At 69.0% G+C, this 55,366-nt stretch carries 52 protein-coding genes, 1 tRNA gene and 1 pseudogene (2 of these 54 running past the window's edge); 36 read left to right on the forward strand and 18 right to left on the reverse strand.

Annotated features, from left to right (window positions below; translation table 11 throughout):
• Both RGE_RS09090 and RGE_RS09095 read left to right on the forward strand, forming a co-directional pair.
• Positions 1 to 165, forward strand: the 3' end of a protein-coding gene (locus RGE_RS09090) for a RidA family protein (protein ID WP_014428063.1). It extends 180 nt beyond the left edge of the window; only the last 165 of its 345 coding nucleotides appear in the window; the start codon falls outside the window, past its left edge; its stop codon occupies positions 163 to 165.
• An 84-nt stretch (positions 166 to 249) separates the two neighbouring features.
• A complete protein-coding gene (locus tag RGE_RS09095) occupies positions 250 to 1,467 on the forward strand; it encodes a hypothetical protein (RefSeq protein ID WP_014428064.1) in 1,218 nt (405 codons plus the stop codon).
• A gap of 1 nt (position 1,468) precedes the next feature.
• Here the strand turns inward: RGE_RS09095 and RGE_RS09100 are convergent, their stop codons facing one another.
• The 3 genes from RGE_RS09100 to RGE_RS09110 are packed head-to-tail and all read right to left on the reverse strand — an operon-like array spanning position 1,469 to position 4,252.
• Complete coding sequence (locus RGE_RS09100; protein ID WP_014428065.1) at positions 1,469 to 2,092, reverse strand: L-threonylcarbamoyladenylate synthase; 624 nt, start codon at positions 2,090 to 2,092, stop codon at positions 1,469 to 1,471.
• A 13-nt stretch (positions 2,093 to 2,105) separates the two neighbouring features.
• The gene (locus RGE_RS09105; protein ID WP_014428066.1) at positions 2,106 to 3,632 is read right to left on the reverse strand and encodes a fumarate hydratase; all 1,527 of its coding nucleotides are present in this window, start codon (positions 3,630 to 3,632) and stop codon (positions 2,106 to 2,108) included.
• A 17-nt stretch (positions 3,633 to 3,649) separates the two neighbouring features.
• The gene (locus RGE_RS09110) at positions 3,650 to 4,252 is read right to left on the reverse strand and encodes a TIGR00645 family protein (RefSeq protein ID WP_014428067.1); all 603 of its coding nucleotides are present in this window, start codon (positions 4,250 to 4,252) and stop codon (positions 3,650 to 3,652) included.
• 176 nt (positions 4,253 to 4,428) lie between these two features.
• Between RGE_RS09110 and acs the strand changes: the two genes are divergently transcribed.
• The 5 genes from acs (at position 4,429) to RGE_RS09135 (ending at position 8,680) form a co-directional block, all read left to right on the forward strand.
• A complete protein-coding gene (gene acs, locus RGE_RS09115) occupies positions 4,429 to 6,411 on the forward strand; it encodes an acetate--CoA ligase (RefSeq protein WP_014428068.1) in 1,983 nt (660 codons plus the stop codon).
• 155 nt (positions 6,412 to 6,566) lie between these two features.
• On the forward strand, positions 6,567 to 6,881 hold the full coding sequence (locus RGE_RS09120) for a TIGR04438 family Trp-rich protein (RefSeq protein ID WP_014428069.1): 315 nt from the start codon (positions 6,567 to 6,569) through the stop codon (positions 6,879 to 6,881).
• 167 nt (positions 6,882 to 7,048) lie between these two features.
• Positions 7,049 to 7,855 (forward strand): prolipoprotein diacylglyceryl transferase, encoded by an 807-nt coding sequence (lgt, locus tag RGE_RS09125; protein ID WP_014428070.1) that lies wholly within the window; start codon positions 7,049 to 7,051, stop codon positions 7,853 to 7,855.
• Positions 7,852 to 8,556, forward strand: a complete 705-nt coding sequence (gene dnaQ, locus RGE_RS09130; protein ID WP_014428071.1) for a DNA polymerase III subunit epsilon — start codon at positions 7,852 to 7,854, stop codon at positions 8,554 to 8,556. The genes lgt and dnaQ overlap by 4 nt, the downstream gene beginning before the upstream one ends.
• A gap of 49 nt (positions 8,557 to 8,605) precedes the next feature.
• Positions 8,606 to 8,680: transfer RNA gene (locus RGE_RS09135), tRNA-Val, on the forward strand.
• 137 nt (positions 8,681 to 8,817) lie between these two features.
• Here RGE_RS09135 and RGE_RS09140 read toward each other — a convergent pair.
• A complete protein-coding gene (locus tag RGE_RS09140) occupies positions 8,818 to 9,693 on the reverse strand; it encodes a hypothetical protein (protein ID WP_148280148.1) in 876 nt (291 codons plus the stop codon).
• A 58-nt stretch (positions 9,694 to 9,751) separates the two neighbouring features.
• Positions 9,752 to 10,636, reverse strand: a complete 885-nt coding sequence (locus RGE_RS23140) for an OmpA family protein (RefSeq protein WP_081528220.1) — start codon at positions 10,634 to 10,636, stop codon at positions 9,752 to 9,754.
• A 505-nt stretch (positions 10,637 to 11,141) separates the two neighbouring features.
• On the opposite strand from RGE_RS23140, the gene cobA reads away from it, so the two are divergent.
• The 5 genes from cobA (at position 11,142) to cobJ (ending at position 15,366) form a co-directional block, all read left to right on the forward strand.
• On the forward strand, positions 11,142 to 11,924 hold the full coding sequence (gene cobA, locus RGE_RS09150) for a uroporphyrinogen-III C-methyltransferase (RefSeq protein ID WP_014428075.1): 783 nt from the start codon (positions 11,142 to 11,144) through the stop codon (positions 11,922 to 11,924).
• Between the two features lie 114 nt (positions 11,925 to 12,038).
• On the forward strand, positions 12,039 to 13,265 hold the full coding sequence (locus RGE_RS09155) for an NnrS family protein (protein WP_014428076.1): 1,227 nt from the start codon (positions 12,039 to 12,041) through the stop codon (positions 13,263 to 13,265).
• 13 nt (positions 13,266 to 13,278) lie between these two features.
• A complete protein-coding gene (locus RGE_RS09160) occupies positions 13,279 to 13,908 on the forward strand; it encodes a precorrin-8X methylmutase (protein ID WP_014428077.1) in 630 nt (209 codons plus the stop codon).
• Between the two features lie 4 nt (positions 13,909 to 13,912).
• On the forward strand, positions 13,913 to 14,638 hold the full coding sequence (cobI, locus tag RGE_RS09165) for a precorrin-2 C(20)-methyltransferase (RefSeq protein ID WP_014428078.1): 726 nt from the start codon (positions 13,913 to 13,915) through the stop codon (positions 14,636 to 14,638).
• Positions 14,635 to 15,366: a precorrin-3B C(17)-methyltransferase gene (gene cobJ, locus RGE_RS09170; RefSeq protein WP_014428079.1), complete on the forward strand. Its 732-nt coding sequence runs from the start codon at positions 14,635 to 14,637 to the stop codon at positions 15,364 to 15,366. The genes cobI and cobJ overlap by 4 nt, the downstream gene beginning before the upstream one ends.
• Here cobJ and RGE_RS09175 read toward each other — a convergent pair.
• The gene (locus RGE_RS09175) at positions 15,345 to 16,088 is read right to left on the reverse strand and encodes a cobalt-precorrin-6A reductase (protein WP_014428080.1); all 744 of its coding nucleotides are present in this window, start codon (positions 16,086 to 16,088) and stop codon (positions 15,345 to 15,347) included. The genes cobJ and RGE_RS09175 overlap by 22 nt on opposite strands.
• Between RGE_RS09175 and RGE_RS09180 the strand changes: the two genes are divergently transcribed.
• The 5 genes from RGE_RS09180 (at position 16,087) to RGE_RS09200 (ending at position 22,257) form a co-directional block, all read left to right on the forward strand.
• Positions 16,087 to 17,268 (forward strand): bifunctional cobalt-precorrin-7 (C(5))-methyltransferase/cobalt-precorrin-6B (C(15))-methyltransferase, encoded by a 1,182-nt coding sequence (locus RGE_RS09180; RefSeq protein WP_014428081.1) that lies wholly within the window; start codon positions 16,087 to 16,089, stop codon positions 17,266 to 17,268. The genes RGE_RS09175 and RGE_RS09180 overlap by 2 nt on opposite strands.
• Positions 17,250 to 17,636 carry a cobalamin biosynthesis protein gene (locus RGE_RS09185; protein ID WP_198408841.1) on the forward strand — a complete coding sequence of 129 codons (387 nt, stop codon included), beginning with the start codon at positions 17,250 to 17,252 and terminating at the stop codon, positions 17,634 to 17,636. The genes RGE_RS09180 and RGE_RS09185 overlap by 19 nt, the downstream gene beginning before the upstream one ends.
• The gene (cobM, locus tag RGE_RS09190; protein ID WP_014428083.1) at positions 17,633 to 18,415 is read left to right on the forward strand and encodes a precorrin-4 C(11)-methyltransferase; all 783 of its coding nucleotides are present in this window, start codon (positions 17,633 to 17,635) and stop codon (positions 18,413 to 18,415) included. Before RGE_RS09185 ends, cobM begins: the two co-directional genes overlap by 4 nt.
• On the forward strand, positions 18,412 to 19,737 hold the full coding sequence (locus tag RGE_RS09195; RefSeq protein ID WP_014428084.1) for a cobyrinate a,c-diamide synthase: 1,326 nt from the start codon (positions 18,412 to 18,414) through the stop codon (positions 19,735 to 19,737). The genes cobM and RGE_RS09195 overlap by 4 nt, the downstream gene beginning before the upstream one ends.
• Before the next feature lie 240 nt (positions 19,738 to 19,977).
• The gene (locus RGE_RS09200) at positions 19,978 to 22,257 is read left to right on the forward strand and encodes a CHASE3 domain-containing protein (RefSeq protein ID WP_014428085.1); all 2,280 of its coding nucleotides are present in this window, start codon (positions 19,978 to 19,980) and stop codon (positions 22,255 to 22,257) included.
• 41 nt (positions 22,258 to 22,298) lie between these two features.
• On the opposite strand, the gene RGE_RS09205 is transcribed toward RGE_RS09200, so the two are convergent.
• Entirely contained in the window at positions 22,299 to 23,201 is a 903-nt protein-coding gene (locus tag RGE_RS09205; protein ID WP_014428086.1) for a LysR family transcriptional regulator, read from the reverse strand.
• An 81-nt stretch (positions 23,202 to 23,282) separates the two neighbouring features.
• Between RGE_RS09205 and RGE_RS09210 the strand changes: the two genes are divergently transcribed.
• From RGE_RS09210 to RGE_RS09240, 7 genes are all read left to right on the forward strand, one after another.
• Positions 23,283 to 23,984, forward strand: coding sequence for an NADPH-dependent F420 reductase (locus tag RGE_RS09210; RefSeq protein ID WP_259376278.1), 702 nt, complete (start codon positions 23,283 to 23,285; stop codon positions 23,982 to 23,984).
• A gap of 32 nt (positions 23,985 to 24,016) precedes the next feature.
• On the forward strand, positions 24,017 to 24,502 hold the full coding sequence (locus RGE_RS09215) for a hypothetical protein (RefSeq protein WP_014428088.1): 486 nt from the start codon (positions 24,017 to 24,019) through the stop codon (positions 24,500 to 24,502).
• 98 nt (positions 24,503 to 24,600) lie between these two features.
• Positions 24,601 to 25,533: a LysR family transcriptional regulator gene (locus tag RGE_RS09220; protein ID WP_014428089.1), complete on the forward strand. Its 933-nt coding sequence runs from the start codon at positions 24,601 to 24,603 to the stop codon at positions 25,531 to 25,533.
• Between the two features lie 91 nt (positions 25,534 to 25,624).
• Entirely contained in the window at positions 25,625 to 27,778 is a 2,154-nt protein-coding gene (locus RGE_RS09225; RefSeq protein WP_148280149.1) for an FUSC family protein, read from the forward strand.
• Complete coding sequence (locus tag RGE_RS09230; RefSeq protein WP_014428091.1) at positions 27,768 to 27,962, forward strand: DUF1656 domain-containing protein; 195 nt, start codon at positions 27,768 to 27,770, stop codon at positions 27,960 to 27,962. The genes RGE_RS09225 and RGE_RS09230 overlap by 11 nt, the downstream gene beginning before the upstream one ends.
• Positions 27,955 to 28,887 (forward strand): biotin/lipoyl-binding protein, encoded by a 933-nt coding sequence (locus tag RGE_RS09235; protein WP_014428092.1) that lies wholly within the window; start codon positions 27,955 to 27,957, stop codon positions 28,885 to 28,887. Before RGE_RS09230 ends, RGE_RS09235 begins: the two co-directional genes overlap by 8 nt.
• A gap of 8 nt (positions 28,888 to 28,895) precedes the next feature.
• Entirely contained in the window at positions 28,896 to 30,350 is a 1,455-nt protein-coding gene (locus RGE_RS09240; RefSeq protein WP_014428093.1) for an efflux transporter outer membrane subunit, read from the forward strand.
• Positions 30,351 to 30,371: 21 nt separating this feature from the next.
• Here RGE_RS09240 and RGE_RS09245 read toward each other — a convergent pair whose 3' ends face one another.
• Both RGE_RS09245 and RGE_RS09250 read right to left on the reverse strand, forming a co-directional pair.
• Complete coding sequence (locus tag RGE_RS09245; protein WP_014428094.1) at positions 30,372 to 30,860, reverse strand: RNA polymerase sigma factor; 489 nt, start codon at positions 30,858 to 30,860, stop codon at positions 30,372 to 30,374.
• Between the two features lie 17 nt (positions 30,861 to 30,877).
• Complete coding sequence (locus RGE_RS09250) at positions 30,878 to 31,483, reverse strand: hypothetical protein (RefSeq protein WP_014428095.1); 606 nt, start codon at positions 31,481 to 31,483, stop codon at positions 30,878 to 30,880.
• On the opposite strand from RGE_RS09250, the gene RGE_RS23610 reads away from it, so the two are divergent.
• Positions 31,461 to 31,964, forward strand: a complete 504-nt coding sequence (locus tag RGE_RS23610) for a helix-turn-helix domain-containing protein (RefSeq protein ID WP_081528222.1) — start codon at positions 31,461 to 31,463, stop codon at positions 31,962 to 31,964. The genes RGE_RS09250 and RGE_RS23610 overlap by 23 nt on opposite strands.
• A gap of 558 nt (positions 31,965 to 32,522) precedes the next feature.
• Here the strand turns inward: RGE_RS23610 and RGE_RS24020 are convergent.
• On the reverse strand, positions 32,523 to 33,464 hold the full coding sequence (locus RGE_RS24020; RefSeq protein ID WP_014428098.1) for a hypothetical protein: 942 nt from the start codon (positions 33,462 to 33,464) through the stop codon (positions 32,523 to 32,525).
• A 312-nt stretch (positions 33,465 to 33,776) separates the two neighbouring features.
• A complete protein-coding gene (locus RGE_RS24025) occupies positions 33,777 to 34,181 on the reverse strand; it encodes a hypothetical protein (RefSeq protein ID WP_014428099.1) in 405 nt (134 codons plus the stop codon).
• Between the two features lie 670 nt (positions 34,182 to 34,851).
• Between RGE_RS24025 and RGE_RS09260 the strand changes: the two genes are divergently transcribed.
• The 6 genes and pseudogenes from RGE_RS09260 to RGE_RS09280 all read left to right on the forward strand — a co-directional run bounded on the left by RGE_RS09260 (position 34,852) and on the right by RGE_RS09280 (position 41,593).
• On the forward strand, positions 34,852 to 35,475 hold the full coding sequence (locus RGE_RS09260; RefSeq protein ID WP_014428100.1) for a tyrosine-type recombinase/integrase: 624 nt from the start codon (positions 34,852 to 34,854) through the stop codon (positions 35,473 to 35,475).
• Positions 35,476 to 35,703: 228 nt separating this feature from the next.
• Positions 35,704 to 36,324, forward strand: a complete 621-nt coding sequence (locus tag RGE_RS23615) for an HAD-IA family hydrolase (protein WP_014428101.1) — start codon at positions 35,704 to 35,706, stop codon at positions 36,322 to 36,324.
• Positions 36,325 to 36,624: 300 nt separating this feature from the next.
• Entirely contained in the window at positions 36,625 to 36,717 is a 93-nt protein-coding gene (gene kdpF, locus RGE_RS09265; protein ID WP_043783957.1) for a K(+)-transporting ATPase subunit F, read from the forward strand.
• Positions 36,714 to 37,321 (forward strand): annotated as a pseudogene (locus RGE_RS23620) (potassium-transporting ATPase subunit KdpA). Before kdpF ends, RGE_RS23620 begins: the two are co-directional and overlap by 4 nt.
• Before the next feature lie 85 nt (positions 37,322 to 37,406).
• Entirely contained in the window at positions 37,407 to 39,155 is a 1,749-nt protein-coding gene (locus RGE_RS24030) for a LysM peptidoglycan-binding domain-containing protein (RefSeq protein ID WP_014428104.1), read from the forward strand.
• Positions 39,156 to 39,883: 728 nt separating this feature from the next.
• Positions 39,884 to 41,593, forward strand: a complete 1,710-nt coding sequence (locus tag RGE_RS09280; RefSeq protein WP_081528224.1) for a M20/M25/M40 family metallo-hydrolase — start codon at positions 39,884 to 39,886, stop codon at positions 41,591 to 41,593.
• A 177-nt stretch (positions 41,594 to 41,770) separates the two neighbouring features.
• Here the strand turns inward: RGE_RS09280 and RGE_RS09285 are convergent, their stop codons facing one another.
• Together RGE_RS09285 and RGE_RS09290 are read right to left on the reverse strand one after the other, a co-directional pair.
• Positions 41,771 to 42,133, reverse strand: coding sequence for a hypothetical protein (locus RGE_RS09285; protein WP_014428107.1), 363 nt, complete (start codon positions 42,131 to 42,133; stop codon positions 41,771 to 41,773).
• Positions 42,134 to 42,389: 256 nt separating this feature from the next.
• Positions 42,390 to 44,198: an alpha-amylase family glycosyl hydrolase gene (locus RGE_RS09290; protein ID WP_014428108.1), complete on the reverse strand. Its 1,809-nt coding sequence runs from the start codon at positions 44,196 to 44,198 to the stop codon at positions 42,390 to 42,392.
• A gap of 244 nt (positions 44,199 to 44,442) precedes the next feature.
• Between RGE_RS09290 and RGE_RS09295 the strand changes: the two genes are divergently transcribed.
• The 3 genes from RGE_RS09295 to RGE_RS23625 all read left to right on the forward strand — a co-directional run bounded on the left by RGE_RS09295 (position 44,443) and on the right by RGE_RS23625 (position 47,865).
• Positions 44,443 to 44,787: a hypothetical protein gene (locus tag RGE_RS09295; protein WP_232505001.1), complete on the forward strand. Its 345-nt coding sequence runs from the start codon at positions 44,443 to 44,445 to the stop codon at positions 44,785 to 44,787.
• 300 nt (positions 44,788 to 45,087) lie between these two features.
• Entirely contained in the window at positions 45,088 to 45,306 is a 219-nt protein-coding gene (locus RGE_RS09300; RefSeq protein WP_014428111.1) for a hypothetical protein, read from the forward strand.
• 24 nt (positions 45,307 to 45,330) lie between these two features.
• Positions 45,331 to 47,865 carry a diguanylate cyclase gene (locus tag RGE_RS23625; protein WP_014428112.1) on the forward strand — a complete coding sequence of 845 codons (2,535 nt, stop codon included), beginning with the start codon at positions 45,331 to 45,333 and terminating at the stop codon, positions 47,863 to 47,865.
• A gap of 22 nt (positions 47,866 to 47,887) precedes the next feature.
• On the opposite strand, the gene RGE_RS09310 is transcribed toward RGE_RS23625, so the two are convergent.
• The 3 genes from RGE_RS09310 to RGE_RS09320 all read right to left on the reverse strand — a co-directional run bounded on the left by RGE_RS09310 (position 47,888) and on the right by RGE_RS09320 (position 50,198).
• Positions 47,888 to 48,439 (reverse strand): GNAT family N-acetyltransferase, encoded by a 552-nt coding sequence (locus RGE_RS09310; protein WP_014428113.1) that lies wholly within the window; start codon positions 48,437 to 48,439, stop codon positions 47,888 to 47,890.
• 18 nt (positions 48,440 to 48,457) lie between these two features.
• Positions 48,458 to 49,042, reverse strand: a complete 585-nt coding sequence (locus RGE_RS09315; RefSeq protein WP_014428114.1) for a class I SAM-dependent methyltransferase — start codon at positions 49,040 to 49,042, stop codon at positions 48,458 to 48,460.
• A gap of 112 nt (positions 49,043 to 49,154) precedes the next feature.
• A complete protein-coding gene (locus tag RGE_RS09320; RefSeq protein WP_148280150.1) occupies positions 49,155 to 50,198 on the reverse strand; it encodes a serine hydrolase domain-containing protein in 1,044 nt (347 codons plus the stop codon).
• A 149-nt stretch (positions 50,199 to 50,347) separates the two neighbouring features.
• Between RGE_RS09320 and RGE_RS09325 the strand changes: the two genes are divergently transcribed.
• Positions 50,348 to 52,891, forward strand: a complete 2,544-nt coding sequence (locus tag RGE_RS09325; RefSeq protein ID WP_148280151.1) for a PEP-CTERM sorting domain-containing protein — start codon at positions 50,348 to 50,350, stop codon at positions 52,889 to 52,891.
• Between the two features lie 33 nt (positions 52,892 to 52,924).
• On the opposite strand, the gene RGE_RS09330 is transcribed toward RGE_RS09325, so the two are convergent.
• On the reverse strand, positions 52,925 to 53,659 hold the full coding sequence (locus RGE_RS09330; RefSeq protein WP_014428117.1) for a PEP-CTERM sorting domain-containing protein: 735 nt from the start codon (positions 53,657 to 53,659) through the stop codon (positions 52,925 to 52,927).
• Between the two features lie 83 nt (positions 53,660 to 53,742).
• Between RGE_RS09330 and RGE_RS09335 the strand changes: the two genes are divergently transcribed.
• Positions 53,743 to 55,059: a DUF1015 domain-containing protein gene (locus RGE_RS09335; protein WP_014428118.1), complete on the forward strand. Its 1,317-nt coding sequence runs from the start codon at positions 53,743 to 53,745 to the stop codon at positions 55,057 to 55,059.
• Positions 55,060 to 55,062: 3 nt separating this feature from the next.
• Here RGE_RS09335 and RGE_RS09340 read toward each other — a convergent pair whose 3' ends face one another.
• Positions 55,063 to 55,366, reverse strand: the end of a protein-coding gene (locus tag RGE_RS09340) for a nitrous oxide reductase accessory protein NosL (RefSeq protein ID WP_052310983.1). 320 nt of this gene lie beyond the right edge of the window; 304 of the gene's 624 nt are visible here — the last part of the coding sequence; the start codon falls outside the window, past its right edge; it ends in the stop codon at positions 55,063 to 55,065.

Genomic DNA, 55,366 nt, shown 5'->3' on the forward strand with positions numbered 1-55,366 from the left:
CTGATGGTGCAGATCTTCATCGCCGACCTGGCCGACTTCCCGGCGATGAACGAGGTCTGGGAAGCCTGGCTGCCGGCTGGCGCCGCGCCGCCGCGCGCCACCGTCCAGGCGGCGCTGGCGCGCCCGGGCTGGAAGGTCGAGATGGTGGTCACCGCCGCGCTCTGACCCGCCGCGGGCGCTCACATCTGCTTGCAGATCGCTGAAATCGCACCCGCTTAAGCCGCCAGACGGGGGGCCGTAGATCGGGGCATGGACCCCGTCAAAACCCCCCTGCGCCTCGTCAGTCTCGCCTGCCTGCTGGCCCTCGCCGCGTGCGGCGGCGGCTCCGGCGACGATGAAGCGGTCGCCAACGAACAGGCCACGGCCGCTTCGGTCTCCGATGCGGAACTCGCCCAGGCCTCGGCACTGCTGGACACCGCGTCCGACCGCTCGGCCTGGACCGACGCCGAAGGCACCTCCACCGACACGGTGGCCGCGGGCGACGAGACGGCGCTGATGGTGTCCGCCGCTGCGACCAGCCTGCGCACGCCGAAGAAAAGCGGCTCGACCCCGACGCCGACCCCGGCGCCGAGCACGACGGCGGTGAGCGATTCCGCGCGCATCGCCGCGGCCACCGCCACCGCGCAGAGCACGAGCAACGCCTGCTCGAAGGTCCGCCCGTTCTACTGGGAGATCGGCAACGCCGCGGGCAAGCAGGCCAGCGGCTCGATCGCCGCCGGCAGCACCGCGGCCGTGAAGTCCTCGGCACCGATCACCATCGCTTCGGCCTCCAAGTGGCTGTACGGCGCCTACGTCGCCCAGGCGCGTGCCGGCGTGCTGACCGGCACCGACCGCAAGTACCTGTCGATGACCGCCGGCTACGTCTCGCTGTCGACCTGCAGCGGCCTGAGCAGCGTCGACGCCTGCCTGTCCACCGGCAGCAACGGCGTCTACTCGTCGGGCTACGACGGCATCTTCGACTACGACGGCGGCCACATGGAAAAGCACGCCAGCCTGATCGGGCTGGGCGCGCTGACGACCAAGGCGCTGGCCACCGAGGTCAGGGCCAAGCTGGGCAGCGACGTCGCGCTCTCGTACTCGCAACCGCTGATGGCCGGCGGCGCGGTGATCTCCACCGACGCCTACGCGCTGTTCCTGCGCAAGATCCTCGGCGGCAAGCTGCAGATGGCGTCGCTGCTGGGCACCGGCACGGTGTGCACCAACCCGACGACCTGTGCCACGGCCGCCTACGCGCCGCTGCCGGCCAGCGAAAGCTGGCACTACTCGGTGGCGCACTGGGTCGAGGACGATCCGAAGGTCGGCGACGGCGCGTTCAGCAGCCCCGGTGCCTTCGGCTTCTACCCCTGGATCGACGCGACGAAGACCAACTACGGCATCGTCGCGCGCGTCGCGACCAACGGCGCGCTCGGTTCGGTGAACTGCGGCCGGCTGATCCGCTCGGCCTGGGCGACGGGCGTCGCGAAGTAGCTCAGAGCCCCAGGCGCGACAGTTCGCCGCGGCCCTGGCGCAGCAGCACCGGGTCCTCGGCGGTCATGTCCAGCACCGTCGTCGGCTCCATCGGGCAGGCGCCGGCGTCGATGATCGCCGGCAGCAGCTTGCCCAGGCGGTCCTGGATCTCGTCGACGTCGTTCAGCGGTTCGTCGTCGCCCGGCAGGATCAGCGTCGTCGCCAGCAGCGGCTCGCCGTAGGCGGCCAGCAGGTCCTGCGTGACCTGGTGGTCGGGCACGCGCAGGCCGATCGTGCGCCGCGACGGGTGCGAGACGCGCCGCGGCACCTCCTTCGTCGCGTCGAGGATGAAGGTGTAGGGCCCGGGCGTGCCGAGCTTGAGCAGCCGGTACTGGCGGTTGTCGACACGCGCGTAGTTGGCCAGCTCCGACAGGTCGCGGCACAGCAGCGTCAGCAGGTGCTTGTCGTCGATGCCGCGCAGCCGGCGCAGCTGTTCGGCGGCGGCCTTGTCGTCGAGCCGGCAGACGAGCGCGTAGCTCGAGTCGGTCGGCACGGCGAGCACGTCGCCGCCGCGCAGCAGTTCCGCGGCCTGCTTCAGCAGCCGCGGTTGCGGGTTGTCGGGATGGACCTCGAAACGCAGCGTCACCGGTTCTCCTGTTTCAGGCGACGACGACCGGGATCTTGCCGATCTTCGCCTGCCATTCCTGCGGCCCGGTCTGGTGGGCGCTGGTGCCGCCGGCGTCCACCGCCACCGTCACCGGCATGTCGACGACGTCGAACTCGTAGATCGCTTCCATGCCCAGATCGGCGAAGCCGACGACCTTGGCCGCCTTGATCGCCTTGGACACGAGGTAGGCGGCGCCGCCGACGGCCATCAGGTAGGCGCTCTGGTTGTCCTTGATCGCCTGGATCGCCACCGGGCCGCGTTCGGCCTTGCCGACCATCGCGATGAGGCCGGTCTTCTCCAGCATCATGCGGGTGAACTTGTCCATGCGCGTGGCCGTCGTCGGGCCGGCCGGGCCGACGACCTCGTCGCGCACCGGGTCGACCGGGCCGACGTAGTAGATGACGCGGTTGGTGAAGTCCACCGGCAGCGGCTCGCCGCGTTCCAGCATGTCCTGGATGCGCTTGTGCGCCGCATCGCGGCCGGTGAGCATCTTGCCGCTGAGCAGCAGCGTCTGCCCCGGCTTCCAGCTCGCCACCTGTTCGGGCGTCAGCGTGTTCAGGTCGACACGCGCGCTCTTGTTGTAGTCGGGCGCCCAGTGCACGTCGGGCCACAGGTCCAGGCTCGGCGGCTCCAGGAAGGCCGGGCCCGAGCCGTCGAGCACGAAGTGCGCGTGACGCGTCGCGGCGCAGTTCGGGATCATCGCGATCGGCTTGCTCGCGGCGTGCGTCGGCCAGGTCTTGATCTTGACGTCGAGCACCGTCGTCAGCCCGCCCAGGCCTTGCGCGCCGATGCCCAGCGCGTTGACCTTCTCGTAGAGCTCGATGCGCAGCTCTTCAAGCTTGTTGGCCGGGCCGCGCTGCAGCAGCTCGTGCATGTCGATGTCGTCCATCAGCGACTCCTTGGCGAGCAGCGCGGCCTTCTCCGCGGTGCCGCCGACGCCGATGCCCAGCATGCCCGGCGGGCACCAGCCGGCGCCCATCGTCGGCACGGTCTTGAGCACCCAGTCGACGATCGAGTCGCTGGGGTTGAGCATGTAGACCTTGCTCTTGTTCTCGCTGCCGCCGCCCTTGGCGGCGACGGTGACGTCGACCTTGTCGCCGGGCACGACTTCCATGAAGACGACGGCCGGCGTGTTGTCGCGCGTGTTCTTGCGCTCGAAGATCGGGTCGGCCAGCACCGACGCACGCAGCTTGTTGTCCGGATGGTTGTAGCCGCGGCGCACGCCTTCGTCGACGGCGTCCTGGATCGAGCCGGTGAAGCCTTCCCACTTCACGTCCATGCCGATCTTCAGGAACACGTTGACGATGCCGGTGTCCTGGCAGATCGGCCGACGGCCCTCGGCGCACATGCGCGAGTTGGTCAGGATCTGGGCGATCGCGTCCTTGGCCGCCGGGCTCTGCTCGCGCTCGTAGGCGCGAGCGAGGTGGGCGATGAAGTCGGCCGGGTGGTAGTACGAGATGTACTGCAGCGCGGCGGCGACCGACTCGATCAGGTCGGCCTGGCGGATCGTCGTGGTCATGGTTGTCGTCCGGTGGGTCAGTCGTTGTCGTGCTTGGCGTGCACCATCACGCGGTCGGCCAGTGCGATGGCCAGCGCCGAGAACAGGAAGGCGATGTGGATGATCGTCTGCCAGATCAACACCTTCTCTTCGTAGTTTGCGGCGTTGATGAAGGTCTTCAGCAGGTGGATCGAGCTGATGCCGATGATCGCGGTGGCGAGCTTGACCTTCAGCACCGAGGCATTCACGTGGCTCAGCCATTCGGGCTGGTCGGGATGGCCTTCAAGTCGCAGACGCGAGACGAAGGTCTCGTAGCCGCCGACGATCACCATGATCAGCAGGTTGCTGATCATCACGACGTCGATCAGCGCCAGCACGACCAGCATGATGATCGTCTCGTTGAGCGCGCTGACTTCGGTCTCGCTCTTGTAGCCGATGTTCTTCACCAGCAACTGCAGCGCGTGCTGGTCGCCGAAGGCGGCCTCGATCAGGTGGACCAGCTCCACCCAGAAGTTGAAGACGTAGACCGCCTGCGCCAGGATGAGCCCGAGATACAGCGGCAATTGCAGCCAGCGGCTGGCAAAGATCAACGCGGGCAGCGGCCCCAGCTTCGGGGCAGCGCCGGTGTTTACTGGCTTCATGAGAGGGGGGAAGGGCGCGGACGCGCGATGGCGTAAATTGTAGTTCGCACCTTGAGCGCGGACAGACGCGCCCCGGGTTGCCGGGCAGGCGAGTAAGGGGTTCGTAAGAGCCTGTGCCTACCTTCCGCGCCATCGGTCGATCACGAACCGAGCCATCAAACTAGGAGACTGCCACCATGTCGAGCGCCGACGCTCCCACCGAGTACTCCCTCTACCCGCCGCCGGCCGACGCCGTCGCTCGCGCCCACGTCTCCGGCCAGGCCGCCTACGACGCGCTGTGCGCCGAGGCCGACACCGACTACACGGGTTACTGGGGCCGCCTCGCGCGCGAACTCATCGCCTGGAAGACGCCGTTCACGCAGGTGCTCGACGAGTCGAACGCGCCGTTCTTCAAGTGGTTCGCCGACGGCACGCTGAACGCCTCGTACAACTGCCTGGACCGCAACATCGAACGCGGCCTGGGCGACAAGACGGCGATCATCTTCGAGGCCGACGGCGGCGAGGTGCGCCGTGTCAGCTACAAGGAACTGCTGGCCATCGTCAACAAGATGGCCAACGGCCTGAAGTCGCTGGGCGTGAAGAAGGGCGACCGGGTCATCATCTACCTCTCGATGGGCGTCGAGGGCGTGGCCGCGATGCAGGCCTGCGCGCGCATCGGCGCGACGCACTCGGTGGTCTTCGGCGGTTTCTCGGCGCAGTCGCTGCGCGACCGCATCGAGGACACCGGCGCGGTGGCCGTCATCACCGCCGACCAGCAGCAGCGCGGCGGCAAGGCGCTGCCGCTGAAGACCATCGTCGACGAGGCGATCGCGCTGGGCGGCTGCGGCAGCGTCAAGCACGTGCTGGTGCACAAGCGCACCGGCGCCGACATCCCGTTCGACGCCTCGCGCGACCTCTGGCTGGCCGACCTGGTGGCCGATCAGAGCGAGGTCTGCGAGCCCGAGTGGGTCGAGGCCGAACACCCGCTGTTCCTGCTCTACACCAGCGGCTCGACCGGCAAGCCCAAGGGCGTGCAGCACTCGACTGGCGGCTACCTGCTGCACGCGGCGCTGACCACCAAGTGGACCTTCGACTTGAAGGAAGACGACGTCTTCTGGTGCACCGCCGACATCGGCTGGGTCACCGGCCACACCTACATCACCTACGGCCCGCTGGCGCTGGGCGGCACCGAGATCGTCTTCGAAGGCGTGCCGACCTTCCCCGACGCCAGCCGCTTCTGGAAGATGATCCAGGACCACAAGGTCAGCATCTTCTACACCGCACCGACGGCGATCCGCTCGCTGATCAAGGCCGCCGAGGCCAACGAGGCGGTGCATCCGAAGAGCTTCGACCTGTCGTCGCTGCGCATCCTGGGGTCGGTCGGCGAGCCGATCAACCCGGCGGCGTGGGAGTGGTATCACAAGCACGTCGGCGGTGGCCGCTGCCCGATCGTCGACACCTTCTGGCAGACCGAGACCGGCGGCCACATGATCACGCCGCTGCCGGGCGTGACGACGCTGGTGCCGGGCTCGTGCACGCTGCCGTTCCCGGGCATCCAGGCGGCCGTCGTCGACGAGACCGGCAAGGACGTGCCCTGGGGCCAGGGCGGCATCCTGGTCGTCAAGAAGCCGTGGCCGAGCATGATCCGCACGATTTGGGGCGACCCGGAGCGCTTCAAGAAGAGCTACTACCCGGCCGACTTCCACGGCAAGTACTACCTGGCGGGCGACGGCGCGATCCGCGACCCGAAGACCGGCTACTTCACGATCACCGGCCGCATCGACGACGTGCTCAACGTCTCGGGCCACCGCATGGGCACGATGGAGATCGAGTCGGCCCTGGTCAGCCACACCGAGCTGGTGGCCGAGGCGGCGGTCGTCGGCCGCCCGGACGACACCACCGGCGAGGCGATCTGCGCCTTCGTCGTGCTGAAGCGCCCGCGCCCGACCGGCGACGAGGCCAAGAAGCTGGCCAACGAACTGCGCAACTGGGTGGCCAAGGAGATCGGCCCGATTGCCAAGCCCAAGGACATCCGCTTCGGCGAGAACCTGCCCAAGACGCGCTCCGGCAAGATCATGCGCCGCCTGCTGCGCTCGATCGCGCGCGGCGAGGCGATCACCCAGGACACCTCGACGCTGGAAAACCCGGCAATTCTCGATCAGTTGTCGCAGACCAACTGAGCCGCCGCTGCGGCATCGAAAGGGGCTCCTCGGAGCCCTTTTGCTTTCCTGGCCGGCGTTCTTGAGCAAAGCGTCATGCCGGCCGCGCGCATCGGTCCTCGGCCTTCGGCTACATTGGTCGGCAATGTGGTGGAGAGATCGCCGGAGAGCGAAGGATGTGGTTTCTGGTCATCGGGCTGTTGCTGCTGGTGCTGTACCTGGCCGGCGTCGAGCCCGTGTCGGCGTGGCACTGGATCTGGATCGCGTTGCCCTTCGGCGCCGCGGCGCTCTGGTGGACCTTCGCCGACGCTTCCGGCCTGACGCGCAAGCGTGCCGAGGAGAAGATCGAAGCCCGCAAGCGCGCCCGGCGCCAGCGCGACATCGACGCGCTGGGCCTCAACCCGCAGCAGCAGAAGCGTGTGCACGAACTTCGCCGTGGCGACAGCCCCGCCCCGGTGAAGGAGCCGCGCCGACGCGACCCGAGTCTCTGAGGGGCGAACGCACGTCACGCCAGTGACGTCCCGCCGAAGGCGGGAGCCGGCGCGCAAGCACCGGCTCCCGGCCTTTGTTTCCCGCCCCGCGCGGGGCCGACGGCCCGCGTCGCCGGCAGCGGCACAATCGCCGCTCCCCGACTCGACGCCAGGAAAGGCCGCCCCCGATGCTCGTGCATCCGCAATTCGACCCGGTCGCGATCGCGCTCGGACCGGTCCAGATCCACTGGTACGGGCTGACCTACCTCGTCGCTTTCGGGCTGTTCCTGCTGCTGGCGCGGCTGCGTGCGGCGCAGCCGCAGTTCGCGCAAGCCGGCTGGACCAAGCAGGACGTCGAGGACCTGCTGTTCTACGGCGTCGTCGGCGTCATCGTCGGCGGCCGCCTGGGCTACGCGCTGTTCTACAAGCCGGGTGAGTACCTGGCGCACCCGCTGGAGATCCTGCAGGTCTGGAAGGGCGGCATGTCCTTCCACGGCGGGCTGCTGGGCGTCATCGGCGCGATGGCGCTGTTCGCGCGCCGCAAGGGGCGGTCCTTCCTGGAGGTCACCGACTTCGTCGCGCCTTGCGTGCCGACCGGGCTGGCCTCGGGGCGCATCGGCAACTTCATCAACGGCGAACTCTGGGGCCGCGCGGCCGACCCGTCGCTGCCCTGGGCAATGGTGTTCCCGCAGAGCGGCAGCCTGACGCCGCGCCACCCGTCGCAGCTCTACCAGTTCGCGCTCGAAGGGCTGCTGCTGTTCGTCGTGCTGTGGCTGTACTCGCGCCACCCGCGGCCCACCGGGCGCGTCTCGGGTGCTTTCCTGATCGGCTACGGCAGTCTGCGTTTCACCGCCGAGTACTTCCGCGAGCCCGACAGCTTCCTCGGCCTGCTGGCGCTGAACATGAGCATGGGCCAGTGGCTGTGCGTGCCGATGGTGCTGGCCGGCATCGGCCTGTGGATCTGGTCGGGGCGGGCGGTAGGATCGGCGCGATGAGACAGATCTTCCTCGACACCGAAACCACCGGCCTGTCGGCCGTCGACGGTGACCGTCTGGTCGAAGTCGGCTGCATCGAGATGCTGAACCGGCGCCTGTCGGGCCGCACGCTGCACCACTACCTGAACCCGGAGCGCTCCAGCAATCCGGAGGCGGTCAAGGTGCACGGCCTGACCGACGAGTTCCTCGCCGACAAGCCGCTGTTCGCCGCCGTCGCCGACGAGTTCATCGAGTTCGTGCGTGACGCCGAGCTGATCATCCACAACGCCGCGTTCGACGTCGGCTTCCTCGACGCCGAACTGACGCGCCTGGGCAAACCGCGTTTGGCCGAACTGGGCTGCACGATCACCGACAGCCTGCTGATGGCGCGCGAGCTGTTCCCCGGCAAGGCGAACTCGCTGGACGCGCTGTGCAAGCGGCTGGAGGTCGACAACAGCAACCGCGCGCTGCACGGCGCGCTGCTCGACGCGGGGCTGCTGGCCGAGGTCTACATCCGCATGACGCGGGGCCAGGACTCGCTGGTCATCGACGTCGTCGAAGAAGGCGGCTCGGCGCTCGAAGTGGCGGCCATCGACCTGTCGCAGTTCACGCTGCCGGTGCTCGCCGCGAGCGAGCAGGAGGCGGCCGCGCACGAGGCCGTTCTGGCCGAACTCGACAAATCGAGCAACGGGCGCACCATTTGGCGCCAAGTCATGGCATAATGCGAGGCTCACCGGCGCTGACAACTGCTTTGCAGCGGTCAGGCCAGCCGGGCGGTTAGCTCAGCGGTAGAGCACTGCCTTCACACGGCAGGGGTCGCAGGTTCGAACCCTGCACCGCCCACCAAAACACCACGCAACGCCACCTCCGGGTGGCGTTGTCGTTTGTGCGTCTCGCCTGGGCTTCTGGTGGCTTCTCGCACAGACGCCGTGCTCAGGATGACCGGTGGGAGTCGGCCATGGATTAAGGCTGCGATGAGGCCATCACCGGCTCCCCAGCGCGGTCTTCACGGGTTGGCGCAGGAAGGCTTCGGCCGCGGCGCGCGAGAAACGGTCGGACGGGATGGCCGTGCCTTCCGAGATGGACACCAGGTTGACGTTGCCGAACCCTTCGATCTCCCCGGCGAACGCCGGCAAGTAGGCGCCGGTCAACGAGTGGACGTCGGTGCGGATCTGCAGAATGACTGGCCGGCCGTAGCCCTTGACGAAGTAGAAGGGCCGCCGCTCGTACAGGCATATGTCGGAGGGCGAACCGGCGCCGCTCACCGCAATGCCGGCGGCGCGTTCCACTCGGGCGCTGTTCCAGACGCAGCGTGCTCCCTGTCCTGCATCCACCGACGGCAGCCCCTCTACGCCGTCCTGCGTACGCGGCCTGTCGCATTCGGGATCGGCGCCGGTGTCCTCGTGCAGCACCAGTGCCCGAGGCGGTCGCTGCGGGTCCAGCAGCTCGCTCAGCGTGGCCGCCATGCCCCCCAGGGACGATTCGCAGGTCGTTTCGATCTGGACCGAGCGCGCATGGAAAACCGCTGGCTGGCATTGGTTGCCGGGATCGGCACCGATGGCGCGGTAGGTCTCGTACTTGGCCCAGCGGCGGCCGTCGAACAGCTCTTCTTCCTCGTGAACCACCAGGTTCGCCAGCGTCGCCTCCGGCACTGCCGGCGCAGGCGTCGGTGCTTGGCCCTTGGACACCAGGCAGGCGCCATAGCTGATGTCCAGAAATTTGCGCATACCGGGCACGTAGCCCTTGCCGGCACGCACCACACGCAAGGGCACGGTGTCGACGGCAGACCCGGTTGCGCCGGCGGCGCCGGGCTTGGCCGCATCGCAACCGGCAACGACCAGCGCAAGGATGACTGGCAACAGAGCGCGGATCTTGTTCTGGCGGGCGCTTGAGCGCCGCGGGGAATGCCGCCGCACGCTACTTCACCTTCACCAAGTCGACCCGGCGGTTCTTGGCTCGTCCGTCCTCCGTGCTGTTGTCGGCGACGGGGCGGTCCATGCCGTACCCCGTGGCGCTGAGGCGCTTGGCGTCGACGCCGGCAGCGGCCACCGCGACCATCACCGATTTAGCGCGGGCTGCCGACAGCTGGCGGTTGGCGGCGGCACTGCCGACGTTGTCGGTGTGCCCTTCGATGGCCAGCTTGAGCGATGGATCGGCTTTCAGCAGTGCGGCGATCTCGCGCACGGCCGCCTGGCCATCGGTCTTCAAGTCGGATTTGCCGGTGTCGAAGTTGATGTGCAACGTCGCCACACCGGTCTTCTTGATCTGGTCCGCGAGCTGGCCGGCAGTGACCGCCTCTTCCATCTCGCTCGGCTCGACGATGGTGAGCATGTAGTTGTGGGCGTTCGTGATGTCCAGCACCGCCACCGGCGGCTTGTCGGCAGCAGACAGGGTGAAGACATGGGCGCCCGTGACGAGGGCGATGCGATCGTTGAAGTTGATGCCGTCGTTGAGCGGGCGGCCGCCTAGCTTCTTGGCCGCGGCCAGGTAGCTGCGGTAGATCTTGATTTCGCCCGGGGCAGTGCCTTTGAGAGTGCCGTAGTCCGTGCGTGTGACACGGCCCTCGAACGATGTGGGGCTGCCCTTGACGAGCTTGCCGGCCACATTTGGAGTAACGACCGAGAACTCCAGGACCGTCTGGTTCATCAGCTCCGTGCCGGCCACACGCGAAAGCAGCGGATGGTCCTGGGGGGTGGCTTGCGCATGCGCGCTACCAATGCCGGCTGTCATGGCCACGAGCCAAACGCCCAGTGCGGCAAGCCATGTTCTTGTTAGTCGATTGCTGATTTGCTGAGCGTTCATCTGCACGATCTCATCTCCGCAAGAGCGCAGCGGATTTGCTGGCTCGGGGTGGTGGTCAATTGGAAACCGCTTTGTTGGCGATCGAGGACTTGATGGTCTATCCGCGCGAACTTAACAAGTGGCAAGTTGTTCGCATTGCTGGCATGGAGTATTGAAATTCAGTCCTCGAACGGTCGCATCCCCTTGTTGCCGGATATCGGGTGCGTGCTGTAACGATCGACACTCGAATGCGCCTCCCTGGATGACGTCTGGAAGGCCTGGCGCAGGGGTAAACGCCACGCCGCCGGGGTCACCGGGCTCTGCCGTCAACGGCCGCTCGCAGCGGCCTTAGGACCTCGCTCGCCCTTCAAGGCTGGCGCCGACGGCCGTGCTAACATGAACCGCAACAAGGCCTTCGCAAGGCCCGGGTCGCAGGTCCGAACCCCTGCATCGCCCACAGGATCACCACGCGACGCCACCTCCGGGTGGCGTCGGCGTTTCCGGTGCGCGGGTCCAACGAGTCTCGATGATGGTGAGTGACATTCCAGCCGGCCCCGCCTGCGGCCGCGTGACCCTGCTGGGCGCCGGCCCCGGCGACCCCGAACTGCTGACGATCAAGGGCCTGAAGGCGCTGCAGGGCGCCTCGCTGCTGCTCTACGACGCGCTGGTCAGCGACGAGATCCTGGCGCTGGCGCCGGCTTCGGCCGAGCGGCTGTACGTCGGCAAGCAGGCGTCGCGGCACGCGCTGCCGCAGGACGAGATCATCGCCTTGATGCTGCGCCTGGCGCGCGAGGGGCGCTCGCTGGTGCGGCTCAAGGGCGGCGACGGCTACATCTTCGGCCGCGGCGGCGAGGAGGCGATCGCGCTGGCCGAAGCCGGCGTGCCCTTCGACGTCATCCCGGGGCTGAGCGCCGCGCAGGGCGCCGGCGCCAGCGCCGGCATCCCGCTGACGCACCGCGACCACGCCGCGGCGCTGGTCTTCGCCACCGGCCATCTGCGCGCCGACGGCCAGGGCATCGACCTGGACTGGGCGGCGCTGGCGCGGCCGCGGCAGACGCTGGTCATCTACATGGGCGTCGGCACGCTGGCGCTGATCTGCCGCGAACTGGTCGCGCACGGCCTGCCGGCCGACACGCCGGCGGCCGTCGTCGAACGTGCGACGCTGCCCGACGAGCGCTGCATCACCGGCACCGTGACGACGCTGCCGCAGCTCGCGCTGGAGCAGCGCGTGCGCACGCCGGCGCTGATCGTCGTCGGCAGCGTCGTCGGGCTGCGGCCACTGCTTCGCCAGGCCGGCGCTGCCACATAGAATCCGACCCTGCCTCGCTCAGGGGGATGAAACCCTGACGACCGCTGGTGCCCCGCAGGTGTTTCCGCCGGGGCGCGCTTTTCGATCGGTTGGCTGCGGCTGCCGTACAAGCCGATGGCTCGATCCACAGAACAACCCGCACCGTCCCCGCTGTCCGCCCTCTGGCTCGCGCCGCACCGGCCGCTGTTCCTGATGGCCGGGCTGTGGGCGCTGGCGGCGCTGTTCTGGTGGCAATGGGGCTGGTGGTGGTGGCCCGGGCTGGGCATGCCGACGCTGGGCACGCCGACCCTGTGGCACGTGCACGAGATGGTGTTCGGCTTCGGCGGCGCCTCGGTCGCGGCCTACTTCCTCACCGCGGTGACGAGCTGGACCTCGCGGCCGATGATCGCCGGCCGGCCGCTGATGCTGCTCGTCGCCCTATGGGTCGCGGCGCGGCTGGCGATGCTGCAGGCCGCGCAGTTGCCGCTGGCGCTGCTGCTGGCGCCCGGGGCGCTGTACTTCGGCATGGTGACGTTCTGGCTGCTGCGCGACATCGCCGCCGTGCGTGCCTGGCACAAGCTGGGTTTCCCGGCGGCGATCGCCGCGCTGGGCATCATCGACGCGCTGCTCGTCGTCGCCGCGCACGAGGCCTGGGCCCTGGACGTCGTCGCGCTCAAGCGCGCCGCGGTGATGTTCTTCGCGATGAAGGTCGCGATCATCGCCGGCGGCATGATCCCGGCGTTCACCGCCAACTGGCTGCGCCAGAGCGGCTCGGCCGTGCCGCCGCCGCGCGAGAACCGGCTCGCCAACCGCCTGGGCCTCGTCACGCTGTACCTCGCGCTCGGGCTGACGCTGGCCGGCGCCGAAACCGCCAGCGGCTGGGCGCTGATCCTGGCCGCCCCGGTGCAGGCCTGGCGCTTCTCGGGCTGGCGCTCGCACGCCGTCGGCGGCAACAAGCTGCTGGTGATGATGCACACCACCTTCTGCTCGCTGATCGTCGGGCTGGTCATCGTCGGCGTCTCGCGCCTGGCGCCGGAGTTCTGGCCCGAGCGCGACGCGGTTCACGCGCTGACGATGGGCGCGATGGCCGGCATGGTGATGTCGGTCGCCTCGCGGGCGGCAGCGCGGCGCGGCGAAGGCGGCACGCTCGACGCCGGCCGGCTGCTGCCCGCGGCCTACGTGCTGGTCTGGCTGGGCGCCTGGCTGCGAACCACCGCGCCTTTCCTCTATGGCTGGCTCGACAACCCGGTGGCGCTGGCGGCGCAGCTCTGGTGCGCCGGCTGGGTCGTCTTCCTCGCCGCCTTCGTCCCGACCATCCTCGGCCCGCTGCTGCGCCCCGTGTTCAGCGGCGCCAAGGCCTGAACCTCCGTCCCCCATGCCCCACGTCTACGAAACCGACGGCGCCGCGATCTACCGCCGCTCCTTCGCCACCATCCGCGCCGAAGCCGATCTCGCGCGTTTCGACGCCGACGAGGAGCCGGTCGTCGTCCGCATGATCCACGCCGCCGGCATGGTGGGGCTGGAGCGCCATGTGCGCTTCACGCCCGGCATGGCGGCGGCGGCGCGCGCCGCACTGGCCGCCGGCGCGCCCATCCTCTGCGACGCGCGCATGGTCAGCGAAGGCATCACGCGCGCCAGGCTGCCGGCCGACAACCGCATCGTCTGCACGCTGGACTCGCCCGAGGTGCCGGCCTTGGCCGCCAAGATGGGCAACACGCGTTCGGCCGCGGCGCTGGAACTCTGGCGGCCGATGCTCGCCGGCGCCGTGGTCGCGATCGGCAACGCGCCGACGGCGCTGTTCCACCTGCTCAACATGCTCGAAGACCCGGCCTGCCCGCGGCCTGCGGCGATCATCGGCTGCCCGGTCGGTTTCGTCGGCGCCGCCGAATCCAAGGCCGCGCTGATCGAGGCGCCGCCGGTGCCGGCGGTGGTCGTCGAAGGGCGGCTCGGCGGTTCGGCGATCACGGTGGCGGCGATCAACGCGCTGGCCAGCCGCAAGGAGTAGCGCGGTGGCCAAAGTGATCTGCGCCGGGCTGGGCCCCGGCGACCCCGACCTCGTCAGCCTGCGCGCCGCGCGGGCCATCGGCGCCGCCCGCCAGGTGGCCTACTTCCGCAAGGCCGGCCGCCCGGGCCAGGCGCGGCGCATCGCCGCCGAGCTGCTGCACCCCGAGGCCGTCGAGCTGGCGATGGAGTACCCGGTGACGACCGAGCTGCCGGTCGACGGCGAGGAGTACAACGACGCGCTCGCCGGCTTCTACGACGACTGGGCCGAGCGCCTCGTGGCGCTGCCCGGCGAGGTGGTCGTGCTCTGCGAAGGCGACCCCTTCTTCTACGGCTCGTTCATGCACCTGTACGTGCGCCTGCGCGGCCGTGTCGAGCTGGAGGTCATCCCCGGCATCCCCGGCATGGCCGGCTGCTGGAACGCCACCGGCGAGCCCATCACCTGGGGCGACGACGTGATGACCGTGTTGCCGGGCACGATGCCCGAGGCCGAGCTCGTAGCGCGCATGCGTGCCGCCGACGCGCTGGTGGTGATGAAGACCGGCCGCAACCTGCCCAAGGTGCGGCGCGCGCTGGCCGCCGCCGGCCGGCTGGACGCCGCCTGGCTGGTCGAACGCGGCACGATGCCCGGCGAGCGTGTGTTGCGCCTGGCCGAGACCGACCCCGAGGACTGTCCGTACTTCGCGATCGTGCTGGTGCACGGCCACGGGCGGCGGCCGGAGGTTCGCTCATGAGCGGCTGGGTCACCGTCGCCGGGTTGGGGCCCGGCTCCGACGCCCTCGTCACGCCCGAAGTCAGCGCCGCGCTGGCCGAGGCCACCGACATCGTCGGCTACATCCCCTACGTCGCGCGTGTCGCCGCACGCCCCGGGCTGCGCCTGCACGCCAGCGACAACCGCGTCGAGGTCGAACGGGCGCGCCACGCGCTGGAGCTGGCGGCAGCCGGCGCGCGTGTCGTCATCGTCTCCTCCGGCGACCCCGGCGTGTTCGCGATGGCCGCTGCGCTGTTCGAGGCGCTGGAAGCCGCGCCCGAACACCAGCAGCTCGACATCCGCGTGCTGCCCGGCATCACCGCGATGCTGGCCGCCGCCGCGCGTGCCGGCGCGCCGCTGGGCCACGACTTCTGCGCCATCAACCTGTCGGACAACCTCAAACCCTGGGCGCTGATCGAAGCCCGGCTGCGCGCCGCGGCCCAGGCCGACTTCGCGATGGCGTTCTACAACCCGCGCTCGCGCAGCCGGCCCGAAGGCTTCGCGCGGGTGCTCGAACTGCTGCGCGAAGCCTGCGGCGGCGAGCGCCTGATCACCTTCGCGCGCGCCGTGTCGACGCCCGAGGAGCAGCTCGTCACCGTCACGCTGGCCGAAGCGACGCCCGAGATGGCCGACATGCGCACCGTCGTGCTGGTCGGCAACTCGGCGACGCGCCGCGTCGGCCGCTGGGTCTACACGCCGCGTTCGGCATGAAGCCAGGCCAGCACCTCGGCGACGGTCTCGACGCTCGCGCGCGGCGGCAGCGCCGGGCGGTCGACGACGATCACCGGCAGGCCCAGCGTGCGCGCCGCGTCGAGCTTGGCGCGTGCGCCTTCGCCGCCGGCGTTCTTGGTCACGATGCGCGTGATGCGGCGCGAGCGCAGCAGTTCCAGGTCGTCGTCGTAACCGAAGGGCCCGCGCGAGATCACCGCCTCGGCGTCGGGCAGCGGCAGCGCGCCTTCGGGCGGGTCGACCAGGCGCAGCAGGTAGTGGTGCTGCGGCTTGGCCGCGAAGGCCGCCAGGTGCTGGCGGCCGATCGCGAGGAAGACACGCTCGGGTGTCGCGGGCAGCGCCGCGGCCGCAGCGTCGAGGTCGGCCACGTGCGTCCAGTCGTCGCCCGGGCCTGCCGCCCAGGGCCGGCGCTCCAGCGCGATCAGCGCGGTGCCGGTGGCGGCGCAGGCGGCCACCGCGTTGCGGCTCATCTGCGCCGCGAACGGGTGCGTCGCGTCGACGACGTGGCTGATGCCTTCGGCGCGCAGCCAGGCCGCCAGGCCGTCGGCGCCGCCGAAGCCGCCGACCCGGATCGGCAGCGGCTGCGCCACCGGCGCCGCGGTGCGGCCGGCGTAGGAGAACACCGCCTCGACGCCGTCGCGCGCGAGCGCGGCGGCCATTCGGCTGGCTTCGGTGGTGCCTCCCAACAAGAGGACGCGTGTCATGTCTGAACCCTGGCTCTCGATCATCGGTCTCGGCGAGGACGGCCTGGCCGGCCTCGGCGCCAGCGCGCGTAACGCGCTCGGCGCGGCCGAGATTGTCTTCGGTGGCGCACGCCACCTCGCGCTGGCCGACGTCGGCACGCGTGGCCGCGAGTGGCCCGTGCCCTTCGACGTCGCCCCGGTGCTGGCCTTGCGCGGCCGGCCGGTGGCCGTGCTGGCCTCGGGCGACCCGTTCTGGCACGGCGCCGGCGGCACGCTGACGGCGCGGCTGGCGGCGGGTGAGTGGCGCGCCTATCCGGCTGCCGGCTGCGTGTCGCTGGCCGCGGCGCGCCTGGGCTGGCGGCTGGAAGAGACCACCTGCCTGGGCCTGCACGCCGCGCCTTTCGAGCGCCTGCTGCCGCATCTGGCGCACGGCGCACGCGCGCTGTGCCTGCTGCGCGACGGCGCCGCCGGCGCCGCATTGGCTGCCTGGCTGGCCGAACACGGCTGGGGCGCCAGCCGCGTCTGGCTGATGGAGGCGCTGGGCGGCCCGAACGAACGTGTGCGCGAGACCACCGCCGCGGCCTACGCGCTGCACGACGCCGTGTCGCCCGCGCTGCTGGCCGTCGAGGCCGCCGGCGGCCGGCCGCTGCCACGCTGCGCCGGCCTGCCCGAGGCGCTGTTCGCGCACGACGGCCAGATCACCAAGTCGCCGGTGCGTGCGCTGACGCTGGCCGCGCTGGCGCCGCGCCCGGGCGAGCTGCTGTGGGACGTCGGCGCCGGCTCGGGCTCGGTCTCGATCGAGTTCTGCCTCGCCGGCGGCCGCGCGCTGGCCGTCGAGACACGCGCCGAGCGGGTCGCCAACATCGAAGCCAACGTGCGCCGCTTCGGCCTGCAGGACCGGCTGACCGTCGTCGAAGGCCATGCGCCGCAGGCGCTGGACGCGCTGCCGGCGCCCGACGCGGTCTTCGTCGGCGGAGGCCTGGACGAAGCCGTGTTCGACGCCATCTGGGCGCGCCTGGCGCCCGGCGCGCGCCTGGTCGCCAACGGCGTGACGCTGGAGACCGAGGCGCTGCTGGCGACGCTGCACGCGCGCCACGGCGGCGAGCTGCTGCGCATCGAACTCGCGCGTGCCGCGCCGCTGGGACGGATGCGGGGCTGGCAGCCGGCGCGTCCCGTGGTCCAGTGGACGGTCTGCAAATGATCGTCGCCGGCCTGGGCTTTCGCAGCAGCGCCGGCGTCGAGTCGCTGCGTGCGGCGCTGGCCGCCGCGGGCGGGCAGGGCGCCGAGGCGCTGGCGACCAGCGAGCGCAAGGCCTCCGCGCCGGCGATGCAGGCGCTGGCCGCCGAGACCGGCCTGCCGGTGCTGGCGCTGCCCGAAGCCCTGCTGGCGACGCAAGCCACCCTCACCGAGTCGGCGCGGGTGCGCCGCCTCACCGGCGCCGGCAGCCTGGCCGAAGCCGCCGCGCTGGCCGGCGCCGGCCCTGGCGCGCGGTTGCTGGGCGAGCGCGCCGTGTCGGCCGACGGTCTGGCGACCGCGGCCCTGGCCCAATCTCCGAAGGACGAACGATGACGGTCCATTTCATCGGCGCCGGCCCCGGCGCCGCCGACCTGCTGACGCTGCGTGGCCGCGACCTGATCGCCACCAGCCCCGTGTGCCTGTACGCCGGTTCGCTGGTGCCCGAAGGCGTGCTCGCGCACTGCCCGCCGGGCTGCCGCATCGTCAACACCGCGCCGCTGAGCCTGGACCAGATCGTCGACGAGATCGCCGCCGCGCACGCGCGTGGCCAGGACGTCGCGCGCCTGCATTCCGGCGATTTGTCGATCTGGTCGGCGATGGGCGAGCAGCTGCGCCGGCTGCGCGCGCTGGGCATCCCCTACGACGTGACGCCCGGCGTGCCGTCGTTCGCCGCCGCCGCCGCGGCGCTGGGCGCCGAGCTGACGCTGCCCGGCGTCGCCCAGTCGCTGGTGCTGACGCGCACCTCGGGCCGCGCCAGCGCGATGCCCGAGGGCGAGAACCTCGCCGCCTTCGCCGCCACCGGCGCCACGCTGGCCATCCATCTGTCGGTGCACGTGCTGGCCCAGGTCGTCGCCGAGCTGCGCCCGCACTACGGCGACGACTGCCCGGTGGCCGTGGTCTGGCGCGCCAGCTGGCCCGACCAGCGCATCGTGCGCGCGACGCTGGCGACGCTGGACGCGGCCGTCGGCGCCGAGATGGAGCGCACGGCGCTGATCCTCGTCGGCCGCACGCTGGGCACCGAAGACTTCGACGAAAGCCGGCTCTACGCCGTCGACTACGACCGGCGCTACCGGCCGACGGGCGCCTCGCCGCGGTTCCCCGAGACACGATGATCCCGCCCGGGCTGCTGGTCGCGGCGCCCGCCTCGGGCTGCGGCAAGACGACGGTGACGCTGGGCCTGCTGGCCGCCTGGCGCGCTGCCGGGCTGGCCGTGCAGCCGTTCAAGAACGGCCCCGACTACATCGACCCGGCCTTCCACTCGGCGGCTGCCGGCCGCGCTTCGTTCAACCTGGACAGCTGGGCGATGGGCCGCGAGCGGGTCGCCGGCCTGCTGGGCGCGGCCGAGGGCTGCGACCTGCTGCTGGCCGAAGCCTCGGTGGGCCTGTTCGACGGCGCCGTGACACCCGGCGAATGGGGCCGCGGCGCCGGCGCCGACCTGGCCGAAGCCTTCGGCTGGCCGGTGCTGCTGGTGCTGGACGTGCGTGGCCAGGCGCAGTCGGCCGCCGCGGTGACGCTGGGCTTCGCCAGTCTGCGCCCGGGCCTGAAGCTCGCCGGCGTGCTGCTGAACCGCGTCGGCAGCGCGCGCCACGAGGCGACCGTGCGCAGCGCGGTCGAGGCCGCGGGCTTCCGCGTCTTCGGTGCGCTGCCGCGCGACGCCGCCGTGGCCTTGCCCGAACGCCACCTGGGCCTGGTGCAGGCCGAGGAACTGCCCGAACGCGCCGCGACGCTGGCCGCGCTGGGCCGGCTGGTCGCCGAACACGTTGACCTGGACGCGCTGCGTGCTGCCGCCGCGGGTGCCTGCGAGCCCAAGCCGGCGTTGCCGCTGCCACCGCCGGGCGCGCGCATCGCGCTGGCGCGCGACGCCGCCTTCTCCTTCGTCTACCCGCATTTGCTGGACGCCTGGCACGCCGCCGGCGCGGCGCTGCTGCCGTTCTCGCCGCTGGCCGACGAAGCGCCCGACGACAGCGCCGACGCCTGCTGGCTGCCCGGCGGCTACCCCGAGCTGCACGCCGGCCGCCTGGCCGCCGCCACACGCTGGCGCGACGGCCTGCGCGCCTTCGCGCGCACGCGGCCGGTGCACGGCGAATGCGGCGGCTACATGGCGCTGGGCGCAATGCTGGAAGACGCCGACGGCAGCCGCCACGCGATGGCCGGGCTGCTGGGTCTGGAAACCTCGTTCCGCAAACGCCGCCTGCACCTGGGCTACCGCCTCGCCGAGCTGCAGGTGCCGCTGCCCGGTTATGCCGCCGGCACGCGGCTGCGTGGCCACGAGTTCCACTACGCCAGCGTGCTCGCCCAGCCCGACGCGCCGCTGGCGCGCATCGTCGACGCCGACGGCCGCGAGGTCGCCGAGACCGGCTCGTGGCGGGCGCTGGACGGCGGCGGGCGGGTGAGCGGCAGCTTTTTTCATCTCGTGGCGCCGGCTGCGGGCTGACGCCCGGGCGTTCGTCCCACCGGGGGAAGCAATGCCCCTACCGCCGGGTAATGCCGGTAGCACGCTCCGGGCCGTGGGCCTACGGTGCACTCGGGTTCGCCGTTTGCTGCTCGTGCCGACGTCTCAGAACCTGCGACAGCTTTGCCGGAGGGTCCAGATGGCGCCTCACACTGAACGGGAACAGCCCCCGCCCCCGGGCACCCGCCGCACGCCGGCCCCAGTCCCAACCCGGCCCTGACCATGCTGCCGCGCTGGCGCGGGCAGGTGTCGGGCGAGGCCGCCGTGTCCCGCGGGCGCGTTTCGATGGCGACGGTCTTCGTCGTCGTCGTCTCGGTGGCGCTGGCGGTGCTGGGCGTGAGCAGCATCGCCAAGCTGCGCAGCGACGCCAAGCAGGTGGCGCACACCAGCGAGGTGCTGGCGGCCCTGGGCATGGCGCTGGAGCTGACGGTCGATGCCGAGACCTCCGAACGCGGCTTCGTGCTGACTTCCAAGCCCGAGTACCTGCAGCCCTACCGCCGTGCGGCGCGCTCCAGCCTGCTGGAGCTGGACAAGCTGCAGCGCCTGGTGGCCGACAACCCGGTGCAGGCCGAGCGCCTGGTGGCGCTGCGCGACATGACCGAGAAGCGCCTGGACCTCATCGACCAGGTGGTGGACCTGCACACCGTCAAGGGCTTTGACGCCGCTCGCGACCTGATCGCCACCGGCGAAGGCAAGCGGATGCAGGACCAGATCCGCGCCGCCGTCGAGCAGATGCGTGCCGAGGAGCGCGGCCTGCTCGCCGAGCGCGAGAGCCAGTCGGCACGGAGCGCGATGCTGGCGCAGCTGCTGATCGGCGGCGCCGCGATCGCGATGCTGGCCGTGGTGCTGTTCTCCTGGGCCAAGCTGGAGCAGCGCAACGAGCAGCTGGCGCAGGCCAACGCCGTCAAGTCGGACTTCGTCGCCAGCATGAGCCACGAGATCCGCACGCCGATGAACGCGATCATCGGCCTGACGCAGCTGCTGGAGCGCGAGCCGCTGGCGCGCGAGCAGGCCGAGATGGTGCAGCGCATCCGCACCGCCGGGCGCTCGCTGATGGCCATCATCAACGACATCCTGGACCTGAGCCGCATCGAGGCCGGGCGCATGCGGCTGGACAGCCGCAGCTTCGTGCTCGGCCAGCTGCTGATCCAGATCGACAGCCTGCTGGCGCCGATGGCGCGCGACAAAGGCCTGTCGCTGCGCATCGAGTCGGCGCTGGCCTCGTCGCTGCAGCGCAGCCTGGTCGGCGACCCGCAGCGCCTGGAGCAGGTGCTGGTCAACCTCGTCGGCAACGCGATCAAGTTCACCGAACACGGCGAGATCGTCGTGCGCACGCGCGTCATCGAGCAGGACGACACGCAGGTCAAGCTGCGCTTCGAGGTGCAGGACACCGGCATCGGCATCCGGCCGCAGCAGATCCGCGAGCTGTTCGAGCCCTTCTCGCAGGCCGACTCGGGCCTGGCGCGGCGCCAGGGCGGCACCGGGCTGGGGCTGTCGATCAGCAAGCGGCTGGTGGAGCTGATGGGCGGGCGCATCGGCGCCGACAGCGTGCAGGGCGTGGGCAGCACCTTCTGGTTCGAGCTCGGCTTCACGCTGGGCAACGGCCACGACGCCCAGCACCCGGTCTACGCCCGCACGCCGATGGCGGCGCAAGGCCCGCGCCTGCAGGGCATGCGCCTGCTGGCGGTGGACGACAACGACACCAACCTCGACCTGCTGAGCCGCGCGCTGCTGCTCGAAGGCGCCGAAGCGACCGCGGCGCGCGACGGCCAGCAGGCCGTCGTCACGCTGCGCAGCAACCCCGACGCCTTCGATGCCGTGCTGATGGACCTGCAGATGCCGGTGATGGACGGCTACGAGGCCACGCGCGTCATCCGCCAGCAGCTCGGCTTGAACCAGGTGCCGATCATCATCTTCTCGGCGGCCGTGCTGGTGGAGGAGCAGCAGCGCGCGATGGACGTCGGCGCGACGCAGTTCCTGTCCAAGCCGGTCGACATCGAGGAACTGGTGGCCGTGCTGTCGCGCCACGTGCGCCACGGCGCACCCGCCGAAGCCCCGGCCCTGCCGGCGCCCGCCGCCGAACCGCCGGCCGCCATGCCGCCGGCACCCGCCGCTGCGCCGGGGCCCGTCGGCACCGAGTGGCCGGCGATGGCCGGCGTCGAGGTCCAGCGTGTGCACCGGCTGCTCAAGGGCGACTTCGGGCGCTTCGTGCGGCTGTGCGTGAAGCTGCTGGAGCAGGGCGACGTCGCCGTCGCCAGCGTGCGCGCCGGGCTGGCCGAGGGCGACAGCAAACGCGCGCTGGAAGCGCTGCACAGCCTGCGCGGCGCCGCGCTGACCGTCGGCGCCGCCGAGCTGGCCGCCACCGTCGCCGCGCTCGAAACCGCTGTGCGCGCCGGCAGCCTGTCCCCCGACCCGGCGCAGCGGCTGGCCGACGCGCTGGAGGCGCTGCAGCGCAGCGTCGCGCCGTGGCTGCATCTGGCGAAGGACGGGACGGCGGTCTGAGCCGTCGCAGGGTCGGCGCGCACCGCCGGGCGCGGAACGCCTCAGTCGACCGCCCAGGGCGGACTGCGAAACGCTTCTGCGAGGTAGTCGATCAGCAGCCGCACCTTCGGGGACACGAACTTGCGTGACGGGTAGACCGCGAACACGTCCAGGCTGATCGACCGGTACTCCGGCAGCACCTCCACCAGCGTGCCGGCCCGAAGGTCGCCGCCGACGAGAAACGAGGGCTGCAGGACGATCCCTCCGTGCTCCAGCGCGATGGCCCGGCAAGTGTCGCCGTTGTTGCTACGCATCCGGGGCGAGATCGGCACGACGACACGGCCCTCGGGACCGTCGAACTCCCAGGTCTCGCCCATCGACAGCAGGCTGTAAGAGGCGATGTCGTGCTGCGCGAGATCGGCGGGCGTCTTCGGCTGCCCGCGCCGCTTCAGGTAAGCGGGCGATGCGCAGAGGATCACGCGCGTCGTGGCCAGCTTGCGGCTGACCAGCGAAGACGAAGGCAGGCGCGCGATGCGCACCGCGAGGTCGAAGCCTTCGTCGACGAGGTCGGCTACCCGGTCCGACAGCGTGACGTCCAGGCGTACCTTGGGGTGCCGGGTCATGAACGGCGCCCACAGCGGTGCCAGGAACAGCAGCCCGAAGCTCAGCGGCGCCGTGATCTTCAGCTGGCCTTCGGCCTCGCCCCGGCGGGCCGTGATCTCGCCTTCCACCTCGGCCACCTGGTCCAGCAGTTCCTTGGAGCGCGCGTAGAAGACCTCGCCTTCTTCGGTGAGCGAGAGCTTGCGCGTCGTCCGGTTGAGCATGCGCACGCCGAGCCGCGACTCGAGTTCGGCCACGTAGCGCGAGACCGCCGGCTTGGACATCTCCAGCGCGTCCGACGCACCGACGAAGCTGCCGGCGTCGACGACGGCGGTGAACACCTGCATCTCCAGGAACTTGTCCATTTGTACCGATTAGTGGAACAACAAATCTCTCCAAAGCAAGTTTATCTCTCGATGCGTAATTTTTAGAGTTGCATCCATGCGCTGACGGACCGACCGGGGCGCAGCGGGCCGCAAAGCCCCACTTCAAACAGCCAACAGCAAGGATCCAACATGAAGACTCTCGTCATCGGTGCCGGCAACATGGGTTCGGCCTTCGTCAAGCAGCTCCACGCCGCGGGCCATCAGGTGAGCGTCGTCGCCGCCGACCCGGCGAAGGCCGAGGCGCTGGCCGCGCAGCACAGCGGCGTGCGTGCCGTGGCGGCTGCCGGTGCGGCCCGCGACCAGGACGTGATCGTGCTCGCCACGCCCTACGGCGAAGCCGTGAACGCGCTGCGTTCGCTGGGCGACGTGGCCGGCAAGGTGGTGATCGACATCACCAATCCGCTGACGCCCGACTACATGGGCCTGACGATCGGCCACGACACCAGCGCCGCCGAGGAGATCGCCCGCGCCGTGCCCGAGGCCGTCATCGTCAAGGCCTTCAACACCGTATTCGCCCAGGTGCTGGCGGCCGGTGCCGATTTCGGCAACGGGCAGACGGTGAGCGTGTTCGTCGCATCCGACAGCGAGCCGGCCAAGGAGAGCGTCAAGGCGCTGGTCCGCAGCCTGGGCTTCGCGCTCGTCGATGCCGGCGGCCTGAAGAACGCGCGCTATCTGGAGCCGCTGGGCGGCCTGAACATCTACCTGGGTTACGGCGCAGGGCAGGGCACCGGCATCGCGCCCGCCTGGATCCACAAGGCCTGATACGGCCCGCCGGGCCGCAGGGGAGCGAGACCATGCATGACGACACACGCCGACCGGCACGGGTCGAACTCGACATCGGCCACGAGAGCAGCACGCTGCTCGTGGCCGGTGCCGGGAGCGAGCCGTCGCGCACGCCGATCGACCTCGGCCAGGCGAACGTGCGTCCCGGCCCGTTCGCCAGCGAGCCGCCCGGTGCGCTGGAGCTCGAGGCGGCGATCGAGATCGTCGAAGAGCAGCTGATGCCGCTGGTTCGTGCCGTGCCCAGGCCTGCCGAGCTGAGCACGACGGCGAGCGGCGTGGACTTGCACGCCGCGATCGCCGCCGCGCTGGGCCGCGCGCCTTCGGTGCCGGTGCGCATCGACGAGGTCGAGGCGGCGTTCTCGCATCTGGCGTCGCTGGCCGTGGGCATGCCGCCGCGTGGCGACGATCCGCTGCGGCACGCCGGCGCGGCCGCCGCGTTGCTGATCCTGCGCGAGTGGATGCACCACGCAGGCTTCGACGCGGTCCGCCTGGGCTAGCGCCCGGCCGTGTTCACCCAGCGCCTCTTGGAATCGTGCGGCCTGAGCATTCCTTCATCCATATGATTCCGTTCTGGTTAATCACCTGAAGCGACGTCATGGCCCGTCCCGATCTCAACCTGCTGCTGGCGCTGGACGTGTTGCTGGACGAGGGCAGCGTCGTCGGCGCGGCGCGTCGCATGCACCTGAGCCCGCCGGCGATGAGCCGGACCCTGAGCCGCATCCGGGAGGAACTGGGCGATCCGGTGTTCGTCCAGGTGGGCCGCAAACTCGTGCCGACGGCCAAGGCGCTGGCGATGCGCGAGCAGGTGCGACTGGTGGTCGAGCAGGCCTCGCGGGTGTTCGCCTCCGGCGCCGAGGTCGACCTCCGGTCGCTGGACAGGCGTTTCAACGTCCGGGCCACCGACGAGTTCGTCACCGTCCATCTGGGCCGGCTGCTGGATGCGATGGCCAGGGAGATGCCGCGCGCGATGCTGCGTTTCTCGCCGGAAGAAGACGACGTCGACGAAGAGGCGCTGCGAAGCGGCCGTATCGACCTGTTCATCAGCGCTTCGCGCAAGCTGCGGCCGGAGATCCGCGTGCAGTCCTTGTTCACCACGACCTTCGTCGGCGTCGCACGCGCGGATCACCCGATCTTCGACGGCGAGATCGCGGCCGAGAGCCTGACGCGCTGGGAGCACATCAACGTGTCCCGGCGCGGCAAGGCCGTCGGGCCGATCGACGCTGCGCTGGACGCACAAGGCCTGCGCCGGCACGTCGCGCTGGTGGTGCCCAGTCCCTATTCGGCCTTGTTCACGCTGCAGGACTCGGATCTGCTGCTGCCCCTGCCCAGGCTGCTGGCCCGCAGTGCGCTCGCCGCGGGCCTGCGCATCCGCCTGTTCGAGCTGCCGATGCCGCTGGAAACCGTGCTGCTGACGCAGGCCTGGCATCCTCGCCACGACGAAGACCCGGCCCATCGATGGCTGCGGCACACGATCCACGCCCTTTGCAGCGAAGACCAGACGCCAGCGGCTGCTCATGCAGCGCCGTAGGCGACCGCACTTCGAATAGGTGCGTCTAGCGCAATCGTGCGCTTGCAAGAAACTCACTTTTCGGAACGATCCGGCGTTTCTACAGTGATGCATGTCGATCACTGCAGAAGGGTTCCACGTGCATTCCACGAACGTGCCGCCGGCACATTCGAGCCTTCTCTCCCGTTGCCGGGACGGGCTCGCGCGTGGGCTGCGACCCCTGGACCTGACGACGCCGCAGGCCACCTACGTGATGCGGTCGATTCTGGCCGCCTGCCTGGCGCTGGTGGCCGCCTATCTGCTGGACCTGCACGCGCCGTACGCGGCGGCCTCCAGCGTGCTGCTCGTCATCAACCCCGTGCAGGGCGCCGTGGTCGGCAAAGGGGTGTGGCGCGTGCTGGGCACGCTGGCCGGCATGCTGGCGGCCTTCGTGCTGATGAGCGCCTTCGGGCAGATGCCCTGGTTGTTCCTGCTCGGCTTCGGCCTGTGGCTGGGGATCTGCGTCGTCGGCATGACGCTGCTGCGCCATTTCCGCGCCTATGGCGCCACGCTGGCCGGCTACACCGTCGGTCTGGCGGCCTATGGCGCCATGCAGCATCCGGAACTCAGCTTCGATCAGGTGATGGGGCGCGGCGCTTCGGTGTTGATCGGGGTCGTGAGCCTGGCCGTGGTGTCGGCAGTGTTCAGCACCCGCAGCGTGCGCACTCGTCTGGCCCTGCAGTTGGACCGCCTGGCCGCTGCCACCGCGAGCGTTCTGGCGACCGACCACCAGGCCATTCACGGCAGCGGCGTGCCGGATGGCCGGCCCCTGGATGCACGCCGGCGCCAGCTCATCGTCGACGTCTATGGCGTGGACGATCTGCTGGCGCTGGGCAAGGCCGAGTCAGCCGACCTGGCGCATCACGCCGGCACGGTGCGGCAGACGATGGTGTCGCTGTTTTCCGCGCTGGTCGGAGGCGCCCCGCCGATGCGCGAGAACAGTGCCAGCCTCCAGGCGCTGAGATCGCTGCAGCCTGACTGGGAGTGCGCCTGGCACGAGGCCGCCGAGGCCCTGGCGCGGGAGCCCGGCGCCACCGGGCGGGCGCGGGCCGCCGACGTGCTGAACGGCCTGCGCGTGCGGCTGGCGCGCAGGCTGGAGACGAGCTCGCTCGAGCAGGCGTCCGAGCAGGCCGCGCTGATGATCGCCGGCGACCGTCTGCTCGAACAGCTCGACGATTACCTGGAGGCCCTCGACGGCATTGAGCGTTTCCATCGGCCCAGGCCGACGGCGGCGCGGGTGTCCGTGCCGTTCCACCGCGACACCTCGGCCGCCGTCCAGAACGGCTTGCGCGCGCTGCTGACCGTGACGATGGGCGGCGCGTTCTGGCTCGCCACCGGGTGGACGCACGGCAACCTGATGCTCGCCGGCCTGGCGGCGGCCTGCGCGCTGCTGTCCACGGCGCCCAATCCCGCGCTGGGCGCAGTCGAGTTCATCAAGGGCACGGTGGCCGCCGTCGTGATGGCCGGCCTGTGCCGGTTCGGCGTGTTGCCGCAGGTCTCGGGGCTGCCGCTGTTGCTGGTGGTCCTGTCGCTGTTCTGGCTGCCCGGCGTCTACGCCACGACGATGCCCCGCCATGCCTTGGCCGGCGTCGCCTATCTGGTCGCCTTCACGACGCTGGCAGCGGCCGACAACACGATGCACTACGACTTCGCGCTGTTCCTCGACAGCGCCGTCGCCTGGATCCTGGCGACGTGTTTCACGCTGCTGGGTTTCAGGATCGTGTTGCCGCGCAACCTGGCGCGCGACGCCCGCCGTTTGCGCCAGCGCATCCGCGACGAGGCGCTGGGCACCTTGCGCGGTGAGCTGCCCGACGCGAAAGCCTGGCAGTGGCGGCAGCAGCATCGCACCGCGCAGCTCGGTGCCTTGCTCAGGACGCAGCCCGAGGCGATGGACCGCGCGGTCGCGCGTGCGCTCGCCAGCATTCACCTGGGCCGGGAAGTCCTGCGTCTGCGCCGATGGCAGCGCCGGGCCCCCGAGGATGCCCAGCTGCATCGTGTGCTGGTCGTCGCGCTGCGCCACATGCGCCAGCGGGCCGCCGATCCCGCACGGGCCGCACGACATGCGCGCCGCGCGGCGAGGTCCTTGTCGCGCCTGTCACGGCTCTCGGCTGCCGCCGCAGCCGAAACGCGGCGGCTCGGCGTCGTGCTGCTGGACATCGCCGCGCTGCTGGAAGGCCACGCCGAGGAGGCGCCACGAGAAGCTGGAGGACGAGCCCATGCTCAGTGAGTTCTCGCTGGCCGGCATCGGCCTGCCGCCGTTCTTCGTCTACGCGTGTGTCGCCTTGCCGGTCTACCTGGGCATCCGCTTCGTGCTCGCGCGCGGCGGCGTGTTGCGCTGGGTCTGGCACCCCGGCTTGTTCGAGTTCGCGATTTCGCTGTGCCTCGTTTCGATGTTGATTCTCTATGTCTGATCGTTCATCCGCCGTCCACACGTTCCTGAAGGCAGGGCTGACGCTGGCCGTGGTCATCGCCGCCGGCTTCCTGGTGAGCGCGCTGTGGCGTGCCTATGTCCTGGCCCCCTGGACACGCGATGGCCGCGTCGGCGCGCAGATCGTGCGCATCGCCCCGCAGGTGTCCGGCACCGTGGCCGAGGTTTCGGTGGCGGACGATCAATACGTCAAACAGGGCGACGTTCTCTATCGCATCGACAGCGCCGATTTCAGGCTGGCCCTGGCACAGGCCGAGGCGCACCTGGCGTCGGCGAGCGCTTCATGGCGCCAGAAGACGAACGATGCCATGCGGCGCCAGGGCATGGAGGGCCTGGTGCCCGCCGAAGAGGTCCAGCGTGCGAATCAGGCCGTGGCCATTGCCCAGGCCGAGCTGCGCAGCGCCCAGCTCGCCGTGGACAGGGCGAAGCTGGACCTGGCGCGCACCGTGCTGCGCGCGCCGGTGGACGCTTATGTCACGCGGCTGCGCCTGAGCAAGGGCGACTACGCGCTGGCGTCGCAGCCGAACGTCTCGCTGGTCGACGCCAGGAGCTTCTGGATCACCGGCTACTTCGAGGAAACCAAGTTGCGCGGCATCCGTCCCGGCGCCGCGGCGCGGATCCGGCTGATGGGGTTCGACGAAGTGCTGCCCGGCCGGGTGGCGAGCATCGGCCGCGGCATTGCCGACAGCAACCAGCAGGCCGATGCGCAGGGCTTGCCGAGCGTGGAGCCCAGCTTCAGCTGGGTGCGCCTGGCGCAGCGCATCCCCGTGCGTGTCGAATTCGAGCGGCTCCCGCACGGGCTCGTACTGGCGGCCGGCATGACGGGCAGCATCGAAGTCGTCGCTCCGGCGGGAGACGACCCGGTGCCCGCGGGCCGGCTCATCTCGCTGCTGCAGCGCTGGATGTGAGGGCCGCCATGCAGGCATCGTCTCATCGCACGCGGCGGCGGCAGGCGCTGCTGGTCGTCTCGCTGCTGGCGGGCGTGTCGGGCTGCACGACGGTAGGCCCCGACTATCGGGCGCCCGCGTTGGAGCTGCCTGCGCACTGGATCGAAGCCGAGGCCACGCTGCCAGGCGGCGACCACGACGGGCTGCGCCGGTGGTGGCGCTGCTTCCAGGATCCCTTGCTCGACAGGCTGGTCGATCAGGCCTTGGCGCACAACCAGGACCTGGACATCGCCATCGCGCGCCTGCGCCAAGCACGCGCCGAGCGCGTGCAGGTCGCGTCTGCCGCCAGGCCCCAGCTGTCCGTCGGCGCTGGCGGCGAGGCCGTGCGCGGCAGCAAGGCGCTGGCTACGCAGGCGGGCGGCCCGGCGCGGACCTGGCAACTGGGTTTGGACGCCAGCTGGGAGCTGGACCTGTTCGGTGGCACGCGCCGGGCGGTCGAAGCTGCCGACGCCGGCATCCAGGCGCTGGCCGAAGACCACCGCGCGCTGCAGGTGAGCCTGGTGGCCGAGCTGGTGTCCGGTTACGCGGCACTGCGCGCCACGCAGCTGCGGCTGGCCATCGCACGCGAGAACGTGCGCACGCTCGCCGAAGCCGAACGATTGGCCGAACGCGCGCACCGGGGTGGTCTGGGCACCGCGGCCGAGCTGCTGCAGGCGCGTGCCGAGCGCGAAACGGCCGAGGCGCAGCCACCGTTGCTGGAGGCCGACGTCGCCCGCCTCAGCCATGCCATCGGCGTGCTGGCGGGCGGCTTTCCCGGCGACTGGCGAACGGCCCTGGCCGAGCCCGCGCCGGCCCTGCCCACGGCTGCAGACCTGCCGCTCTTCCTGCCATCGGAAGTCATGCGCCAGCGCCCCGATCTGCGGGCCGATGAGCGGCGCCTGGCGGCCGCCACCGCGCAGATCGGCGTCGCCGAGGCTCGACGGTTTCCGGCCTTCCGGCTGCCGCTGGGCATCGGCAGCACGGCGAGTGCGATTCACGATCTCTTCTCGGGTGCCAGCCTGGCCTGGTCGGCCGCGATGCAGGGCAGCCACTCCGTTTACGACGCAGGCGGCGCGCATGCCGGCGTGACCGCCGCGCAGGCCGGTGCCGACGCGGCGAGACGGGTTTACGAGCGCGACGTGCGAGCGGCGCTGCGGGACGTCGAAGACGCCCTGACGGCACGGGCCAGCGAACGGCAGCGGCAAGCCTCGCTGCGGGAGGCCGTCTCCGACAGCCAGCAGGCCCTGGACCATGCGACCCGCCTGTATGCCCGCGGCCTGAGCGCCTACCTGCCGGTGCTGGTCGCGCAGCGCAGCGCCAACCAGGCGCGTGACGAGCTGGCCCTCAGCCAACTGGCCGAGTTGAATGCCCTGATCGGCCTCTACAAGGCGCTGGGTGCCGGATGGGCCGACACGGACGATCTGGTGGTGGGGCGTGTGCCCTGACCGCCGCCGCCCTGCCGACGGCTACCACCCCTCCATCCAGGTCGTCAGCTGAAGCAGCGCCTTGGCGATGTGATGCTCCACCGTGCTGGTGCTGATCTGGCAGCGCCGGGCGATCTCCTGATGGCTCAGGCCTTCGATGCGCTGCGCCAGGAAGACCTCGCGCGTGCGCGGGCTCAAGCGCGCCAGGCAGACGCTGAGGCGGGCGAAGCGTTGGCGGGCGAGCAGCACCTCCTCGGCGGTGGGCGACATGTCGACGAGCACCACGTCGTCGAGCAGCACTTCCGTGCCGTGCGCCAGACGCGAGCGGTAGGCGTCGATGGACAGGTTCATGGCCGCCCGCATCAGAAACGCCTCGGGCTTGTCGACCGGCTGCTCGCGTGCGTAGCAGGCGAGGCGGACCCAGGCGTCCTGCAGCAGGTCTTCGGCTTCGTGCTCGGTGCGGCCGCGGCGCATCAACGCGGCCTTGACCCGTGCCAGCACCGCGCGCAGGTCGTCAGCCATCGAGGTCATGAGGTCCAAGGCCGCCCTCAGCGGCCCGGTGCGGCGCTGGCCGCCGCCGTGCCGCCCGAGCGGCGGGAAGCCCGCGCGGCGTGCTCGGCGTCGAGGCGGCGTTCCAGCCGCCGCCATTGGCGCTGCAGGCTGGCGAACGCCGCCTCGGCGCTGTCGAAGCGGCCGCCTTGGCGGCGCGCTGCGCGCAGCATGGCGGCGTGCAGGCGCTGGGCGACGTCGTCGGACTTGTCCAGCAGGCGTTTCGTACGAGGCGGCAACACCGGCTCGGGCGCGGATGCGTCGCGCCAGTGCACGACCTTCGTGACCTCGGCATCTGCGATGGCGGCCGGTGGGGCGCCGCCCGGCACGACGGCCCATTCGATGCGTTCGGCGCCCCGCGTCCACAGCTCGGACAGGATCTCGGGCCAGGCAATGTCGCTACCACCGGGGACGGACCATGCGCCGAGCAGCGCGTGGTGGCCGTCGGCGTGGGTGGCGACGGCCCACATCAGCGACGCAAGAACGAGGTCGGCGTCCTTCTCGGCCTGCGCCGGTGGCAGCTTGAAGTGAACGACGACATAGCGTCGGCACAGAGCGAGCGGCTGCCATTCCTCTGGCCCGATGGACGAATGGACCTTGATCATCGAAACGTCCTCCAACTCGCTATGTGTGGGCGTCTTGATTGCGCTGCGCCACGGTCGCTTGGCAGGAAGGATTTGCGAGGCCTACAGCGCTGGTGACTGCGCGCAGATCGCAACGGGTCAAGCGGTCGTCTATGTGCGATCTTCGCACATCACAAGACGCAACGGAAGCTTCAGGCCCAATCCCCAGGCGCCGATGCTCTCGTTCCCGCACTCCGATCAGTACAAGCACTTCGTGGCCGAGCTACGCGCCGCCCGCGAGGAGGCCGGCCTCTCTCAGGCGGAGCTTGCGACCCGCTTGGCAGTAGACCGGACCGTGATCACGAAGGCAGAGGGAGGCGTGCGCAGGCTGGACCTGATCGAGCTGCGCGCCTGGTTGATCGCGTTGGACGTCGAGCTGCTGGCCTTCGTTGGGCGGCTGGAAGACAGGCTCGAACGGCACGCGGAGCCGACGCAGCCGACGCGGGCGCGCAGAGGACGGTAGTTCGGGAAGAGGGCAGTGGCGCGTTGCGTCCGTCGCTGCGCGGTCTTGCTTCGGTTCGATCGGCCGATGTGCAGCGGATGCTGTCGCAGGCCGCCGGTGGTCGCCCTCACGATGACCGCCGTCTTGCGGTCATTCGATACAGCGCAGGCGCATCCGACTGAGTGTCCGGAGTCGGCGTGCTGCGGACACCGCCGAGCGCCAGTCGGCACGTGATCGCGACAGACCGCTTGCCAACCGCATGAACTGGCGGTCGCGACCCTGAGCCGGCATCGGCTACATAAAGAATCCCGCCCCGAAGCAGCCTGTCGGATCCGTACCGCCCATCGAAGGAAATTTTCACCGCAGCGGATACACGGAGGTACCCACACACATGGCCTCCGAGTGGCCGTCGGCCAACAGCGCAATTGGGGGCTCCCGCAGCGGGGCTCACTAATCCCCGCTTCTGTGGACAGCACAAGACGGCACCGCGACTCAGCGTTCAATATCGCGGTATCCTGCGTCCTAACTAGCGGATCCGGGTAAGACGCCAGCACTTGGGGCGATTTATCGATTGAAAGTTCAACTTTGAGGCGAGCCGTCGACAACCTCACGATACGCGAGAAGTAGCTGTTGTGCCGAGCACTCCCATTTACTGGCGACTCGCTGCTTTGCGCGATCATCACTGTGGCCGTGTGCAAGAACTAGACGTCCAGACAAAATTTCCGAGACGGACTCGTCAACGACCGCGCGGGCAAACTCGATCACCCTTAGAAATAGGTCGTTAGCGGCAGGCAGGCATTTGAATAATTGAGCCCTGTTCCCTTCGCGAAGCCATTCGTGCAAACAAGGATTAGCCGCGACCGCCAAAACTCGGTCCATTTCGATACTCAGGCAGTGAAACAGCTCAAAAACTTCGAGGGGAACATAACCAAGCTTAAAATCCCACGAATCTAGCCAGCTAAGATGCGCCTGAGATATTAGCTGCGGCATTACGCGGCGAGCATGCAGCAGCGAATCCGCGCAGTCATTCGGCATGGACTGACGGGCAGCAATCGTCTTGGCCTGAGCGACCAGGGACGGAAAAATCCTCAGCAGCGTCTGTTCCGGGATAAAGTCCAAGTTTTCGAGATCAGACCAGTAGCGGATATGAACTTGAAACGAGCCTTGGCTACGCCTGTAGGTGAAACCGCCAGACTTCATAATGTCTTGTACTGACGTGTGTTTCGCGGCAGTCGTTAGGATCACGTAGTGCTGGATCGGCCCAGGGTAGTCATTGGACTTCGCCAGTTCCTTCTCTATCTCGGCCCTGGTAAGTGATCGAACGTTCCAGCACTTCGACTGCCCCACGATCCCGAAGTTATTGCTAGCGGGAACTAGGTCGACCCCCCCCTGCGCTTGCCCCATGCTGCCATATACGCAATATGGCATATCAATGTCATGGTTCTGTAGGACAAAATCCCGCATCCAGTAGCACCCAATATCCTGGAAATCTTCCCAGCTGTTAACAAGCAGATCCCTCATGACGTTGTCCTCTAGCAGTGGTTGTTGGGTGGACCACAGTTCACCTTTAAGCCATGGCCTCGCCGCATAGCTCCCGCATGCCTCAAAACAGAGGTCGTACAGCCTACTCTACAGCCGCCGTTCATGAGTGACGGCTAGTGGCCGGGTACCGTCGCTCTCCCTCCTCTCTGGTCAAGCACCTCGGGAGAGCAGATCGGCCATCGTGTAACTGGCCACCATTCAGGATCGCACGACGGCTCTAGTATCTAGGCTTCGTCTGGATGAGGCAGGGGTGCCTTCATTTTGCTCAGATAAGCGTAATGCGCGGAAATGTCAGTTGAGATCGTCGGCTGGACTGTCGTCATAAAGCTCCGTAAGTCGTTGGTTTGCCAGTTTCGATGCTGGCGTCCCAATCGAGTCTGCAAGGGCTTCCTCAAGAGGAATGATGATCTTCGGGAGGATCTCCAACTCTCGTCGGCGCCAATACATGTACACCCACCTACGCTGATAGCCGCCCTCGTCATGTATGGCTTTAAGAAGGCCGTAGAACTGCCCGACCCTTCGCCGATGATGATCAATGGTATTTTTCACGAAGCCTGAATAGGCCTCGCCTTGAAGCTTGCCGGCGGCTTCCAGGTCGGCCGCTCTTTGCTGCTTGTATCGCTCAGCAAGGGTGGACGGGTCCACCGCATAAAAGGCCCAAAGATGACTTATCGCAACGTACATCTCTGTCGACATGTAGTCATTCAACGTAGGCCAGAGAACTTGAAACTTTACCGACGCCTGTGACGTTCTGTTGGCCACATCGGAGCGATTAAGCGCGTGCTTGGCGTATAGGGCGGAGAATGCCGACGCAAGGAACGACATTATAGATACCGCTATCGTCAGTTTTTCGTTAGGTGTCATATTTAAGAGACTTGTTCATGAAGATGTCTATGATGGCGATACAGCGACGCCGATCCGTTAAATCCGCTCTTCGACTACCTGTGCCTCGAGCTGAGCCACGCTTTCAAGGGTGATCGTTTTGTCACAGTTGGGTTTTGGGCGCGCTGCCAACGGCGACGCGGTTGCAAACACTCTAATCACAGACTGGAAGAAGGATTTGGCGATTGCGGCCTAGCAAACTGTGCTACGTCCGCTGACCCGAAGTATGCATGGCCGCATAGCTAACGATGCTGTCTTTGCTGGATTAAGCCGCGTCTTAACCGCCATCGAGAACCAGACTTAGTCAACGTTGGTGAACGACCCCTTCTTGCCGGGACCGCCTGTAACCAAGCGCGCCCGAAAGCGGCCAGTCGCTGAGCGGCGCGTCGCTGAGTCCGCCGGCCTCGCGCTCTTGCGCAGGTGCAACGACATCGAGAGGTCGAAGGCGGATCTTGGTTGGCCCACAACTTGATGGGAGCTCATCATGGAAGCCAACGCCACCGTCGTTCATCGCGAACCTTGGAACAAGGGCAAGATCGTCGGGCAGAAGGCGCCGTTCAAGCTCAAGGACATCTGGGCCCTGCGGGTGCGCCTGCAGATGGAGGGCCGGGTACGCGAACTCGCGCTGTTTAACCTCGGCATCGACAGCAAGTTGCGCGGCTGCGACCTCGTCGGCCTCAAGGTCCGCGACGTCTGCCATGGAGACCAGGTGGCAACGCGGGCCATCGTGATGCAGCACAAGACGCTGCGACCCGTGCAGTTCGAGATCACGCCCGCGACCCGGGAAGCACTTCAGGCCTGGATCCAGCAGGCCGGGCTGAGGTCCGAGGACTTCCTGTTTCCAAGCCGTATCCACGAATCGCCGCACCTGGGGACCCGCCAGTACGCGCGCATCCTCGGTCGCTGGGTCGATGACCTCGGCCTGGATCGCGCGGACTACGGCACGCACTCGATGCGGCGCACGAAGGCGACCCTGATCTACCGGCGCACGAAGAACCTCCGGGCCGTCCAACTGCTGCTCGGTCATTCCAAGCTCGAGTCGACCGTGAGGTACCTCGGCATCGAGGTCGACGACGCGCTGGAGATCTCGGAACAGACTGAGATCTGAGTGCGTCCGGAGCCGATCGCCGCGCCGCCAAGTCCAGCGGCCTGGTGAAGGGGCGATCGGCGACTTACGGGTGCCGCGCCGTGCGGGCGGTCCCGGCCAGGAGCGGTTGGTCGCGAGGTTCCGTTCTTGGGGTGCGAACCCTTGATGCATAGAAAGCGTCGCCACGCCGAGCAGCTTGAGAATTCTTCCTACGACTCTGTGCGGTTGCGTGCTGTTGAACTCTGGCGTATGAAAGCTGAAGATTTGGCGGGCGTCCGGGCTGTTGCCTTCGACATCGATGGAGTTTTGGTTGACATTCGCTTCCCGATCGTGCTTCCAGGCGCTTTAGGGATCAGCGCCGATCAAGCGCTCGAATTTTTCGACGGTCCTTTCCAGAAGTGCCTGCTAGGATCAGAAGACCTCAAGGATGTGCTTCCTCCGTTCCTGCGGGCGTGGCGGTGGCCGGGAACTTACGAAAGCTTCATCGAGTTTTGGTTTCGCGAAGAGTCGCATATAAATCTCCCGATGCTCCAGGTTGCGCGGAGGTTCCGGAAAGCTGGAATTACGTGTGTTCTGGCATCAACTCAAGAGCATCATCGAGCTCGCAACCTAGAAGGACTTCTCCAGTTAGGTCATATATTCCAGCATGCCTATTTCTCATGTGACTTGGCACTGCGGAAGCCGGACCCTCGGTTCTTCAAATGTGTGGCAAGTCAACTTGCTCTTGAGCCAGATTCAATATTTCTTATCGATGATCAATGTGCAAACATTGAGGGTGCGCGGCTGGCTGGCTGGCGTGCCGCACTCTATCGATCTGAGGCAGATATCGAGGATGTCCTGCGAGCTTGTGGCGCCTCGGATGGCGACTGATACATGCTCAGTATTCAGTGGCACCAAACGGCCACAAGCAGGCGTCCAATTGTCATCCCGTAACCGGTCGTCCGCGCGACGTCTCGACTTGCCGCGCCCCCTGCGGCCCCGGAAGATCCTTGACGAAAACCTGATGCGCCAGCGGCGGATCTAGGCGGTGGCTTGACGCGGTTCTGACGAGCATTCCTTCCGTTGGAGGAACGCATGGACATCGTCTATCTCGTCGCGGCTCTCGCGCTGTGGCTCGCCGTCGCCGGCCTGACGCTGGGTTGAACGGCTCGGGAAACGCCGGAGCGCTTCATGAGCGGCTGGCACTTCGCCGGGGCCCTGCTCGCGCTCGGCCTGCTGGTCTATCTCGTCGCAGCGTTGCTGCGGCCGGAGGACTTCTCGTGACGGCCGCCGCCTGGCTGCAGTTGGCCGCGTTTGTCGCACTGCTGCTGCTGCTCATCGCATGGCCGCGGGGCCGCGCGATCGGGGCCGTCGTCCAGGGCCGCTTCGCGCTGGGCAGCCGCCTGGAGGCGCCGCTGTACCGCCTGGCCGGCGTCGACGTGGAGCGCGAGCACGGCTGGGTCGGCTACGCGCTCGGCCTGATGCTGTTCTACGGCATCGGTGTACTCGCCGTCTACGCGGTGCAGCGGCTGCAGGCGGTACTGCCCTTAAACCCCCAAGCGCTACCCGCAGTCTCGCCGACTCGGCGTTCAACACGGCCATCAGCTTCGTCACGAACACGAACTGGCAGGGCTACGGTGGCGAATCGACGATGAGCTACCTGACGCAGATGCTGGCGCTGACGGTGCAGAACTTCCTGTCCGCGGCGATCGGCATCGCCGTCGTCGTCGCGCTGGTGCGCGGCTTCGCGTGCTCGTCGACACCGAGAGGGCAAACACGTTCTCGTCCAGCTTCGATGCCGAGAAACACAATAGTCATGGACGGCCGGGTGGAGGCTTCGATTGCGCAATCCCATGGTCGGGCCTGCCTGCCGGCCGTCTTTGCCTGAGGGATGGACACTATGGGGATGTCCCTGTCATTCGTTGGGCCGCACAGTCAGCATCCTTGCGTGCCGTTGACAGGAGCGTGTGCACATGACCATCAAAAAGTCCGTAGTTTGGATTGTGCTGGCGATCTCACCGATCTATGCCAGCGCAAACAAGTGCAGCGCCATTCTGGCGAAGCAGGGAGCCTTCAATACGCTCGTCAAATACTCGTCAAGGACATCGGAGAATCAAACATATGAGTGGCTAAAGACCGTCACGTGGCAAGAGTTCAAGAAGAGACAGGACGCAGGTCTCAGAGTGATGTTGCCAATGGATGGGCTGCCAGTTGACCTCGATGGTAGCTATACCCACGAGGAGTTCGAAAATTTTAGGCAGGCACGCGACCAAGGGCGATTGCGCCGCTTTACCGAAGATGAGTTTCAGCGGACAGTTAGGAGCTCGGCTTCCCCTGAGATTGTCAAAGAGTGGGGAAAATGCGTCCGATCGCTTCAAGCCAGAGGCCTAGTTTGCACAGCGGAGGAGGATAGTCGCGTCCCGGGTAATGTCGTAATCTTCAATGCTCGCTTCTTTCGTTTCGTAGAAGGCGATCAATCAGAAGTAAAGGTAGCCAAGACTGCCGGACTGGTGATTTCCGGCGGCACGCCAATCGCGAATCCGCTAACCCCAGGCGCCGTGGTTCCTTCAGGAGGGATCGACATTCAAATTCAACGGGACGGCAAGAAGGAAATCATCGTTACTCTGAACACTGAAAAGCACGGGACCTGCGATTACCCGGTGAAGTTTGCGGCAGTCCCTGATCAGTATCCCCCTTTTGAAATTCGGCAGTTCTCATCCACTGGGGCCGTAGCGCCGTATCCGCGTGCATCGGTCAGCCTCCCGACTGGGTACAAGCTGATCGGCGGCGGCGGACAAACAAACTGGCGCGGTTACGGCAGCCTACTAGTGGCCAGTCAGCCAATCAATCAGAATACGTGGGCTGTTCTTGGTAAAGAGCATATGTCTCCAGATGCGACCGACGCAACTGTCTGGGCGATTGGAATCAACGATCCGAAGGACTACTGGGATGTCAAAGTCGAACAGCGCTCGGTGGTGGTAGGCGAGGCTTCGGCCGGAGAAATAACTGTAGACTTACCGGCTGACTATACCCGAACGGGGGGAGGTGCCGCCGCAGAAGCAGGAGGACAAGGCCGCCTGCTAACCGGGTCGTATCCGGTGGGAGATAACAGTTGGGGCGCTCGCGATAGCGATCACTTTATTAAGCAAGGCGGGACGCTTACTGTGTTTGTTATCGGCATTAAGCCGAAGTTTGGCGCTTCACCTGTTGCCCAAATAAAAACCACAACGTCCGCCCAAGTTCCTCATCCCACGACCGAGGCTACGCTTGATGCCGATCATGTTTTAACCGGTGGTGGCGCACGTGTTGTCCCATGTAATCCGGGCAATCTTCTAACTGCCTCTGCTCCAAGAGGTGACAGAACTTGGCGAGCGGAGGCAAAGGATCACTACGCCTCCTGCCCTTCGACAGTCGAGGCGTGGGTTATCGGGTTGAAGGCCCCGATGGGCTCAATATTGATCGAAGGGGGCACTCCAGAATTGTCCGCCGTCGCGTTCACGGGAACTCACGCTCTATCTGTAAGTGCGGCACCTGGATTGCGCAGACTCGATACCTCCCCCACGCTCCCAGTACGCCGCACCTACATCGCTATGCCGGGCGATACATGGCGATCTCTATCGATGCGCTTCTACAAAACACCCGATCCCACGGCGCTCGCCGCAATAAACCCTACTATCGAAGGATTCATAAAGCCAGGTCAAAGGCTCCAGATCCCACAGTAAGGCAGTCGAACTGTTCAATGCGCGTTGCGCGCCGGGAAGGGTGCCAACCGACTGCTGAGTGTGAGCGGCGCGGATTTCTGCTGCCGGCCGAGTCATCGTCGCCACAAGTCGCGGCTTCCTGGACGCGAGACGCTTAGCGATACGGCCGGGTCGTAGGGCGGCTTCCGGCGCCCTCGAAGGGCGGTTGAGGGTCGGCAGGGCCAGTTCGCCGTCGGCGAGAGCTGCCGCTGGCCGGGTGAGAGGTGGCCCGACAGGTTCGCCGACCTGATCGCCCGTACGACGGCTTTCGAAGGCACTGCGGCCAGCCGCCCAAACGGGCACTGGATGGCGGGTTCTGGCAGTCGCCGCCGTTCAGCGCTCGGATCCTGGGTGACGGCACCCAGTCTTTAGATGCCCCACGCTCCAGAAGCACCTGCGGCGCCGTTTGCCAACTAGTTCGGCCCCACGGCGCCATCACTAGCCGCCCCCTTGCATCCCGTCGGCTCACGCCCCCTGCCTGCCGAGCTCGATCCCGCGCCGGCGTAGCCGAAGAAGCCTCGATAGTCGAGCGAGACACGCCGGCCGGTGCGCGGCGCGGCGCCAGCCGCCGGGAGTCCGGCCCCAGGCCCAGAAGTCGCGACGCGCCTCCCCAACTCTGCTCCCGCGGGCGAGTGGTGCAGGAGCCGGGCTTGCCCGGACTTGGCATACGGCGAGCCATGCGCGCTGGCCGGACTTCCGGGGCTCAGCAGATGAATCTCAAGCTCTTGCGCTCAGCGGGCTGGGCGGTTGCCGTCGTCGTGTTCTTCCTCGGCTGCAGCGACTCGGGCGACGACGGCCGTTCGTATCTCGATCGAACGCTGGACAGGCAGTTCGTCCCCGAGACCAGCCACCTCGTCACGCTGCAGACCTACCGGACGGACGAGCCCGACAGCGAGCAGCGCATCGTCGACAACCTGACGCTCGCACGCGACTACCTGACGGGGCTGGCCGAGGAGTTCAACCAGGACCAGCGCACGCTGAAGCTCGAACCCTTCGAGTGGCGCCGAGACGGCCCGACGCAGACGCAATGGGTGTTCGGCTTCCGCCTGGGCAACGGGCCGAAGAAGATCGCGATCCTGACGCACCTGGACACGGTGCCACCCGGCAATGCCGACTGGCGGCCCTTCGAGCCGCGCACCGAGAACCGCGACTACCGCGGTGCATCGCAACCCTTCCTCGTCGGCCGCGGCGCGGTGGACGACAAAGGCCCGTCCATCGTCGGCTTCACCGTGCTGCGCGCGCTGGCCAAGCTCTACGACGGCACCGACTCGCTCGACGGGGTGACGGTCGAACTTATCTTCGACACCTCGGAGGAAACCGACTTCTCGACGGCCTACTACTTCGAGCAGTTCGGGGTGCCGGATTTCGGCATCGTCTTCGACGCCGTCTGGACCGTGCGCGCCGAGAAGGGCATCGAGCGCCCGGTTTTCACCGTGCCGCTCGGCACGCCACCCGCCAGCGGGATGTACATCGAGGCCTTCGACAGCGCGCCGGGCGCCACCAACCAGATCCCGGACACGGTGACCGCGCGCATCAACGGCAACGACCCGGCCGCGCTCGACAATCTGGCGGCCGGCATCGCCGCCCTCTATCAGCAGTACGGCTTCGACGATCCCCAATACCGGCGCGCGCCGCTGCAGGTGTCCCGCGACGGGAACGTGGTCGTGCTCAGCGCGGCGGTCATCGGCGCACAGCACGGTTCGGTGCCGGAAGAGAACCGCGCGCAAGGCGCCAATCCGGTGGTCTCGCTGTCGAACTTCCTCGCCCATCTGGCCGACGACGGCACGCTGGCGCCGAACGGCGTGGCGCGCCTGCTGCAGTTCATGGCCTGGGGCTGGGGCACGACGGTCTTCGGCGAGAAGCACCCCGATCTGCTCGAACGCCACGATCAGGTCTTCGAGCAGGGCAACGGCACGACCTACGCGCTGACACGCGTCACGACGGGCCCGCAGGACGTGTCGCTGCGCATCGACATCCGCTACGCGCTCGGCCATCACGCCGTGGCCTGGGACGGCACGACCGAAGGCCAGTTGCCGGGCGCGAGCATCTTTCCCGATGTCTTCGCCCAGCTGGTGAGCCGCTTTCAGCAGGATGACCCGGGCACGGCCGTCACGGTGAGCACCGCGACCGCGGCCTCGCCCGACGTGCGCGACCCCCAGAGCCCGCGCTTCCAACGCATCGGCGACGCCTACCAGCGCGCGACCGGCACGCCGATGCCGCTGGCCGCCATCGGCGGCGGCACCGATGCCAAAGGGCAGCTCAACCTGGTGGCCGGCGGCGCGCTGTTCACGCTCGGCTTCGGCCCCCCGATCAACTTCCACGGCATCGACGAAGGTGCGCCGATCGAGGACCTGAAGCTCAGCGCACGAATCCTCTACCAGATCATGCGCGAAGAGATCGCAGCCAAGACCGGCTCCTGACCGAAGGGCCGTGGGTGCCTGCCGGGCGGCGGCGTTCAACTCCAGCGCGCAGATCAGCGCCGATTAGGCCCCGACGTTCACCACCGCACTGGCGCCGCCGAAGCCGTCGCAGGGCTCGTTTGACGGCCAACAGCCGGCGCGTGATCGCGACCGAGCGCTTGCCAACCGCCTGGAGTCTCAGCGGCGCGCCTGCCGCGCCGCGGCCAGTTCGTCCTCGAAGTCGCAACTGGCCACGCTGCGCAGGCCGTGCGCATCGAGGCCGTTCAGCAGCCCGGCCAGCGCCGCGACGAATGCGGGCTGGACCATGTCCGCGTCCATCGGCTCGATCTCGAGGTAGACCGGCCAGCGCAGGAAGTCGTCGGCGGCATCGGTGGCCTTCGAGCCGGGCTGGCCGTTGTCGAAGATGTCGACCCTCAACCCGGCCACCTGCGCGCCGCGTCGCTCGAAGCGCTGGCCGGTGGCCGCGCTGATCGCGGCCTTCGCGGCGGCGCTGTCGGCGGCACCGGCCAGGTAGACCTTGCAGTAGAGATCGTCAGACATCGGCGGGCGTGACCACGTGCCGGCAGGCTGCAGGCATCGAACATTGTGGGCGCCGTTGCGCCATCGTTAGCCGAACCAGCCCGCCACCTGCGAGGACACCCCGTTCACGCCACCCTGGGCGTCGAACACCGGCGAGCCACTGCTGCCCATCGACCCGTCGAGGTCGCTGACGAAGCTGTCGTCGCCGCCCAGCGCGGCGACACGACCGAGGCTGCAGCGGATGGACGGGCCGTGATGCCCCGGGGCTGGGCGCCGCTCACCCCAGCGCGTAGATCAGCACCGAGTAGGCCCCGACGTTCACCACCGCGCTGGCGCCGAAGCCGTCGTAGGGCTCGTCCTCCGCGACCACCGACTGCGCCTCGTGGCCGTCGAAATCCGGGCCGTAGACCGGCGCGTCGGAGTTCAGCAGCAGCGTCCAGCGGCCGCCGGTGGGCATGCCGATGCGGTAGTCGCTGCGCGCCTCGTGGCCGAGGTTGACGACCACGACGACGTCGTCGCCGGGGCCGTGGTCCTGCCAGCGCTGGAAGGCCAGCACGTTGGCGTCGTTGTTCAGGTGGTAGACGTGGATGTGCTGGCCTTGCAGGCCGCGTGTCTTGCCCGCCAGGTTGCGCCGCAGCGCGATCAGGTCGCGGTACAGGCGCAGGGTGCCGCGGAACTGCTCGCGGTGGTCCCAGTCCAGCGGCACGTCGTCGCGGAACCAGCCGCCCTGCAGGAACTCCTGGCCCTGGAAGATCATCGGGATGCCCGGCGCCGTGAACACCAGCGCGGCGGCCGCGGTGGAACGCTTCTGCGCGTGCCAGCCGGTCGGGTCCTCGGGGTTGATGTCCGCCGGCACCCGGGCGCGGCCGTTGGCCACCTCGTCGTGCGACTCGGTGTAGATCACGCGCTGGAAGGCGTCGTCGTTGTAGCGCGTCTGCAGCGCGTCGCGCACGCGGTGCAGGTCGCGGTGTTCGTCGGCGGCGACGATGGCCGCCTCGCGGATCGGGTGCACGAAGGCGCTGTCCCATTGCGCGTGGAAGGCGGCGCCGTGCTCGCCCACCTGTGAGATCTCGGGCAGGTGCTGCATGTCCTCGGCGATCAGGATGCGGCCCGGGAACTGCTCGCGCACCGAGGTGTTGATCCAGCGCATCAGGCTCCAGCCGTCGGGGATGTCGTGGCCGTTGCCGCCGACGCTGCGCATGTACGGCGTCATGTCATAGCGCAGGCCGTCGAGGTGGAAGTCGCGCAGCCACGAGATCGCGTTGTCGTGGATGAAGCGGCGCACCGCCTCGCGGCCGTAGTCGGGGCGCGTGTCGCCCCAGGGCGTGGACGAACGATCGTCGTTGTAGAAGTAGATGCCGCCCTTGTCGTTCTCGCTCCAGCCGTCGAAGCGCCAGAGGTCCAGGTCCGACGGGCCGAAGTGGTTGTAGACCACGTCCAGCACCACCGCCAGGCCACGCTGGTGGCAGGCCTTGACGAAGGTCTTGAAGGCGTCGGGGCCACCGTAGGCCGACTCGACGGCGAAGACGTGCGCCGGGTTGTAGCCCCAGGAATAGTCGCCGGCGAACTCGGCCACCGGCATCACCTGCACGACGTTGACGCCCAGCTTGACGAGGTGGTCCAGCTTGGCGAGCGCCAGCTCGAAGTTGCCCGGCCGGCCCTCGCCCTCGCGCACGAAGAACGAGCCGACGTGCAGCTCGTAGATCACCAGCTCGTTGTGGCCGCGGATCTGCGGCTGGTCGTCGCCCCAGTCGAAGGCGGCGTGGTCGTAGATGACGCCGTTGCCGACCGACGAGGTGACCTGGCGCGCGTACGGGTCGATGCGAAAGAGCTGCTGGCCCGCGTGGTGGATCATGTACTTGTACTCGTGACCGGTGCGGGCCTCTTCGACGAAGCCGTACCAGTAGCCGTCGGCCTCGGGCTGCAGCGCGTGCGCGTCGGGCGCGAAGCCGTTGAAGTCGCCGGCGACGAACACCGCCTCGGCATGCGGCGCCCAGACCCGGAAGGCGCAGCCCTCGGGCGTCGGCAAGGCGCCCATGCCCTCGACGACGGGGCGGACGGACGAAGCGGTGTGGCGGACGTTCATGCGTTGTCTTCCTGGAGCGGTTGGAGGCTCGGTGCCCGGCGCCGTGGGCGGCGTGGTGGGCCGGCCCCGGCGAGCTGGCGGCATGCTGACGACGGCTTCGCCGGCCGCCGGTCGGACAAGGCCCCGGCGGTGCGCAGGACAGCGTGCCTTTGGGGCCCCGATCACCGGCCTGCAGATCAAACCGGGGATTCGCCGCTGTCGCGGGACGGCGCAACAGCGGACAATCGCGGGTATGGACCTGCATGTGCCGATTACCCTGAACGACGAACTCTCCGACGAGGTCGTCACCGCCACCGCTCGACTGAACCTCGCCAGCGGCGAGATTGGTCGCATCGAATACCAGGACTGGGACGTCGCTTCGCGCGGCCTGCCCTGGGAACAGGACGACTACGAGTTCACCAGCGGCACCTTGTCGAATGCCGGCAAGGACGTCGAGTTCGGCGTCTCCGTGAACCGCACGACGGGCCAGTACTCGGTCAGCGCCGACGAACTGCTGGAGATCAAGGTCAAGGCTGCGCAGCTGTTCGCCGGCATCAGCGGCAGCGAACTCGCCTCCGGCGCGCACGGCCGCAACGGGCGCACGCACTGACCGGCGCCTGAGCAGCACCCAGCCGGCCCGACCCGGTCGCCTCTGGCGCGATCGATGGCGGCTGGCTCCGCTCTTGCTTTTGCCTGGCCGCGCGGACGTCTTCCACGGCGCCGGCACTCAACGCGCGGCTTGCGTTTTTCGCCCTTTTAGGGGTGACCTCTATGCTAACGTCGCCGTTTGTGTGTGGGCGCAACCGAGCTTGCGTCCGACCGGCGACCCGGCGCCGGTCGGCCCGTCCGGCGCTTGCCGGACACGGCTCCCGGAAGCGTGTTCGATCTTCATCAATAGGAACAAGACGAAATGTCGAAGCTGCTTGATCTGATGCGGAAGCTGGGCAGTGATGCCGCCTTGAACAGCGAGTACGAGCAGGACCCGCAAGCGGTGATCAGCCGTTTCGGCCTGTCCGCCGAGGAGAGCGCCGCTCTGCTGTCCAAGGACTACGAAGCGATCAAGCGTCTCACCGGCCTCAAGGACGGGCAGTTCGCGACCAACCACACGATCCGCGCCTACGACAAGTAGGCGTCCCAGGCGTCCGACGCCGACATGCACCGACAGCGGTTCATCGCGGTGCTGTGGCTGGCGCTGGCCGGCCTGCCGGCGTTCGCCAACGACGCGCTGGAACCGGAGGTGGCCGCGATCGAGCGGCTGGGCATCAGCGCGAACTGGCGTGAGACGACCGCCCGGATCAAGGCGCTGTCGCCGCAACGGGATTCCCTGAGCCGAGAGCAGCGCCAGCGACTGGATTTCGTGCGCCTGCGCGCCCTGGCGCTGTCCGGCGACGAAACCGGTGCGATCGCCGGGTTCGCCGTGCTGCTGCAGGAGCCGCTTCCGGCGGCGCTGCGCGTGCGCACCTACAGCACCGCCATCAACGTCGCGGCGAACGTCGAGCAATGGGTGCGGGCCTTCACCTGGCTCGACGAGGCGCTCAGCTATCTGGACGAAGCGCCGGAAGAGTCGGCGCGCCTGCTGGGCGTCGCCAGCTACCTGCACACGCTCGTCGGCGAGCCCGGCAAGGCCCGTGAACTCGCGCTGCGCGAGCTGGATCTGGTCGACAAGAGCGGCGACGAGCACGCCCGGTGCGTCGCGCTCAGCGACATCGCGATGGCCGAGGACTACTCGCACCAGTACCGCGAAGGCGAGCGCTGGCACCGGCGCCAGATCGATGCCTGCATGCGCGCCGGCAACACGATCTTCACCGCCAACGGCAAGTACGGCGTGGGCAAGGCGCTGGCCGCCCAGGGGCGCCATGCCGAGGCGCTGGAGTGGGCGTCCCAGGCGATGGCGGAGTTCGGCAAGGCCGGCTACGCCGCGGGCGAGTGGAGCACGCGGCTGATGCTCGCCGGCAGCCTGATCGAGTCGGGCGGCGACCTCGAGCGCGCCGACCGCCTGCTGGCCGACACCCTGCGCTACTACCGTGGCCAGAAGGCCGACACGGCGATCGCCGATACCGAGAACCTGCTGGCGCGCCTGGCCGAGAAGCGTGGCGACCTGGCCGAGGCGCTGGCGCACTACAAGCGGGCTACCGAGGCGACGGCGTCGGCCGAGACCGATGCACGCGAGCGTCGACTGGCCTATCTGCAGGTGCAGTTCGACACCCGCCTGAAGGAGCAGCAGATCGCGCTGCTGCAGGCCGAGAAGGAGCTGGCGACGCTGCAGGTCACGGCGGCCCAGCGCCGGCAGTGGCTGCTGTGGGGCGGCATCGGCGGGCTGCTGCTGGCCGCCATCCTGCTGACGGTTCTGCTGCGGCACACCATCCGCGAGCGCCGGCGCTACCGCTGGCAGTCCGAGCACGACGGCCTGACCCACCTGTACAACTACCAGCAGGTGCGCAAGCTCGGCGAAGCGGCCTTCGCCGAGGCCCGCCGGCGCGGGCGGCCGTTCACCGCGATCGTCGCCGACGTCGACCGCTTCAAGGGCGTCAACGACCACTTCGGGCACGCCGCCGGCGACGAGACGCTGCGCTCGCTCGGGACCTGGATCGCCGAGGTCGTGGGCGAAGGCGGCATCGCCGGACGCAGCGGCGGCGACGAGTTCATGATCCTCGTCGACGGCGACGCCTCGAAAGCCGAGGCGCTGCTGCAGCGCCTGCGTGAACGCATCGTGCCGATCAGCGTCTTCGGCAAGACGGTGCACTTCAGCATCAGCTCCGGCGTCTGCGAGGCCAACGAGCACGTGAGCACGCTGGAGCAGCTGGTGCACGAGGCCGATCAGGCGCTCTACCGCGCCAAGCACCGCGGCCGCAACCGCGTCGTGCGGGCCGGGGGCGAGGAGCCGGGTCCCGGCCGCCAGGCGGGCCTGGTGGTGGTGGGCACCGGCATCGACTTCGGCCGCCACGTCAGCGAACGCTGCCTTTCCGAGATCCGCGAGGCCGAGGTCGTGTTCTGCCTGGTCGACCCTTTCGCGCTGGCGATGATCCAGGGCTTCCGGCCGGACGCCATCAACCTGGGCCTGCACTACGCGCCGGGCAAGGACCGGCGCGAAACCTATCGCGAGATCGACGCCCGCATCATGGCCGAGGTGCGCGCCGGCAAGCGTGTGTGCGCGGTGTTCTACGGCCACCCGGGCGTCTTCGCCGACGTGCCCCACGCGGTGGTGCGCAAGGCGCGCGCCGAAGGCGTGCCGGCACGCATGGAGCCCGGCATCTCGGCCGAGGCCTGCCTGTACGCCAACCTGGGCATCGATCCGGGCCACCGCGGCGTGCAGTCGATGGAGGCGACGCACTTCCTGGTCTACGACCGCCAGCTCGACAGCGCCGGGCTGGTGCTGCTGTGGCAGGCGGCGCTGGCCGGCGACCTGAGCTGCACGCGCTTCCACGCCGAACGCGAGGGTTTGCAGGCGCTGGTGAACAAGCTGCTGCGCTGGTATCCGCCGGATCACGAGGTCATCCTGTACGAGGCGGCGCGGCTGCCGATCGAGCAGCCCCGCATGGAGCGCCTGGCCTTGCGCGAGCTGCCCGACGCCCAGTACGCCGAGTACACGACGCTGGTCATCCCGCCGCTGGGCGAGATCGAGGAAGACGCCGAGATCGCCTTGCTGCGCGAACAGCCCGCGGCCGACAGCTCCGCGGCCGCTCACTGAGCGGCGCGCCTTTCTGCGCGGCTCAGGCCGCCTTTCGCGCCATGGCCACGCGGTCTTTCAAACCGTGGGCGGACTCGTTGGCCAACGCTGCGCGCAGGTGCTCGAAGCCGCCGTCTGCCACCAGTCGGCGAAAGCCGTGCCTGCCGTAGAACGGCGCGTTCCACGGCAGGTGGTCGAAGGTGGTGAGGGTGATGACCTCGATGGCGTCGGCGCCTTCGGCTTGAGCGATCGCCTGCTGCAGCAGCGTCGTGCCGATGCCTCTCCTGCCGGCGTTGGGGTCGACGTCCATCTCGACAACGTGCAGCGCTCTGCCGACCGTCTCGCAGGCCACGAAGCCGAGGGCAGCGCCGCGCGCGTCTTGTGCGACCCAGACCAGGCCGCCGTCGATGAGCCGCGCCAGTTCCGCTGCCGCCATCGGTTGCGCGAGGGCGGGCGGAAGATCGCTCGGCGCGAAGATCGAGGCGGCGTCGGCTTCGACGCGCCGCATCACCGGGATGTCTGCGTGCCGGGCCTTGCGCACCGTGACGACGAGCCGTGCCGATGGAGCTTGCGGGTTGATCGCGCCTGGTGCCATGTCGTGTGTTGCCGGTGCCTACAGCACGTCGCCGCGCCGTGCCACGACCTCCCACAAGGCCTTCTGGCGCACGTACTTGCGTGTCGTCTGGTGTTCCATCGACAGCAGCTGCCAGCCGCTGGCGAACAGCTCGGCGGTGCTGCGTTCGTCGAAGAAGCGCTTGGGCTGGCCGTCGACGAGGTAGTAGTTGGGCTCGATCGCGGGGTGGCCCGCGGCGCCGAAGTGCCTGTCTTCGACGGAGTTCAGCCGGCACAGGAACAGCCCGCCCGGCTGCAGCGTGTCGCGGATGCGCCGCACCAGATCCAGCGTCTCGGTCCAGGCGAAGTAGTGCAGCGAGAGACTCGCGATCACCGCGCCGGCCTCGCCCGTGCCCAGCGGGAAGGGCGCGCGCACGTCCTGGCAATGGACCTGGGCGCTCGGAACGCGCAGCCGGGTTGCGGCGGCAGAGCCCGCCGAAAGATCGAACGCGACGACGGCGAAACCCGCATCGGCCAGGGTGGCGGTGTCGGCACCGGTGCCGCAGCCGATCTCGAGCACGGGCCGGGTGCCGGCGGAGTCTTTCAGCTGGGGCAGCCAGCGGGCCAGCCAGGGGTCGTGGAGCATGGTTTCGAGGGCCGAGCGCGGCGCGGTGAGGTGTGCAGGGCGGCATTCTCTTCGAGCGCGGTGCGCCGCCGCCCGCGCGCCAAGTGCTTGGCCACATGGTGTACAGGCGCCGTCACCCACCCCCGCCCAGCAAGCGCTCCACCCAGCCCGACGCCGAGGCATCGAAGCCCTCGCCGTTGGCCAGCACGACCAGCGCCCAGCCTTCGTCCAGTCCGCGCAGCACCAGCGACGAGAAGCCCGCGAACGCGCCGCCGTGGAACATCAGGCGGCCGCCTTCCCGCGGCACGACTTCGAGGCCGAAGCGGTACATCGCCTCGGCCGGGCCGAAGCGCCCGCCGTCGTCGGCGCTGCAGCGCGCCAGCAGCGAGGCCTCTCCGTGGCGCCGCCAGTCGTCCAGCCAGTGCGTTTCGGCACGCAGCAAGTCGTCCGGCGTCGACCACAGGCCGCCGTCGCCCCAGCTCGCCAGGTGGACCGGCAGGTCCTGCCAGCCGCGCGCCGGGTCATGGCGGTAGCTGCGCGCACGGCGCGGCAGTACGCGGCGCGGGTCGCGCTCGAAGCTCGTGTCGTGCAGGCCCCAGGGCTCGAAGAAGCGGCGGCGCGCGATCTCGTCCAGCGGCAGGCCGGCGTCGCGTTCCAGCCAGTCGGCCAGCAGCACGTAGTTGCTGTTGCTGTAGTCGTGGCGGCTGCCGGGATCGAAGTCGAGGTCTCCGGCGCGGCGGATCAGCTCGAGCGCCTGCGCCTGGCTGACGAGGTCGTGTTCGTCGTGCCCGAGCTGCAGGCCCCAGAGGTACAGGTAGTCGTCGATGCCGCTGGTGTGGCGCAGCAGATGGCCCAGGCGCACCGGCCGGCTGCAGCCGGCCAGCGCCGGCAGCCGCGTGCGCAGGTCGTCGTCCAGCGTGACGCGGCCGTCGGCCACGGCCTGCATCACCAGTGCCGCCACCCAGGGCTTGGACTCCGACGCGAGATAAAAGCGGGTGTCGCCGGCCACCGGCTGCGGCCACTCCAGGTGCGCCATGCCGTGCTGCACGCGGCGCAGGGCCTCGCCGTCGACGCTGAGCGCGATGGCGAAGCCGGGGCCGTCGGGGGCGTGCTGCGCGCGCAGCGTGACGATGGCGGCGTCGAAGCGGTCCAGCAGGCGAGGGAGGTCGAGGCTCATGCGGCGCAGGATAGCGGCCGCGGTCGAGCCCGCGCGGGCCAGCGGCCCGGCGTGCAATCGACGTTCCTTCCCTACGTCCCCACCCGATGGGCATTGACCGCTTGGCGTTCGAAGTCCAGCTTAGGCGGCCTCGCCTTCGGGAGATCGTGATGCCCCACTTCCATGGTGTTGCTGGCTCTCTCCAGGGGTTCTGGATCACGGGCCTGGCTTGTCTGCTGTGGCCTGCGTCGGGGTTCGCGCAGCAGACCTCGTGGACCAATGCCGCGCCCGGCCCGTTCTGGGACTTGCCGGCGAACTGGAGCGCGGGCGCGCCAACCTCGTCCAGCACCGATGCCCTGCTGGGGGCCTTCGACACGACGCTGCGCAGCGGCAGCTTCAGCGTGGGGTCGCTGTCCGGGACCGGAACATTGACCATGCCGGGCGGCGAACTGTCGATCGCGCAGGAGGCGACGGTGGGCGCGCTGGAGGTCCAGGGCGGCAGCTTCAGTGGCGGCGGCACGCTGACGGCGGGCAGTCTGGTCTGGCGCTCCGGGTCGCTGGGCCCCGACGTGTTCGATCAGCCGGCGGTCATTCTGATCGTCAACGGCACGGCGTCGATCCAGGGGCCGATGTCGCTGGGGCTCGGCTTCAGCACCCGCGCCGTCTCATTGCTCGGCGATTCGACGTGGGAAGACTGCGCGGGCGTCATCGACGGCGAAGGCCGGCTGTACGTCGGTGCTTCCGGGGTGCTGCACGATCGCGCCTTGTCCTCGCCGCACCGGTTCGACAGCGGCTACGGTGGGTTGGTCATTGCCGGGCAGTACGAAAAGACCGGCGCGTCGACGACGTCTTTCTCCGGCCAGTACTTCGCCAACAGCGGCTCTTTCGCCGTGAACGAGGGGGCTGTTTCCGTTTTCGGTTTTCCCGGCGCCAGTTGGGTCAACACGGGTACCGTCCGCCTGGCAGGGGGTGACTACGACGTCACGCTGTTCCGCGGCAGTTTCCTGAATACGGGCCGTGTCGACGTCGACGCCGGCCGCATGAACGTCAGCGTCGGTGGCAACGGCGGGCTGATAAGTTCCTCCGGCGACTGGTCCGTAGGGGCCGGTGGCACTCTGGTTTTCACCGGCGACATCCTGCAGCAGCGTTTCGATCCGGCGGTGTTCGATGGCGGCACCATGTCGGTGGACGGGCTGGTGCAGTTCAGTAGCGGGCGTTTCGAGTTCCGAGGCTCCGCAACCCTGTCCGCTCCCGGGCGTGTCGAAGTGCTCGACGGCGCTGAACTGGTGCTTCCGGGCGCTTCGACGCTGGGAGCGCTGAAGATCGCCCGGCCGTATGTCTTCACCGCGGACTATCCGCCGGTCGTCATCGGGTACGGGCTGAGCAGCGTGGAAGTCGATGGCGCGCTGTCCGTTGGAACGCTCGAATGGGCCGACGGCCATCTGCAGACGCAGGGGCCGGTGACCGTCAGCGGCCAGGCCTTGCTGACCCAAGACCCGGATCTCCTGAGCTGGCTGCAAAGCATGGACGATGCGGGAAAGCGGATGGACGTCGCCTTCACGTTCAACGGTGGCGCGATCTGGGATGGCAACTCCGACCTCTACGGGCAGGGCTCCATCCGCGTGGGCCCAGGCGCGGTGTTCGAGGACCGCACCCGCGTGATCGAGACGCCCGGCGTGGTGCGTGTCGCCCGTGTCGACAACGACGGGGTGTGGCTGAAGACCGGTGCCGGTCATTCGCGCATCGAAAGCGCCTTCTTCAACCGCGGCACGGTGCACGTGCTGGACGCGGGCGAACTCGAGTTCACCGGCGCGCTGGACAACGCCGGCACGTTGCAGGCCACGCGTTCGCGTCTAGTTGTCGCCGGGCCGCTGGCGCAGCTCGACGCCGTCAGCGGCGTGTTGTCCGGCGGGCGTTACGTGATGCGCGACGGCCGGATCGTGCTGGCGGGAAACTCGGCCCCGATCGTGGACAACCGCGCCGACGTCGTGCTCGACGGACCGTCCGCGCGGCTGCTGCGGGCCACGCCGGCGGGCGAGGTCGACGCCTTGTCCTCGCTGGCGCGCAACGCTGGTGCGCTGACGCTTCGCCATGGCGCCGAGCTGCATACGGCCGCCGCGCAAATGACCAACGAAGGGCGGCTGGTCGTCGACGACGCGGCGTTGATCGTCGGCCCGGCCGCCGGCACTGGCGTGTTCCGTCAGCAGGGGGCCGCCGCGGCGACGTGGCTGGACGGTGTCATTCGCGCTGACCGGTTCAGCTTCGAGGCCGGCGTCTTCGGCGCCGGCGGCGACGGCACGATCGGCACGGCGTGGCTCGATGGCGTCATGGCCGACTTCGGGCCTGCGCTGGTCTTCGACGTCGACATTGCCGGCGCCGGTCAGGCGGATCTCGTTTTCACCCCGGGCGCGGCGACGCTGCAAGGGACTTTGAGCCTGGACTTCAGCGGAACGGTGGCGCCCGGCACTTACCGCATCTTCGTCGCCGAGGACGGCGTTGCCGGACGCTTCAGCAGCCTCGAAAGCGAGCTCGGCCCGCGCTATCAGCTGAGCGCCGTGTACGGTGACACCTACGTGGACCTCAGCATCTCTGCCGTGCCCGAGCCGGCGGCAGCGATGCAACTGCTGGCCGGCCTGGGCCTGATCGGCATGCTGCACGCCGGCAGAACCCGGCGCCGTGCAGGCCCGGTCGCGCCCCGGCTGCGCAGGGATTGAAGCGCTGCTTGCGGCCGCACGCGCGACGGCGGTTCACGACGTCTTCCGGGCTCGCCGGCCGATGCGTCTGCGCAGGGCGGCGAATGCGATGCCGGTGCTCATCAACAACCAGGTCATCGGTTCGGGAACGGCGCTGACCGCGCTCGTCTGCGTGTAGGCGTTGAAGCCCAGCCAGACCGGCATCGGCGCGTCGGTGTCGTTGACGACGGGAAACTCGAACGGCACATCGGGCACCTGTTCGTTGTTAAAGGAGGTCAAGTAGGCGGTGTAGAAGACGCCGTCATTGCCCCATCCGACCCCGACATCGACCGTCGCGTTGCTGAAGAGGCAGTCCATGCAGCGGGTCTGAACGGAGAGCCGGCCCGAGACGACCATCTCGGTGTTCGGGCTGAGTTCGAACGCCGCGAAGGTGACCGCCTGGGATTGCCACCAAGGCGCCTGAGCGTCATGGTTCTCCGTCGTGACCACGACGCTGTCGGCGCTCACCAGCACGCGGTCGGTCGACAGGCCATCTGTGAACAGCAGATCTGCCGGATCGAGATAGGCCTGGGGTTTCGTGATGTTCAAGCGCGCGTAATACGTTCCATCGATCGATCCCGGCACGTACTGCAGCGCCGCGACCTTGCCGTCCGCCGGCTCCAGGTCGGTCAGATCGACCTTGTAGTCGTAAATCGACGCCCGGCTCGACGCGAGCGGCGCGCCACGCTCTGCAGCTGCATGGGCCGTCATGGCGAGCACGGCGACAAGAGCGATTCCGAGACTGCGCATGGCGACCTCCGCGGTGGTCGGAGGGGGCAATGGGCGCACCCGGTCGACGTGGTTCTTCGCCGGCCCTGCGGCATCATCGGCCCATGCCCGCCTCCAGCTTCCGCCCCCCGCATCTCCTGCTCCCGCGTGCCGATCTCGACCTCCAGCGCTGGAGCGTCATCGCCTGCGACCAGTACACCAGCGACCCCGGCTACTGGCAGCAGGTCGAGCAGGCCGTCGGCGACGCGCCGTCGGCGCTGCGGCTGATCTACCCCGAGGTCTTTCTCGCCAGCGCCGACAAACGCGAGCGCATCGCCGCCATCCAGACGGCGATGCGGCGTTACGCCGCCAGCGGCCTGCTGCGCCCGCATGCCGGCACGGTGCTGGTGGAGCGCACGCTGGCCGACGGCCGCGTGCGCCGCGGGCTGATGCTGGAGCTGGACCTGGAGCAGTACGACTACACGCCCGGGTCCACCAGCGCGATCCGGCCGACCGAAGGCACGATCGTCGAGCGCATCGCGCCGCGGCTGGAAGTGCGCCGCGATGCCGAGCTGGAGCTGCCGCACATCCTCGTGCTGATCGACGACCCGGCGCGCACCGTCATCGAGCCGCTGGCCGCCGAGCGCGAGCGCCTGGCGCCGCTGTACGACACCGCGCTGATGCTGGGCAGCGGCCGCGTCGCCGGCTTCGCGCCCGACGCCGGCCTGCAGGCGCAGGCCCTGGCCGCGCTGCAGGCGCTGGGCGACGCCGACGCTTTCGCCGCGCGCCACGGCCTGCCGGCGGGCACGGCGACCATGCTGTTCGCGGTCGGCGACGGCAACCACTCGCTGGCCACCGCCAAGGCCAACTGGGACCGCCTGAAGGCCACGGCCGGCCCCGACCATCCGGCGCGCTGGGCGCTGGTGGAAGTGGAGAACATCCACGACCCGGCGATGGAGTTCGCGCCCATCCACCGCCTGCTGATCGGCGTGCAGGCGGACCTGCGCGCCGCGCTGGCGGCGCACTTCGGTGAGCGCCTGCAGATCGTCGAGCAGCCCGACGCCGCGGCGATGCGCGCCGCGCTCGCCGCCCAGCCGCGTTCGCTGCACGCCGCCGGCCTGCTGCAGCCGGGCGGGCGCCACGCGCTGGTCGTCGTGCAGGGCGCGCCGGCGGCGCAGCTGGACGTCGCCAGCTTCCAGGGTTTCGTCGACGCGCTGCTGGCGCAAGGCGGGGCGCAGGAGGTCGACTACGTGCACGGCGACGAGGCGCTGGCGCGGCTGGCCGCCCAGGACGGCCACGCCGGCCTGCACCTGGCGACGCTGGGCAAGAGCGAGCTGATCGCGCGCGTGGCGCAGCACGGGCCGCTGCCGCGCAAGAGCTTCTCGATGGGCGAGGCCGACGAGAAGCGCTTCTACCTCGAAGCGCGCCGCATCCGGCCGTAGCGCTCAGCCTGGCGGCGTGTGCTCGCGGTGCGGCGCCAGGCGCTGCAACTCGTCAGGCAGGCGCTGCTGCAACGCGGCGGCGGCGAACACCTGGCCGCCGTGGGCACGCGCGAAAGTGGCGGCATCGCCCTGGCTCGCGAAGGCCGGCAGATTCAGCCGGCGCATCGGGCCGGCGGCCGTCGAGCCGTGAACGAAGTGCGCCCGCGCCAGCGGCAGCCAGCCGCGGCCGTCGTGGGCCTGCACCCAGATGCCGGCGATGTCCTCGCGCCGGCGCCCGCGGGCATGGCGCGGCACGGCCTGCAGGTAG

It is taken from the genome of Rubrivivax gelatinosus IL144 (assembly GCF_000284255.1).
Classification (GTDB): Bacteria; Pseudomonadota; Gammaproteobacteria; order Burkholderiales; family Burkholderiaceae_C; genus Rubrivivax; species Rubrivivax gelatinosus_A.

What these genes read in the sequence shown, in the direction of transcription:
- RGE_RS09105 (WP_014428066.1), bottom strand. Translation starts at nt 3,632, where the DNA reads ATGACCACGACGATCCGCCAGGCCGACCTGATCGAGTCGGTCGCCGCC.
- RGE_RS09160 (WP_014428077.1), top strand. Translation starts at nt 13,279, where the DNA reads ATGCCCCACGTCTACGAAACCGACGGCGCCGCGATCTACCGCCGCTCC.
- RGE_RS23625 (WP_014428112.1), top strand. Translation starts at nt 45,331, where the DNA reads ATGCACCGACAGCGGTTCATCGCGGTGCTGTGGCTGGCGCTGGCCGGC.
- RGE_RS09335 (WP_014428118.1), top strand. Translation starts at nt 53,743, where the DNA reads ATGCCCGCCTCCAGCTTCCGCCCCCCGCATCTCCTGCTCCCGCGTGCC.
- RGE_RS09260 (WP_014428100.1), top strand. Translation starts at nt 34,852, where the DNA reads ATGGAAGCCAACGCCACCGTCGTTCATCGCGAACCTTGGAACAAGGGC.
- acs (WP_014428068.1), top strand. Translation starts at nt 4,429, where the DNA reads ATGTCGAGCGCCGACGCTCCCACCGAGTACTCCCTCTACCCGCCGCCG.
- RGE_RS09310 (WP_014428113.1), bottom strand. Translation starts at nt 48,439, where the DNA reads ATGGCACCAGGCGCGATCAACCCGCAAGCTCCATCGGCACGGCTCGTC.
- cobM (WP_014428083.1), top strand. Translation starts at nt 17,633, where the DNA reads ATGACGGTCCATTTCATCGGCGCCGGCCCCGGCGCCGCCGACCTGCTG.
- RGE_RS09205 (WP_014428086.1), bottom strand. Translation starts at nt 23,201, where the DNA reads ATGGACAAGTTCCTGGAGATGCAGGTGTTCACCGCCGTCGTCGACGCC.
- cobA (WP_014428075.1), top strand. Translation starts at nt 11,142, where the DNA reads ATGATGGTGAGTGACATTCCAGCCGGCCCCGCCTGCGGCCGCGTGACC.
- RGE_RS09195 (WP_014428084.1), top strand. Translation starts at nt 18,412, where the DNA reads ATGATCCCGCCCGGGCTGCTGGTCGCGGCGCCCGCCTCGGGCTGCGGC.
- RGE_RS09320 (WP_148280150.1), bottom strand. Translation starts at nt 50,198, where the DNA reads ATGAGCCTCGACCTCCCTCGCCTGCTGGACCGCTTCGACGCCGCCATC.
- RGE_RS09315 (WP_014428114.1), bottom strand. Translation starts at nt 49,042, where the DNA reads ATGCTCCACGACCCCTGGCTGGCCCGCTGGCTGCCCCAGCTGAAAGAC.
- RGE_RS09120 (WP_014428069.1), top strand. Translation starts at nt 6,567, where the DNA reads ATGTGGTTTCTGGTCATCGGGCTGTTGCTGCTGGTGCTGTACCTGGCC.
- RGE_RS09200 (WP_014428085.1), top strand. Translation starts at nt 19,978, where the DNA reads ATGCTGCCGCGCTGGCGCGGGCAGGTGTCGGGCGAGGCCGCCGTGTCC.
- RGE_RS09155 (WP_014428076.1), top strand. Translation starts at nt 12,039, where the DNA reads ATGGCTCGATCCACAGAACAACCCGCACCGTCCCCGCTGTCCGCCCTC.
- RGE_RS09225 (WP_148280149.1), top strand. Translation starts at nt 25,625, where the DNA reads ATGTCGATCACTGCAGAAGGGTTCCACGTGCATTCCACGAACGTGCCG.
- kdpF (WP_043783957.1), top strand. Translation starts at nt 36,625, where the DNA reads ATGAGCGGCTGGCACTTCGCCGGGGCCCTGCTCGCGCTCGGCCTGCTG.
- RGE_RS09220 (WP_014428089.1), top strand. Translation starts at nt 24,601, where the DNA reads ATGGCCCGTCCCGATCTCAACCTGCTGCTGGCGCTGGACGTGTTGCTG.
- RGE_RS24030 (WP_014428104.1), top strand. Translation starts at nt 37,407, where the DNA reads ATGACCATCAAAAAGTCCGTAGTTTGGATTGTGCTGGCGATCTCACCG.
- RGE_RS23610 (WP_081528222.1), top strand. Translation starts at nt 31,461, where the DNA reads ATGGACGAATGGACCTTGATCATCGAAACGTCCTCCAACTCGCTATGT.
- RGE_RS09175 (WP_014428080.1), bottom strand. Translation starts at nt 16,088, where the DNA reads ATGACACGCGTCCTCTTGTTGGGAGGCACCACCGAAGCCAGCCGAATG.
- RGE_RS09235 (WP_014428092.1), top strand. Translation starts at nt 27,955, where the DNA reads ATGTCTGATCGTTCATCCGCCGTCCACACGTTCCTGAAGGCAGGGCTG.
- RGE_RS09095 (WP_014428064.1), top strand. Translation starts at nt 250, where the DNA reads ATGGACCCCGTCAAAACCCCCCTGCGCCTCGTCAGTCTCGCCTGCCTG.
- RGE_RS09110 (WP_014428067.1), bottom strand. Translation starts at nt 4,252, where the DNA reads ATGAAGCCAGTAAACACCGGCGCTGCCCCGAAGCTGGGGCCGCTGCCC.
- RGE_RS09330 (WP_014428117.1), bottom strand. Translation starts at nt 53,659, where the DNA reads ATGCGCAGTCTCGGAATCGCTCTTGTCGCCGTGCTCGCCATGACGGCC.
- RGE_RS23615 (WP_014428101.1), top strand. Translation starts at nt 35,704, where the DNA reads ATGAAAGCTGAAGATTTGGCGGGCGTCCGGGCTGTTGCCTTCGACATC.
- RGE_RS09180 (WP_014428081.1), top strand. Translation starts at nt 16,087, where the DNA reads ATGTCTGAACCCTGGCTCTCGATCATCGGTCTCGGCGAGGACGGCCTG.
- RGE_RS09300 (WP_014428111.1), top strand. Translation starts at nt 45,088, where the DNA reads ATGTCGAAGCTGCTTGATCTGATGCGGAAGCTGGGCAGTGATGCCGCC.
- RGE_RS09245 (WP_014428094.1), bottom strand. Translation starts at nt 30,860, where the DNA reads ATGACCTCGATGGCTGACGACCTGCGCGCGGTGCTGGCACGGGTCAAG.
- RGE_RS09215 (WP_014428088.1), top strand. Translation starts at nt 24,017, where the DNA reads ATGCATGACGACACACGCCGACCGGCACGGGTCGAACTCGACATCGGC.
- RGE_RS09240 (WP_014428093.1), top strand. Translation starts at nt 28,896, where the DNA reads ATGCAGGCATCGTCTCATCGCACGCGGCGGCGGCAGGCGCTGCTGGTC.
- RGE_RS24025 (WP_014428099.1), bottom strand. Translation starts at nt 34,181, where the DNA reads ATGTCGACAGAGATGTACGTTGCGATAAGTCATCTTTGGGCCTTTTAT.
- RGE_RS09250 (WP_014428095.1), bottom strand. Translation starts at nt 31,483, where the DNA reads ATGATCAAGGTCCATTCGTCCATCGGGCCAGAGGAATGGCAGCCGCTC.
- RGE_RS09325 (WP_148280151.1), top strand. Translation starts at nt 50,348, where the DNA reads ATGCCCCACTTCCATGGTGTTGCTGGCTCTCTCCAGGGGTTCTGGATC.
- lgt (WP_014428070.1), top strand. Translation starts at nt 7,049, where the DNA reads ATGCTCGTGCATCCGCAATTCGACCCGGTCGCGATCGCGCTCGGACCG.
- dnaQ (WP_014428071.1), top strand. Translation starts at nt 7,852, where the DNA reads ATGAGACAGATCTTCCTCGACACCGAAACCACCGGCCTGTCGGCCGTC.
- RGE_RS23140 (WP_081528220.1), bottom strand. Translation starts at nt 10,636, where the DNA reads ATGAACGCTCAGCAAATCAGCAATCGACTAACAAGAACATGGCTTGCC.
- RGE_RS09280 (WP_081528224.1), top strand. Translation starts at nt 39,884, where the DNA reads ATGAATCTCAAGCTCTTGCGCTCAGCGGGCTGGGCGGTTGCCGTCGTC.
- cobJ (WP_014428079.1), top strand. Translation starts at nt 14,635, where the DNA reads ATGAGCGGCTGGGTCACCGTCGCCGGGTTGGGGCCCGGCTCCGACGCC.
- RGE_RS09290 (WP_014428108.1), bottom strand. Translation starts at nt 44,198, where the DNA reads ATGAACGTCCGCCACACCGCTTCGTCCGTCCGCCCCGTCGTCGAGGGC.
- RGE_RS24020 (WP_014428098.1), bottom strand. Translation starts at nt 33,464, where the DNA reads ATGAGGGATCTGCTTGTTAACAGCTGGGAAGATTTCCAGGATATTGGG.
- RGE_RS09230 (WP_014428091.1), top strand. Translation starts at nt 27,768, where the DNA reads ATGCTCAGTGAGTTCTCGCTGGCCGGCATCGGCCTGCCGCCGTTCTTC.
- RGE_RS09285 (WP_014428107.1), bottom strand. Translation starts at nt 42,133, where the DNA reads ATGTCTGACGATCTCTACTGCAAGGTCTACCTGGCCGGTGCCGCCGAC.